49 protein-coding genes (1 of these 49 running past the window's edge) are annotated in these 57,671 nt (G+C 64.5%); 16 read left to right on the forward strand and 33 right to left on the reverse strand.

All coding sequences use genetic code 11. The features are described from left to right. The coding region (locus NS355_RS04995) for an IS5 family transposase (RefSeq protein WP_153008050.1) at window positions 1-333 on the forward strand (333 nt) is incomplete at its 5' end. Window positions 334-476: 143 nt separating this feature from the next. Here NS355_RS04995 and NS355_RS18570 read toward each other — a convergent pair. From NS355_RS18570 to NS355_RS05035, 9 genes are all read right to left on the reverse strand, one after another. Then, the gene (locus NS355_RS18570; protein ID WP_153008051.1) at window positions 477-1,091 is read right to left on the reverse strand and encodes a hypothetical protein; all 615 of its coding nucleotides are present in this window, start codon (window positions 1,089-1,091) and stop codon (window positions 477-479) included. Continuing rightward, on the reverse strand, window positions 1,072-2,085 hold the full coding sequence (locus NS355_RS05000) for a hypothetical protein (RefSeq protein WP_153008052.1): 1,014 nt from the start codon (window positions 2,083-2,085) through the stop codon (window positions 1,072-1,074). Before NS355_RS05000 ends, NS355_RS18570 begins: the two co-directional genes overlap by 20 nt. Window positions 2,086-2,174: 89 nt before the next feature. Continuing rightward, window positions 2,175-2,570, reverse strand: a complete 396-nt coding sequence (locus NS355_RS05005) for a hypothetical protein (RefSeq protein WP_244489562.1) — start codon at window positions 2,568-2,570, stop codon at window positions 2,175-2,177. A gap of 184 nt (window positions 2,571-2,754) precedes the next feature. Next, the gene (locus NS355_RS05010; protein WP_153008053.1) at window positions 2,755-3,024 is read right to left on the reverse strand and encodes a hypothetical protein; all 270 of its coding nucleotides are present in this window, start codon (window positions 3,022-3,024) and stop codon (window positions 2,755-2,757) included. Then, window positions 3,021-3,251, reverse strand: coding sequence for a hypothetical protein (locus NS355_RS05015; RefSeq protein WP_244489563.1), 231 nt, complete (start codon window positions 3,249-3,251; stop codon window positions 3,021-3,023). The genes NS355_RS05010 and NS355_RS05015 overlap by 4 nt, the downstream gene beginning before the upstream one ends. Window position 3,252: 1 nt before the next feature. After that, on the reverse strand, window positions 3,253-3,984 hold the full coding sequence (locus tag NS355_RS05020) for a hypothetical protein (RefSeq protein WP_058744694.1): 732 nt from the start codon (window positions 3,982-3,984) through the stop codon (window positions 3,253-3,255). Between the two features lie 3 nt (window positions 3,985-3,987). After that, entirely contained in the window at window positions 3,988-4,611 is a 624-nt protein-coding gene (locus NS355_RS05025) for a hypothetical protein (protein WP_058744695.1), read from the reverse strand. Between the two features lie 3 nt (window positions 4,612-4,614). Beyond that, window positions 4,615-5,157: a hypothetical protein gene (locus NS355_RS05030; RefSeq protein WP_153008054.1), complete on the reverse strand. Its 543-nt coding sequence runs from the start codon at window positions 5,155-5,157 to the stop codon at window positions 4,615-4,617. Window positions 5,158-5,187: 30 nt separating this feature from the next. After that, window positions 5,188-5,463: a hypothetical protein gene (locus tag NS355_RS05035; protein WP_153008055.1), complete on the reverse strand. Its 276-nt coding sequence runs from the start codon at window positions 5,461-5,463 to the stop codon at window positions 5,188-5,190. A 461-nt stretch (window positions 5,464-5,924) separates the two neighbouring features. On the opposite strand from NS355_RS05035, the gene NS355_RS05040 reads away from it, so the two are divergent. The 5 genes from NS355_RS05040 (at window position 5,925) to NS355_RS18580 (ending at window position 11,112) form a co-directional block, all read left to right on the forward strand. Beyond that, entirely contained in the window at window positions 5,925-8,006 is a 2,082-nt protein-coding gene (locus NS355_RS05040) for a hybrid sensor histidine kinase/response regulator (RefSeq protein WP_058744698.1), read from the forward strand. A 139-nt stretch (window positions 8,007-8,145) separates the two neighbouring features. Then, entirely contained in the window at window positions 8,146-8,868 is a 723-nt protein-coding gene (locus NS355_RS05045) for a phosphatase PAP2 family protein (RefSeq protein WP_058744699.1), read from the forward strand. Window positions 8,869-8,973: 105 nt separating this feature from the next. Further along, on the forward strand, window positions 8,974-9,501 hold the full coding sequence (locus tag NS355_RS05050) for a hypothetical protein (RefSeq protein WP_153008056.1): 528 nt from the start codon (window positions 8,974-8,976) through the stop codon (window positions 9,499-9,501). Next, window positions 9,501-9,983 carry a DUF421 domain-containing protein gene (locus NS355_RS05055; protein ID WP_058744701.1) on the forward strand — a complete coding sequence of 161 codons (483 nt, stop codon included), beginning with the start codon at window positions 9,501-9,503 and terminating at the stop codon, window positions 9,981-9,983. The genes NS355_RS05050 and NS355_RS05055 overlap by 1 nt, the downstream gene beginning before the upstream one ends. Window positions 9,984-10,728: 745 nt before the next feature. Beyond that, window positions 10,729-11,112, forward strand: a complete 384-nt coding sequence (locus NS355_RS18580; protein ID WP_153008057.1) for a hypothetical protein — start codon at window positions 10,729-10,731, stop codon at window positions 11,110-11,112. Here the strand turns inward: NS355_RS18580 and NS355_RS18585 are convergent. From NS355_RS18585 to NS355_RS05140, 16 genes are all read right to left on the reverse strand, one after another. Further along, complete coding sequence (locus tag NS355_RS18585) at window positions 11,109-13,715, reverse strand: hypothetical protein (RefSeq protein ID WP_153008058.1); 2,607 nt, start codon at window positions 13,713-13,715, stop codon at window positions 11,109-11,111. The genes NS355_RS18580 and NS355_RS18585 overlap by 4 nt on opposite strands. 257 nt (window positions 13,716-13,972) lie before the next feature. After that, window positions 13,973-14,161, reverse strand: coding sequence for a hypothetical protein (locus NS355_RS18590; protein ID WP_153008059.1), 189 nt, complete (start codon window positions 14,159-14,161; stop codon window positions 13,973-13,975). Window positions 14,162-14,172: 11 nt separating this feature from the next. Beyond that, window positions 14,173-14,406, reverse strand: coding sequence for a hypothetical protein (locus tag NS355_RS05075; protein WP_058744705.1), 234 nt, complete (start codon window positions 14,404-14,406; stop codon window positions 14,173-14,175). A 214-nt stretch (window positions 14,407-14,620) separates the two neighbouring features. Then, window positions 14,621-15,052, reverse strand: coding sequence for a DUF5681 domain-containing protein (locus tag NS355_RS05085; protein ID WP_058744707.1), 432 nt, complete (start codon window positions 15,050-15,052; stop codon window positions 14,621-14,623). After that, complete coding sequence (locus tag NS355_RS05090; protein WP_084787544.1) at window positions 15,052-17,211, reverse strand: AAA family ATPase; 2,160 nt, start codon at window positions 17,209-17,211, stop codon at window positions 15,052-15,054. The genes NS355_RS05085 and NS355_RS05090 overlap by 1 nt, the downstream gene beginning before the upstream one ends. Next, window positions 17,208-17,678 carry a hypothetical protein gene (locus tag NS355_RS05095; protein ID WP_058744709.1) on the reverse strand — a complete coding sequence of 157 codons (471 nt, stop codon included), beginning with the start codon at window positions 17,676-17,678 and terminating at the stop codon, window positions 17,208-17,210. Before NS355_RS05095 ends, NS355_RS05090 begins: the two co-directional genes overlap by 4 nt. Further along, a complete protein-coding gene (locus NS355_RS05100; protein WP_058744710.1) occupies window positions 17,675-17,896 on the reverse strand; it encodes a hypothetical protein in 222 nt (73 codons plus the stop codon). The genes NS355_RS05095 and NS355_RS05100 overlap by 4 nt, the downstream gene beginning before the upstream one ends. Beyond that, window positions 17,893-18,207, reverse strand: coding sequence for a hypothetical protein (locus NS355_RS05105; RefSeq protein ID WP_058744711.1), 315 nt, complete (start codon window positions 18,205-18,207; stop codon window positions 17,893-17,895). The genes NS355_RS05100 and NS355_RS05105 overlap by 4 nt, the downstream gene beginning before the upstream one ends. A 236-nt stretch (window positions 18,208-18,443) precedes the next feature. Next, entirely contained in the window at window positions 18,444-18,614 is a 171-nt protein-coding gene (locus NS355_RS18595; protein ID WP_153008060.1) for a helix-turn-helix domain-containing protein, read from the reverse strand. 847 nt (window positions 18,615-19,461) lie between these two features. Next, window positions 19,462-20,679 (reverse strand): tyrosine-type recombinase/integrase, encoded by a 1,218-nt coding sequence (locus NS355_RS05110; RefSeq protein WP_058744712.1) that lies wholly within the window; start codon window positions 20,677-20,679, stop codon window positions 19,462-19,464. 453 nt (window positions 20,680-21,132) lie between these two features. Next, window positions 21,133-21,546, reverse strand: coding sequence for a Na+/H+ antiporter subunit G (locus tag NS355_RS05115; RefSeq protein ID WP_058744713.1), 414 nt, complete (start codon window positions 21,544-21,546; stop codon window positions 21,133-21,135). Beyond that, window positions 21,543-21,812 (reverse strand): K+/H+ antiporter subunit F, encoded by a 270-nt coding sequence (locus tag NS355_RS05120; protein ID WP_058744714.1) that lies wholly within the window; start codon window positions 21,810-21,812, stop codon window positions 21,543-21,545. The genes NS355_RS05115 and NS355_RS05120 overlap by 4 nt, the downstream gene beginning before the upstream one ends. Next, window positions 21,809-22,297, reverse strand: a complete 489-nt coding sequence (locus NS355_RS05125) for a Na+/H+ antiporter subunit E (protein ID WP_084787546.1) — start codon at window positions 22,295-22,297, stop codon at window positions 21,809-21,811. Before NS355_RS05125 ends, NS355_RS05120 begins: the two co-directional genes overlap by 4 nt. Then, complete coding sequence (locus NS355_RS05130; protein ID WP_058744715.1) at window positions 22,294-23,817, reverse strand: monovalent cation/H+ antiporter subunit D; 1,524 nt, start codon at window positions 23,815-23,817, stop codon at window positions 22,294-22,296. Before NS355_RS05130 ends, NS355_RS05125 begins: the two co-directional genes overlap by 4 nt. Beyond that, window positions 23,814-24,167, reverse strand: a complete 354-nt coding sequence (locus tag NS355_RS05135; RefSeq protein WP_209445022.1) for a Na+/H+ antiporter subunit C — start codon at window positions 24,165-24,167, stop codon at window positions 23,814-23,816. Before NS355_RS05135 ends, NS355_RS05130 begins: the two co-directional genes overlap by 4 nt. Continuing rightward, window positions 24,164-26,980 (reverse strand): monovalent cation/H+ antiporter subunit A, encoded by a 2,817-nt coding sequence (locus NS355_RS05140; RefSeq protein ID WP_058744716.1) that lies wholly within the window; start codon window positions 26,978-26,980, stop codon window positions 24,164-24,166. The genes NS355_RS05135 and NS355_RS05140 overlap by 4 nt, the downstream gene beginning before the upstream one ends. Before the next feature lie 598 nt (window positions 26,981-27,578). Between NS355_RS05140 and NS355_RS05145 the strand changes: the two genes are divergently transcribed. From NS355_RS05145 to NS355_RS05165, 5 genes are all read left to right on the forward strand, one after another. Further along, window positions 27,579-28,010 (forward strand): hypothetical protein, encoded by a 432-nt coding sequence (locus NS355_RS05145; RefSeq protein WP_058744717.1) that lies wholly within the window; start codon window positions 27,579-27,581, stop codon window positions 28,008-28,010. Window positions 28,011-28,240: 230 nt separating this feature from the next. Next, window positions 28,241-30,250: a TonB-dependent receptor gene (locus NS355_RS05150; RefSeq protein ID WP_058744741.1), complete on the forward strand. Its 2,010-nt coding sequence runs from the start codon at window positions 28,241-28,243 to the stop codon at window positions 30,248-30,250. A gap of 56 nt (window positions 30,251-30,306) precedes the next feature. Further along, window positions 30,307-31,401, forward strand: a complete 1,095-nt coding sequence (locus NS355_RS05155) for a PepSY-associated TM helix domain-containing protein (RefSeq protein WP_058744718.1) — start codon at window positions 30,307-30,309, stop codon at window positions 31,399-31,401. Between the two features lie 268 nt (window positions 31,402-31,669). Next, window positions 31,670-32,713 (forward strand): arabinan endo-1,5-alpha-L-arabinosidase, encoded by a 1,044-nt coding sequence (locus NS355_RS05160; protein ID WP_153008062.1) that lies wholly within the window; start codon window positions 31,670-31,672, stop codon window positions 32,711-32,713. A gap of 363 nt (window positions 32,714-33,076) precedes the next feature. Beyond that, window positions 33,077-35,986: a TonB-dependent receptor gene (locus NS355_RS05165; RefSeq protein ID WP_058744720.1), complete on the forward strand. Its 2,910-nt coding sequence runs from the start codon at window positions 33,077-33,079 to the stop codon at window positions 35,984-35,986. Window positions 35,987-36,156: 170 nt separating this feature from the next. Here NS355_RS05165 and NS355_RS05170 read toward each other — a convergent pair whose 3' ends face one another. The 5 genes from NS355_RS05170 to NS355_RS05190 all read right to left on the reverse strand — a co-directional run bounded on the left by NS355_RS05170 (window position 36,157) and on the right by NS355_RS05190 (window position 44,057). Further along, window positions 36,157-37,602: a GH1 family beta-glucosidase gene (locus NS355_RS05170; RefSeq protein ID WP_058744721.1), complete on the reverse strand. Its 1,446-nt coding sequence runs from the start codon at window positions 37,600-37,602 to the stop codon at window positions 36,157-36,159. Window positions 37,603-37,664: 62 nt separating this feature from the next. Continuing rightward, complete coding sequence (locus NS355_RS05175) at window positions 37,665-39,467, reverse strand: glycoside hydrolase family 9 protein (RefSeq protein ID WP_058744722.1); 1,803 nt, start codon at window positions 39,465-39,467, stop codon at window positions 37,665-37,667. Further along, window positions 39,464-41,077, reverse strand: a complete 1,614-nt coding sequence (locus NS355_RS05180; protein WP_058744723.1) for a tryptophan halogenase family protein — start codon at window positions 41,075-41,077, stop codon at window positions 39,464-39,466. The genes NS355_RS05175 and NS355_RS05180 overlap by 4 nt, the downstream gene beginning before the upstream one ends. Next, the gene (locus NS355_RS05185) at window positions 41,074-42,543 is read right to left on the reverse strand and encodes a tryptophan 7-halogenase (RefSeq protein WP_058744724.1); all 1,470 of its coding nucleotides are present in this window, start codon (window positions 42,541-42,543) and stop codon (window positions 41,074-41,076) included. The genes NS355_RS05180 and NS355_RS05185 overlap by 4 nt, the downstream gene beginning before the upstream one ends. Next, window positions 42,540-44,057: a tryptophan halogenase family protein gene (locus NS355_RS05190; protein ID WP_058744725.1), complete on the reverse strand. Its 1,518-nt coding sequence runs from the start codon at window positions 44,055-44,057 to the stop codon at window positions 42,540-42,542. Before NS355_RS05190 ends, NS355_RS05185 begins: the two co-directional genes overlap by 4 nt. A gap of 256 nt (window positions 44,058-44,313) precedes the next feature. Here NS355_RS05190 and NS355_RS05195 point away from each other — a divergent pair, with 256 nt between their 5' ends. Beyond that, complete coding sequence (locus NS355_RS05195; protein WP_058744742.1) at window positions 44,314-47,841, forward strand: TonB-dependent receptor; 3,528 nt, start codon at window positions 44,314-44,316, stop codon at window positions 47,839-47,841. Window positions 47,842-48,077: 236 nt separating this feature from the next. On the opposite strand, the gene NS355_RS05200 is transcribed toward NS355_RS05195, so the two are convergent. The 3 genes from NS355_RS05200 to NS355_RS05210 form a co-directional block, all read right to left on the reverse strand. Next, window positions 48,078-48,659 carry a hypothetical protein gene (locus NS355_RS05200; RefSeq protein ID WP_244489564.1) on the reverse strand — a complete coding sequence of 194 codons (582 nt, stop codon included), beginning with the start codon at window positions 48,657-48,659 and terminating at the stop codon, window positions 48,078-48,080. Between the two features lie 102 nt (window positions 48,660-48,761). Further along, window positions 48,762-51,119: a TIM-barrel domain-containing protein gene (locus NS355_RS05205; RefSeq protein ID WP_084787549.1), complete on the reverse strand. Its 2,358-nt coding sequence runs from the start codon at window positions 51,117-51,119 to the stop codon at window positions 48,762-48,764. Window positions 51,120-51,202: 83 nt separating this feature from the next. Beyond that, window positions 51,203-53,251, reverse strand: coding sequence for a phosphocholine-specific phospholipase C (locus tag NS355_RS05210; RefSeq protein ID WP_058744727.1), 2,049 nt, complete (start codon window positions 53,249-53,251; stop codon window positions 51,203-51,205). Window positions 53,252-53,565: 314 nt separating this feature from the next. Here NS355_RS05210 and NS355_RS05215 point away from each other — a divergent pair, with 314 nt between their 5' ends. The 4 genes from NS355_RS05215 to kdpB all read left to right on the forward strand — a co-directional run. Then, entirely contained in the window at window positions 53,566-54,417 is an 852-nt protein-coding gene (locus NS355_RS05215) for a TorF family putative porin (protein ID WP_058744728.1), read from the forward strand. Between the two features lie 109 nt (window positions 54,418-54,526). Continuing rightward, window positions 54,527-54,616, forward strand: a complete 90-nt coding sequence (kdpF, locus tag NS355_RS05220) for a K(+)-transporting ATPase subunit F (protein ID WP_037531783.1) — start codon at window positions 54,527-54,529, stop codon at window positions 54,614-54,616. Window positions 54,617-54,629: 13 nt separating this feature from the next. After that, window positions 54,630-56,333: a potassium-transporting ATPase subunit KdpA gene (kdpA, locus tag NS355_RS05225; RefSeq protein WP_058744729.1), complete on the forward strand. Its 1,704-nt coding sequence runs from the start codon at window positions 54,630-54,632 to the stop codon at window positions 56,331-56,333. Window positions 56,334-56,348: 15 nt separating this feature from the next. Further along, window positions 56,349-57,671 carry the 5' portion of a potassium-transporting ATPase subunit KdpB gene (gene kdpB, locus NS355_RS05230; protein WP_058744730.1) on the forward strand. Its footprint extends 714 nt past the window's final position, so the window shows 1,323 of its 2,037 coding nt (coding positions 1-1,323); the start codon lies at window positions 56,349-56,351; the stop codon falls past the right edge of the window.

A 57,671-nucleotide genomic window follows, 5' to 3' on the forward strand; every position in this document is an offset into this window, starting at 1 on the left:
CACGACGGGAAGATCGCAGATACCCTGCTTGACCATCTTGGTCCGCACACCATTGTGCTGGCGGACAAGGCCTACGACGCAGACCGCATCCGCGAGCTGATCCAGCAGCAAGGCGCCACGCCCAACATTCCACCCAAGAGCAACCGCCGCTGGAAAATCTGCTTTAGCAAGCGGCTCTACCGCGAGCGCAACCTCATCGAGCGCTTCTTCTCCAAGCTGAAGCACTTCCGCCGCGTCGCCACCCGTTACGACAAGCTCGCCGGCAACTTCCTCGCGATGGTCCAGCTCGCCTCCATGAGGCTGTGGCTGCGCGCTTATGAGTCTACTACCTAGTGCAACGATTAATCCGGTGCCTTGGCCTAGGGTATTCAAGCCGCATTTGCCCCCACGTAAGCCTATGCCGCGATCATGGCTATGAACAGTCCGGATGCGCCGCTTCGGAATGTGATAGCATTGATTGTGGTGTATAGATGGTCTTAGCGAACGGGCGGTTCGATGACTCGGCCGAAACCGGCGGGCTTAGCGAAAGGGGTGACATTGGCCTTCCGGTCAGTCTCTATGCTTACTGACTTGGCGGCTATAGCCTTTCCGACCAAATCTGAATTCAGATTCATTAAGCTAAAAACTCCACGGACGACGTGAACGGTTCTGACCATCGCTAGCCCCCCGACCAAGCCAAATAATCCAATCATTGCTGCTGAAGTATCGAATGTCCTCAAATAAGGAATTTGGAGAGAAAACTGCCAGCTCAATGATTTTCCAACGATGGCTAAGCCGACGCTAAGAAAATCAAGCGCCAATAGTACGCTCCAAAAGGTCATTTGTAGTGAAAGTGCTCGGCGATAGCGTGCGAGATCAAAAGCGGTTAACCCGTCAGGCTTCAAGATTGTTGCGGTAAGGAGCATTGCTGGGAACAGGACGGCAGACTGTATGCCGAAGAACGTGATCAGCTCCGACGAAACTTCTTTGAGCTTGGCGCCCGTTACAAACGCTGCGCAAAGCCCAGACGTGACTAGGGCAACGCCAAAATCCCACCGTCGCAGAGCGAAGCGGATCCAACGGCCATCTTTTTTACGGCTGAATTTTGCCATTGTTGACAAAGCTGTCGTAAGCCTCCCTCAGGGCGCGCTCGACGTCCTCAGGGTCTAATAGACTACCTTCTTTGAGGACGCGAGCGGTATACGAAAGGCGAATGTCACGACCTGATTGCCTACCGCTTTTGCTGACCGCTCTGATGTCACCATCAGGCAGGTTGCGCAGCGCCCGCTGCATCGGCTCCCGACTCACTTCGCGTCTGCGCAGCTTATACCCAATCTGTACCACCACATCTAAGTCAGCACCATCCGGCACGGAATCGAGCAGTTGCTCCACATCGGCGTCGCTGTTCATCACGGCCCGAAGCACTTCTCGCATTCGAGTGGCCCACGCATGTTTCCTTTCAAGTCCACGATATTCTTCAACTTCGCGAGCTGGCTCGGCGCCTCTTTGTGGTTGGGCTGGCGGTGGACCGGGAGGGGGAGCTAAGGGCGACCCTCCTATAATGATTGAGCTAATATCCTCGAGGTCGCCCCCAACTTCGTCCGCATCCAAGACGGGGTCGAGGATCACGACGGCAGGCTGGCCAACCATTTGACTGCGCTCGTGCAGCAGCCACGAGAGGTATTCTTCAAGCTGTTTGGTGCCGATTGAGCGCGACTGTAGGACCATCACGTGGTTGCCACGGACCAACCAGTACATCATTGAATGGAGATATTCACGACCCTCAGGGGCAGGCATCTGTGAAACGTTAAGGCTCGGCGTATTCTCTGCTCGTTCGAGCAGCGCCTGCATGTGGCCACGGGTAAAATGGGTCAAATCGGCGAAGAAATGCCCGCCGCCGTTACCATGCAGATTGATGAAGTGCGTATCTTGGGCATCAGGGGGTAGCAAGCGAGTCCTGCGACTCCAGTTTTGCCGTAGCGGCCCACCGTCGGCTTCAACGTCCAGCGCGTCGTTAACGTAATCTTCTAAAGTCCGGCCTTGGAGAACATCATTTTCGTCTCTGAAGCGTCGGTAATGGATCGTTACGCTTTGACGCTCTGGCATCAATTAAACTCCCGGGGCCGAATCGCTGTAGTGCTTGGCTAGGGGAAGGCTAACTTGAGTTTTAAAAGAGTCGAGTCAGGGGGGGCGTTTCAGCTAACTACCATCGCCTCGACGATTGCCTGCATCAGCACATGACGCGGCACCGGGACCCCGACGGACACATAGCCGGGGTTCTGTGCCGACCGCGTCCCGTACAGGTCTATCCACTTACGCCCATGCTGCCGCCATGCACGCTGGAGCGGCACGACGGGCAGCAACAGGCACATCCCGGCTGGGGCATAGGCGTACCCGATGAAGTCGGCCGCCAACGGCTTCTGAATCCACCCAGGCACCCGGCGCGCTTCGTCCGACCACCGCTCAAGCAGGACGTCCGGCCAGTCGTGCATCCGCACCTTCTCGTCGACGGTGTAGGTTCGCCCGCAGGAAAGTGTCAGCAATCGGTCGATCCCGCCTCGCTGCGCCCACCCATCTTCGCGGACAGCCACCGCGGAAACCATCGTCGGGAATGCCCGGCGATACATGGGTATCCACCAATCGGCGTCCACAAAGCTCTCTGACAACGCCAGGCTATCTCGAAAGCGATGCACACGCGGAGAGCCCGCCGCTCGACGATCGCGAGCGGCGGGCCTGTGTTCCATGCGCCGGGACGGGACCGGGGGCGTGATTGGCTCAGGAGTGAACGTCATCCGCCTCCATGGGGTCGTCTTCTTCCAGATCCTCGGGTTCGAGGTCCGTATCGCCGTCCAGCTCGTCCATGCGGTCGATCAGTCGTTCAGTGATCCGCGCCAGTTCGGCACGGGGCAGGGAAGGGATGGTCGCCAGCACCGCATGGGGCGATGCGACCCGGTCCAGTCGATGCCAAGGACGATGGCGCGATCGGCGCCAGGGCATCGCACGATTGGCGCTGGGCGGCGGCGTGACGGCTGCGTGTCCCATCATGCCGCCTCCCCATAGTGCCGTTGCTCGATGGTCTGGCGCACCGCTTCCGCCCGGTCAGGATGCCCGACGATCTGTGCCATCAGTGGCGTTAGGTCGTCCGATGGACAGTCCTGGATGACCAGCCACAGCTTGCGGTCGGACGTCAGCGCATAGCCGCCGCCGATCTGGACGAGGGCGTGAAGCCAGGCCGTGGGGTTGAAGGACGTGGGGTTGGGGAGGGTGGCCATGTCAGCGTACCCCCTCATCGCCGATCGGCGCAGCATCTGGTAACCAGCGCTGAACCTGAAGGGCGTGATAGTTCAACTCAGCGGCCACCTCGCGCGTCCGCCAATCGCCGTCAGGCAGCATTTCAGCCAGCTTGGTGATGCAGTTCGGCAGTGCGACCGCGATCATCTCGTTCAGGTCCTGAAGATCACGTGGCGGTGCCTCGTCCCCGTCGCTGGCGATGAGGTCATGGTGCGCAGCCAGCCGCATAAGGACGGCCAGCACGTCAACCGCGTCCAGGGGCGGCTCGTGGATGATGGCGGACGTGAGCGCGGAATGCTGGCGACCCCATGCCCGCGACGGCATCATGTTCTTCGCGTTCTGTGGCGCGCGATCCGTTGCTTCACCCCGTTGGCCTGCACGCTCGAGCATAGCCATCAGGTCGCGGATCGGCGTGCGCGCTTCGACATGAAGCCCACCCGACAACAGCCGACGGGCGTGCAGCATCAGCCGGTTCGCGTTGTCCTCGTCGATCCCGGTCTGTCCGCCGCTCGCCATATGGGTCAGCAGGCGTTCGAACTCCGGCCAAGACGTCGGCACGGCCTGGTCTGCCCGGTCGGACGCCTCGCACATCGCTTGGGATGCCTGTTCGTACTCCGGGGTGTCGTCGGCGTCATCCGGCAGGGAGTTAAACCGATGAACGGCCTCATCGTGCGCGTCGAGAAGTGCGCAGAAGGTTTCGCTGGGGGTCCTCATGGATCAGCCCTCCTTGTTCGCGATGCGGGCGGCATCAGGCAGCAGGACGTCGAGCACTGCGACGCCGTCATCCATCTGCCGGGCCATCATGAAAGCCAGCTTGGCATGAAGGTCCGCGGCCGTTTCGCAGGGGAACAGCGCCACATCCCATTCGGTGGTCGCCATGGCGTCAGCCAGCGCGTTCGAGCGGTCATAAGCGGCCCGCAGGCCAGTCTGACGTTTCAGCCGCTGTGCCTGGCGGGTTCGGTGCAGGTCGGCCGCGACGAGGCGACGCAGTTGCACGCTGCTGGGATGCCGACGGCCCGGATCACCGCGCACGATGTCCCGAGCGAAGCTGACAGCGGCGGGTTCAGCCGTCGTCCAAAAGGGGCTGTTCTTGATGTCGACCGTCACATGCGGGACGGCTTCGACCAAAGCGTCGGTGCGCGCCTTCAGCGGGTCATAGGTGGCCGTGTCGAAGTCGTCGCATTGACGCTTGGCTTCGTCTGCGGCGGCGATCAGCTTGGCCAGGGCAGGGCTGACGCCCAAACTAGCGGGCATGGTTGAGGCGACGGCCGGGACGGTGGCGGCAAGCGCGACGAGGCCAGCGCCCCCGAACAGGGCGCGACGGGTGGTTTCGGTGGTCATCGTTCAGCCCTCCGCCCGCAGTGCGTCGGCCGCGATCATCCGCAACGCCGCCTCGTCGATCGCGCAGTCTTGGAGATAGTCGAGCAAGGCGTTGATCTTGATGCCCACGGCGGCGCGGTTTGGCGCTGGCGCGGCAGCGAGTTGATAGACGGTCTCACGCTCGATCCGGACGGCCGCGTTCATCGTCTCGCCTGGGACGCCGCCCGGCGTCGCATTGTATCGCCGAACGGTTGCGTGCGCCTCAGTCCAAGCAGCGTGCGCGCGATGCCATTCGGCATGCTCGGCTTCCTGTGCCTGCGATTTGTCCGGCGGGGTCGACAGCCTGCCTTCCACCTCATCAAGGACCGTGCTGATCTCGACCAGCTTCTCGGAGGCGATCTGGTGCGTGCACCACGCGCTGAAGGCGGCATGATGCATCGGCGATGCCGGGTCATTCAGCCGCCCGACCACCTGCTCCATCAGTTCGCTGTTGGCGTTGTCCATCGTGACGATGACGCGCTCGATCGCGAGCGACATGTCGGCAATGGCCGTGACGGGGTCGGTCACGGTTGCCGCGATTGCATAGCTGGCCATCGTTCAGCCCTCCCGCGCCATCAGGCAGCCGTTCGACGGATGCCGGGTGAAGAGACGCTCGCAGGCGTCGGCAGCGATGACAGCTTCGATCGCACGCTGCTGACGGGCATTGGTGGCGCGGTGTTCACCGGCCAGCGAACGGGCATAGGCGCCGGGCTTCCCGGTGCGCAGATGCTGGCGGGCAAGATCGACGGCGCGGCCGGTCGATTTGCTCAGTCCGTTTGAGGCACAGGTGATCTTGGCCGGACGCACGGCGTCCGGTAGGGGGGCAGTAGCCATAGTCGTTCCTCCAGAACGGTTGTGGTCAGAGGCGGCGCGGGGAGTACCAGTCCCTTGCGCTGCTTCGCTTTATGGGATATCCCATTATTATGGACGGGTCAATAGGGGATATCCCGAAAAAGAGAGGGCGTAAGCCTCAGGGCGGTCGCCAAGAAGGTGTGCTGGTAAGAATGCCAGCCGAAGAACTTGCTGGCGTCGATGAATGGCGGGCAGATCAAGGCGATCAGCCGACACGTCCCGAAGCTATCAGGCGCCTTGTTCGGAAGGGGCTTGAGACGCGTTAATGTAAGTGCCGCTTACGCCTTAGCGCACCAGAGGCGTCGGTGTCCGCTTGGCGAAAGGCGAAAACACCTGACTCGACTGCCGTCACCACGCAGGCCGGATCTCAGGCAATTTACAGCATTATCATAAAGTTGATCTGGCGAAATTGAACGCCGGGGCGCTTGAGGTATTTCGCTTCCATGCCCCGCTCCGATCAAGCCGACTCTTCGCTCCCTCGTTCGTTACGCTTTCTGTCCGGCGGCGGTGAGGCTGCTCGCCTGATCCTGGAACGGGATTGGACCGGACACCCCCTTGGTAAGCCCGAGACATGGCCTGAGGGACTGAAGGTCGCTCTGAGCCTCCTGCTCAATTCCCCGGAATCAATGATCCTCGCATGGGGACGGGACGAGCTGACGTTCTTTTTTAACGATACCTACATCCCACTGCTGGGGCCGCGACGCGACTGGGCGATGGGGACCCCGTTCAAGGACGTGTGGTCGGACGCCTGGGAACAGGCCAAGCCCATCATTGACCAAGCCTTTGCCGGTCAGAGTCAGCGGTTCAATGATTTGCCGTGGAAACTCGACACGGATCGTGGCGCTGCTGACACGTGGTTCACCTTCTCTTATTCGCGTGTCCTGAACGCCGAAGGTGAGATTGCAGGCCTTTTCATCTTCACCAACGAGACGACCGCACGTGTGCTGGCAGATGCTGCGCTGAAGGAAAGCCAGGCCCAGTTGAAGGCCGCGAACCTGATCCTCGAACAGCGGGTGGAGGAACGCACCGCAGAGCGGGACCGCGTATGGCAGCTGACCAATGACTTGATGGCGACAGCACGACTGGATGGCTATCTGGTTCAGGTGAACCCAGCTTGGACACGGCTGCTTGGTTGGGCGGAAGTTGAGTTTCTTACACGGCCCTTTGTCGAATTCGTCGACGCGGCGGATCATGCTGAAACTGCTCGGGTCGTCGCACAGCTGGCGGCGGGAGAGATCGTCACCGGCTTTGTTGATCGCGTGCTGGCGAGCGACGGCAGTTTCCGGACGATCATGTGGACAGCCGTGCCGGATGTAGGTTCCGACCTGTTCTACATCATCGGCCGCGATCTGACCGAGCAACACCGAACCGAAGAGGCGCTGCGCCAGGCGCAGAAGATGGAGGCGGTGGGTCAGCTTACGGGCGGCCTAGCCCACGACTTCAACAATCTACTCACCGGGATGATGGGCAATCTCGAACTACTTCAGCATCGCGTTGCGCGAGGGCGGCTTGAGGATCTTGATCGCTTTATCCTCGCGGCTCAAGGCGCGGGCCGTCGCGCGGCCTCGCTGACGCAGCGCCTGCTGGCGTTTTCCCGCCGCCAAACGCTCGATCCGCGCCCTACCGACGTCAATCGGCTGATTAACGGTTTAGAGGACATGCTTCGCCGGACGATGGGGCCGGAAACTAGCATGGAAGTGGTCGGCGCCGGGGGGCTGTGGACGGCGTGCATCGATGCAGGTCAACTTGAGAATGCCTTGCTCAACCTATGTATCAACGCTCGCGACGCCATGCCTGATGGAGGGCGACTCACTATCGAGACGGCCAATAAGTGGCTGGATGACCGCAGTGGGAGGGAACGGGACCTGCCCCCAGGCCAATACCTATCCATCTGCGTCACCGATACCGGGTCCGGAATGGATCAGCACACGATCGATCGTGCGTTCGAGCCATTCTTCACGACCAAGCCGCTGGGGCATGGGACGGGCCTAGGCCTGTCGATGATCTACGGGTTCGCCAGGCAATCGGGTGGGCAGGTCCGGATATATTCCGAGCTGGGTATGGGGACGACCATCTGCATATATCTGCCGCGTTATGTGGGCGATGCCGAAGATGACGTGGAAGAGATGGTGGCCGCGTTGCCCGATCATGGCAGCGGCACGATCCTTATAGTCGACGATGAAGCGACCATCCGGCATCTGGTCGACGAGGTGCTGGACGAGGTGGGCTACACCGTCATCGGCGCGGCAGATGGTGCCGCAGGGCTGAAAGTGCTGCAATCCGGTGCGCGTATCGATTTGCTTATCACGGACGTCGGGTTGCCCAACGGCATGAACGGACGACAGGTGGCTGACGCCGGGCGATCGCTGCGTCCCGGCCTGAAGGTCTTGTTCATCACGGGATATGCCGAAAACGCAGCCGTCGGGAACGGGCATTTAGAGCCAGGCATGGAGCTTCTGACCAAGCCGTTCACCCTCGATGCGCTGACCAGCAAGGTCAACGAGATGATGGCGGCAAGCGCATAAAGCTCCACCGACACTGACTCAGTCTATCGGCTGCCCTTCGTGTAACGCTTCACTCAATGAGTCATTATTAGCCTGGCAATCTCACAGCCCCGCATGAGCGCTATACGGAGCTAGGGATTGATCCATGTGTTGAACGGCCATGGATGGGCAACGCAAACCTACCGCTGCCGAAAAGGCTGACCACAAAATCACTTCTGAGGTGAATGGCGAGCGCGACAGCTGGCCAGTTCGTCTAATCGGCGCGGCCAGTGAGATTGGTGATCAGTCGCAGATGCAGATAATCTGCGCAGCCACGGTCGCAGACGGTATCGCGCGCCGGGATCTGCACCTAACCAGCACGGGCTTCAGGATGCTTGCGGCGCACACGCTTGCCACCTGGGCCAAGAGCCGGATTAAAGCCGTGATCAACCGCAGGCGCCCGAAGGACGGTAATGATCCAAGGCTGCGGGAAGGCGATAGCGACAGTCACGACGAGAATTCGTTCCCGTCTGGTCACAGTGCCGGTGCGGTCGCGGTCGGAGAGGCAATCGCGCGAGCATATCCAGATCATGCGGCCGCGGCCCGTGGTGCCGCACTATCAGTATCCGTCGTACAGGTGCCGCGCGGAACGCATTATGCGGGCGATGTCCTGGCCGGGATCGCCATTGGCCTGATCGCTGAACGAATGAGCGATGCGGCGATCGATTTAGCGGTGCGATGGGTTAAGCGGGGGCTTGCAAAGCCGCAGTGTTCGATCGGTGGCGACGACGCGACGCCGGTCATCAGTCTTGCAGGGGCGCTGTCGTCGCCTCGGCTTCAGCAAGATGGCAAAGACGTGGGATCATCCCAACCGCGTTTTATTGACCTGAGTTTATTGCATTAACTCAGCCAAGAGGCCCTTATGCCTCATGATGGGATCGCCCCTGAGGACGGAGCTGTATGACGTCGTGCCTACACGTCTGCGATGTAGAATGGCTTGATGACCCAAATGGGTGACATCGACCTGCCTGACGGCATCGAGGAGCGGCATGTGGCACCTGTGCGAGGAATTCGGGCGCACGCCAGTCCGCTTGCATTCATCGTGCTAGGCACGGCTATGGCAGTTGCGGCGACTGGGCTGCTCGGCGGTACACCAGCGCCCGTCACGTCTGTTTCTGCGCCCGCCGCTTCATTGGAATTGAAGGTCGCCCGGCCGCTGCGTAGCGGCTTGTTCTTCGAAACCCATATCCGGGTCACCGCCCGACAAGCCATTGCCAAGGCCGTAATTGGCGTGGACGCATCCCTATGGCGCGATCTGACCATCAACAGCCAAGTACCAGCCCCCGCCAACGAGAGCTTCAAGGACGGGCAATTTCGCTTTGAATATGGCCCACTGAAAGCGGGGGAGACGTTGGAGGTCAAAATAGACGGCCAGACAAATCCGCCACTAATCGGGCGCGTAGCAGGAAACGTCACGCTTCTGGATGACGACACCCCCCTGACCAAGGCCCATGTCACCATCCCGGTCCTGCCATAATGGACATCGTCCTACGGGCTTCCGTCACATTCGCGGCGCTCTACTTGTTGCTGCGGTTGCTGGGGAAACGCGAGATCGGCCAGCTGACGCCATTCGAATTAGTGGTCATCGTGGTGATGGGCGACCTGGTCCAGCAAGGCGTCACGCATAATGACTTCAGCCTCACCGGATCGATCCTGGCGATCGCCACGTTCGCCTTCTGGGCCTTGGTAATGAGCTGGGCGACCTATCTCTCGCCCAGGCTGGAAACGCTCTTGGATGGTCGGCCGCAGGTCATCATTCGAGATGGCGAACTGATCGAGGCGAATCTCCGCCGCGACCGCATCACGCGCGCAGAGGTCGAAGCCGAGATGCGCCTAGCGGGCATCGCCCACATGAATCAGGTCGCCTGGGCTATCCTGGAGACGCAGGGCAAGATCAGTTTCATCCGCAAAGATGGTGGTGAGGTGAAGCCCGACGACGATGACGCTGGTACCGCGTAACGCCATGCGCTCCGTCACGATGGCGGAAACCCTGTCTCGGACAAATCGTTCGGCGGGGGTGTAGGAGAAGATCGATCGCCCATGCCAGCAACGTCGTCTATTGCGACGGACCAAACAGCCCCCACGCTTTCGACATCATCCCGCTTCAGCCGCGAAACGGGACACTTGATGCGAAATGCCCGATCTGTCGGGGATACGGGCAATGGAACACCGAGATCGATCTGGTCAGCTTTCGGTGCAAGCGGGCGATATGCGATTATTGCCACGGGGCCGGGTGGATCGAGACGGGGAATGACCCGGTTGGCCATGCCGACATCACCATGTCGCCAGAAGGTTATCCGCAATGGGTGATCGCATTTGAGCCGCACCAAGACCCAGAGCGTCCTGTATCTGATCCGGCAGCCCCGCTGTCGCCCAACCAGATCGATCGCTAGGCGGCTCATTCAACAGGCGTCTTCCTTCGTTCGACCAAGCCGCCATAGGCAGCGATTGCCCCGACGACAATTTCGGACACCAAATTGATGGCCTGCGCATGCCAAGCATGATGGCCGCTGTTCGCCATGTCGGAACGTGCCCGCAAACCGTTATCGTGCAAGTCGGAGGGTTGGAAGCGACCAACAAAAGTGTCAGGCTCAGATTAATTTTAATAGGCGTGCGTATTTGGCGCATTGCCGCCAGGAGCTAGTCAGGGAATAACTTCGACACCAACGGAAAATTGGGGGGCGGCGCAATGCATCATGGGCTGATGACAATTTTGACCGTTAGTCTAGCACTCGGTGGATGCGGGGCACCCAAAGCATCCCAAAATCAGACTGTTGATCGACCGGCTGTTGAAGCCCAAGCTTCGATTGATTCATCTGCAACAGGTTTCAGCGAAGATGAGGCCCATGACCGGGCCACTGACACCCTGGCGTCCATGTCGTTCGACGACGTAGCTGACGGAACCATGTGCACGGGGGACTGCGAAGGCCACGACGCCGGGTTCGAATGGGCGAAGGAGAATGGCTATACTGATGCGTCGTCTTGCAGCGGCGATAGCCAGTCCTTCATCGAGGGATGCGAGGCGTACGCGGCGGCGTTCGAGCGACAGGTGCAGGAAGAGCTGAAGGGTGAAGCGGACGCCACCTAATTACTGTTCCGCTCCGTGGGTGCCCGCGTCAGGTTGACGCTGGTGGGCACGAAACGGCCACTCTTGCCCGCATCGACAAACTGGCGGACGAACTCCTGCGCTTGCTGGTCGATCTTACGGGCAGACGCAGGTGTGCCGTCGTAGCGCAGGATACCGTCAAGCGTGCGGCGGGTGGCGGCTTGCTCACTCGCCTTCGCCAGTAGATTTGAACCGCTGTCCAGAACAGTGCTGAATCCGGGCACGAACGCGCTGACGCGGGTCCCTGCGCCTTTAAGAAAGTTCAAGATCTTCATCGCTGTCCCGCTCGGGTTGACCGTGCCGCTGATCGGGATCGTCGCGTTGCCGATGATCCGACGCAGCTTCATCAAGCCATTGAACTGCTCCTGATCAAGCAGTTCGCGCAGTTTCAGTGGGCCAAACCGCTCGATCGCACTGTTCAGCTTTGCACCGCTGACCACATCGCCGATCTGGCCATTGCCGTGGTTGACGTTACGCGAGATTGCGCTGTCGAAAATGTCTGCGAGGCCCTGATGCTGAATCGCCGCCCATGCCTGCCGAGACGATGGTGTATTGCTCGACAGCAGCACCGCCTTAACCCGCCGCAGGTTGGACACACCGTCCTTGCCAGCGCCCAGGACCTGAGCGATTGCTTTCTCGGGCAGATGGACGTCGGTTTCGGTCCCGCGCTTCACTGCGATCAGGTTGTCGATGATGTCCTTGGCGTTGAACGTCTGGCGCTGCTGCCGATGAGCGGCGCGGGCAGCTTGATAACGCGCGCCGACCATCCCGCCTTCGTCGCTTGATTGCGCCAGCGCGGCTTCCAACGCATCGTCAATCGCGGGCTTGATGGACTGCGAAAGCCGAGAATCGTCCTGAAGGTAGAGGCTGTTGATTGACTTGCGCAGGTCTTCGGCATTGGCGGCCGTCAGCTGGCGGGGTTGGCCACGAAAAGATACCGTTGAGCCGTCGTCGAGCGTGACGCGCGTGATGCCAACCTCGTTCATGGGCGCGGCTTCACCGATCAGCGCATAACGTGCCAACTCCTCCTCGATCGACTTCTTGACCAGCGGCTTCACGCGAGCGCTGATCAGAACATCGGTCGCGGCATTGCGGATGCCGTCAGTTTCGAGGGGGAGGGCTACCCCACCTGCCTCTTCGGCTAGGCGGTATAGGCGCGCAACACCTTCCTGCCCGGCGTCCCGAAGGTCGCGAACGGCGTCGCGCACTTGCTTACCGCGATCAGCAGCATTGCCAGCATCAGGGCCGAATGCCGAGCGGAACCGCGTTATTGCGTTTTGAATCTGCTCCTGCTGCTGACGAAAGAACCCGCGCGCCTGTTCGCCTTCGTTCGTGGCGGACACACGCAGTGAATTCTCGTCGTTTTGGACCCGGAAGTCTTGTTCCGCCTGTCCCCGCGTAAGCCGAATGCCTTCGCTAGCTGCTTCGTCATAGCGCTGGTGCGGTGTCGAAGGCGGTGTGTTGTCGACCTGGCGAGGAAGACGATCGCCGATACCGTCGACAATGGCCTGAGTGCGATCGTTGAGGTTCGACGGTTGGGGTGACTGGGGCTGCTGCTGCACAGGTCTGGACGCATCGCCTTCCATCCCTTGCGGGCGATTGCGGGCGGCTTCCCGCGCCGTCTGCCGATCAGCAGGACTGCGAGGATCACGATTCCCCGACGCCCGCACACGAGCATAAGCATCCAGCACGTCGCCTTCGGTCGTTCCCGCGCGCATCGCCATGTCGTAGGCCTCAGGCGTCAGGCGGCCGTCGCGACCTAAGGCGACGGCAGCGGGCACCCGTGTTGCGAACGCTCGCGCCGCGCCAACGGCGCCCCCTATGCCCCCAGCCAGGCCGCCAACGATTGCGCCAGGCGTTCCCGCCACATCCCGCCCGCCTTCAGTTCCCAGCCCGCTGGTCATGCCCGATACGGCATCGACGGCCGGGTTGGATGCCACCTGACGTGCGACATAGCCCGTCATGCCGCCCGCTCCACCCGCGAGCGAGCCAATGCCCGCGCCTGCAAGGCCTGTCGCACCACCTTCCGCTATAGCGCTCAAATAGTGTTCAAGTTTAGTGACCGGGGCGGGCGCACCCGACCACTCGCGGAACGTTTTACCGAGATCCGTGCTGAGGTTGCTGCCGGTCAGGTAATTGATACCGGCGTTGAGCGGGTTCGCGACGAAGCCAAGAGCGTTTCCAACACCCGCAGCGACGTCTCCGACACCTCGGTACAGGGCCTGCCCAACTGTCTCGGGTGCAGGCCCCACCTCGGGCATCTCATTGACGGTGCGAACACCAAACTCCCGGCCCTGTCGCGCGGCCGCCAGCGCCTGGTCGATATTCGGCACCGCGGCTGGATCGATTCCCTGTGATTGTAGGAAGGCGTTGATGTCGTCACGCGACGCCTGCGCCTGAATAAGAGAGGTCAGTCGCGCGCGAATGGCCTTGTCGTCCATCCGTGTCGGCTGCACTTCCGCATTCGCAGGCAGCTCTTCAAAGCCTTCCGGGATCGGATCGATCTGCGCGTCAGCGGGCAATTCCTGAAAGCCGCTGGGTACGCCGCGTCGATCGTCGACAACCTGACCGGGCGAATTTACCATTATGCAGCACACCCCGCAGACGGCTTGGGTGCGCGTCCATCACGGGCCACCTCATTTCGGACGGCGCTTCGGACCAGTTCAGAAAGTGACATCCCGTCACGTGCCGCCTTATCGGCGGCTTGACGTAGCAAGATGTCACTGGCCCGAAGTTGAATTTTGGCGTTGAGGGTTCGCGTGGTCATGATTGGCCCCTGATTGCTTGGGGACCTTTGTATGGCATCTGTCAGACACGCTCACCGGTGTCTTTTGGTGTCCTATCACGCCGCTTGATAGGTGTTCCGGTCCTTTGCAGGGCGGCAGAATCGAACCGTGATCAGACGCTCATTGCCTGATACGGGGGGCGGCGCCGGATCTGGCTCCCAATCATTCACGAAGTGCAGGCGCACACCGGTCTCGTTGCCCGTTGTGGTCGATTCCAATCGTTCAATGCGGCGCTTAATCGTCATGATCGTCTCTCCTACAGGTCGTCGTCGCCGGGCAGCATGCAGGCGATAAGCCGCTGCTGACCAGGGTTGCGGGTGCCCTCGATTGCCGCACGATAGGCGTCAGGGTGCATGGCGTTGGGGTAGGTCCCAGCGGATTGGCTGAAGGCTTCCTCATATCGCGCGATGGCCGCTTCACGTTCGGCCGGTGACAGCCCGCTTCCGTCGGTGCGCTCCTCGAGCTTGGTCAGGCGGGTACGCAAGGTCATGCCATCATCCCCCGTTCGCTGAGCCAGTGGCGTGCCTCTGCATTCTGACGTGATAGGTCGATGGGTGCCCCGGATTGGACGCGCTGCCACTCTGCATCGGCTTGGTTTTTCTCGGCCTCGGTCAAGGACTCTCCCAGCCAGCGACGGATGTGCGCAGGGAGCGGGCCAGCGGCTGACTGCTCAAGGCGGGCGAGTCGGATGTTAATAGAGGGCATCAGTTCTTCTCCTCCAATGCCGCGATCCGGGCTTCCAGATCGCCAGTTTCAACAATTGCCTTGTGTGCCGTCAGCAGCGCCATGATGCGGCCGCCTTCGTCCGGGGTAACGTCGCCTGCGGATATTGCCGCCAGGACAGCCGCTGACGCCTCGACCGCATCGGCGGCCGATCGAACCGGGGGCAGTTCGATCGATACCGGCGCGTCCCGACGGGGCGGGGCCAGCCGATCCAGGCATAGGCGCAAGGCAACGGTGTCGCCCGCCAGTGCCTTGTCGATCGCTGCCTTGGTTAGGGCTTCGTGCTGGCCCTCCAGCAGCGCTTCGATGGCGCGAGTGACACGGTGACGCGCGCCCTTGGGTTTGCCTGGGTTGCCCTTCTCGAACGGCTTGCCACGCGTAATTGCGCGCTCAGTTCGCGCCTCATCGTTCATCAATCGGTTCCTTCGAATGGATCATGGGGCAGGGGCTCAAACCCCGTCTCACCCGGTGCGAGGATCATCCCTGGGACGGTGCGGTGAACACTGCTGTGGGTGGGGCTATCGTTGCCTTCAGGGACGGGCGCGGAGCCCTGAAAGGCGGCGCCCGTCCCCTTACGTAGTAAGGGGGTGTGTGTTGCCCGCGTTTCCGCCGAGGGGTTCCCTGCGTTTCCGCACCGTGTTTCCGCGCCGTTTCCCGCAGCGTTTCCCGCACGTTCGCGCAGGCCATAAACAGGCTTGCGATCGGCCCCTTTCCACAGCTCGGCACGCTCGATTTTGCCCAGTCGGAACAGCCGATCCATGGCCCGTTCCAGGCGCTCTTTGCCGACACCTTTCGCCTCCGGCATGGTCGCGAAAACGACCGGAGCAAGGTTGCGACCGGTCTTCTCCGACACCGCACGCTGCTGCCGCGTCCGCTCCGCCAGGCACTTCAGGAACACGGCATTGTCATTCGCATCGCGGGCGATCGACGCCACCTCGGCACGCTGATCTTCCGATAGATCGGCATCTACCACTAGCGCGAAGTCATGCCACCGGAACGCCAGTTGCTGATCTGGCCGGGCGTAGTTCGCCTTGCCTAGCGTCAGGACGCGGGCATCGGGATCAAGCCCATCCTCGGGACGCTGCAGGACGATCTGCGAGCGCACGGCATTCAACCAGGCCGTCGACCCCGAATAGCTGTCACCCGCCTTGTTGGGGTGAGCAATCAGCACGATCGTCACGCCAAGTTCGCGGCAGAGCTGATAGAGCAGGTTGATGAACGCCGTCACCTGACCACGGTCATTCTCGTTGCCGACATACAGGTGACCGACGTTGTCGAGGACGATCAGCTTCGCCTCGGTCTTCTCGATCGTTGCCCGCAGCAACTGGAAGGCGGGGGCGGGGTGCAGCCGTCCCTCCGCGTCGAACGTCGCCAGTTCGTTGTTCAGACGCCCCCGGATGGATACGACATTGAGGCGGCCAGCCAGCCCCTCCAGCGTCGTGCCGATGGCATTCGCAATCTTGCGCAGCCGCCAATGGTTTTCCCGGTCCTCGTCTTCAGCGGTGACGTACAGCGCCGGGACGGCATCGACCGCCACGCGCAGCATCGGCACCCCGGTAGCGGCACAAGCACACAGCTGGAGCCCGAACGTCGACTTGTTCGTGCCGCCAGGACCGGTGAACAACGTCACTTCGCCTTCTGGAATGACGCCGGTCATGACGAACCGCTTCGGGGTCGGTTCGACCTTGGCCCATGCGGCAAGATCCGCGACTGGGAAGGTATCGGCCGGAGCAGCGGTAGCACTGGGGGCGGTCTCTACCAGCGCAGCCAGCTCAGCCGCATCACCATCCCAGTTGAGCACGTCACCCTTGTCGGGGAGGCGGGGCAGGTGGACGATGACCGGGCGGCCTTCCGCACGCTCGACGTCGGCCTTCACCTTCTCCGCGAGCTGGGTGCCGGTGTTGTCGTTGTCGGGCAGGATGATGACCGACCGGCCTTTAACGTAACCGGAGAAGTCAAACGCGCGCCAGTCCTTGCTGGACGTGGCGATCAGGCCCCAGGACGCAAGGCGATCGGCCTTCGCCTCACCCTCTGCCATATAGATGGCTGCGTCCTTGGGTGCGTTCGCCAGATCAGCCAGGCGATAGGGGACCTGATCGTCGCCACGGCCCCATCGCCAGCCACCTGCACTGTCAGGACGGTCATAGGCGAACTCCTTACGGCGATCGCCACGTCCCGGCTCGATCCGGTGCTTGCGGTACAGGAGCCTGCCGCCCGCATCGGTGAACAGGAAGGTTGCGACGATACGCTGCCCAGGATGGAGCTTGATGGCGTGTTCGCGTGCCCGGTCGGGGATGAGGCCTTCGCGGACCAACCATGCAACGGCACCGCCCTTGTCGAGCCCGCAGGTATGGCGCAGCAATTCGAGCGTGCCGCCCGACTGGTCTGCCTCGGTGTCCTTGAACGCGCCCGTCTTGGAATAGACGATACGTGCACCCTGATTGCCCCAGCGCATCTCGCCAGGCTTGGAAAGCCGCTTGTTCGGCTCACCCCAGACGCGCCGCGCAACCGCTCCGATCAGCGGCCCGAACGAAGTGGCATCGGGCGTGTCCATGCGAGGAGCGGCACTCATGCGTATCGCTCCACGATCGGCAGGTCATGCTCGACTGACAGACGGTGGGCATAATCTGATGCCTGATGCGACTTAGTGAAGCGCACGCCCACGCCGCCGCCGCCCATCGGGGCCTTCACACCTACTATATACCCGCCCGCAATCGGGAAGACGCTGACGCACCAGCGCTCCGACTCATCACCCAGCCCGCGCAGTTCGATGAGTTCAGCAGACGGGCGCAAGCCGTACAGCCGCTTTTCGTCCGGTGAGAGTCGTAAGCGCGCTCCCAGCCGCCCCTTCGGAACGGGCTGGGCACGGTACCAGGCGTCAAGCGTCGGATAGCCGACGATCCCACGATCCACGCCCAGGACGCGATCAAGGCTGCGTGGCTCATTCACCTGCCGCCGCAATGCGGTGACAGCGGCGATGGCGCGGGCCTGCACTTCGGGCGTCTGACGCGACGCGATGGGAGTAATGGTGCCGCTCATAGGTCAACCACCATCATGCTGATCCCGGTGCGCTTGGCGACGCGACGCAGGAACTCGTCACGTGCCAGACGGTAGGCGGGGAGATACTTTCGACCGCCAGGCCCCATCGGCATGCGAGGGGACCAATCGGCTTCAAGCTGCTGGTTGGCGAACCGGAAGGAGACGGTGAACCCGTCCCCGACCGGCGTGGCGCCGCTGAACATCTCGATGTTCATCATGCGGCACCGCCTTCCTGGGCATCGCAGTCGTTCGCTGCGTCCGCCTGAAACTGAGTGATCCGCCAGACGATCGCCTTCGCGCCGCTGACGTTGCGACGACGCAAGCCAGTATCGAAGATCGCTTTGCGGTCCTTCAGGGCCGTGAAACGGGGCTGCAAGCTGTACCGGGGATACCCGGCAGCAGCGCAGGTTTCGTCAACGGTAAGGCCATTGGGATGGGCGCGCAGCGTCTTCATGACGATGCGCTCAAGGTGGCCAGCGGCGTCCGCAATGGATGCCCATGCTGCGGCCGATGTGTCGGTCTGGCGCATCACCGCATCCCCTCGTTGTAAGAGGGAAGGGCGCCCCAATGCAGGGACGCGATCAGTTCGGCACGAAGACCGGTCAATCCGAACGCGGTATTCAGCCGTTGAAGCTGAAGGGCGGAGGTGCTATTTCCAAACTCGTCGCAGCCAAGCTGACAAGTTTTGGGAAGCCGCACGGTGCCAGCCGGGCGGCTTTCTCGCTTAATAGGGCGCGAGTGCCCCTTACTGGTTGCCATGGCTGATCACGCAGCCTCGCCAAGCAGGGCGCGGCGCGCGCTGGCATCTGTGATTAGCCGCTTGCGGCCAATCTTGACTGACTCCAGCTGACCTGACGCGATCAGCTCATAAGCCTTGGTTTTTCCGACACCGTACGCGGCGCAGAAGTTTTTGATTGGGTGAAGCACAGGCTGCATTTGTCGCCTCCATCATGCTGGCGAACGCCAGCGGGCGACAGCGAATTAGCCCCTATTCTAAGGCGCCTTCAAAGGAAGTATTTACCACAAAACTTCCCATTGGACCGTATGCGATATGATCGTCGCCTAACCACGTGATTGCGCCGCCTTATGCTCAGTCGCGGCAAGTTGGTATTGACGACCGTCCTCCGACAGGGATCCCTTCAAGCTAGGGTGTTTGGGCGAGCTCGTCCAAGCCGGACGACGGTTTTCGGCTCCTGCTATTCGAGCTGCCGCCAACTTCCGCTCCAAGACGGATACCCCAAAAACGGCCTCAATTTCCCTTTTCCAATGTTTCGTGCTGCCCCATTCTGCCAGACCAAATGCCTGCACTATTGCATTACGCCGTTCCGAAAGCGCTATTCCTCCGGCTTCGAGATAAGCGTCCCACCGTAGCGCAGCATACTTTCCCCAGAGAACCCGAGCGGGCCTTAAGCGAGCAGGAAGCCTTGCAAACAGACGCGGATCATCACCCTGGCTTATTGCAGTAGCCTCGAATGCGGCGCTGAGGAGGCTCCCAGGATGCGGGATGAGGCTCTGATTTATCTCTTGTTCGAAAAATAGTCCCGATACCATTTTGATGCGGTTGGCTAAGAGCCGGAGAGTTTCCTGTCGGCTATCGCTGCATGGGTCGCCATACGCCTCACTTAGCATTTCTGACCCGCAAACGAGCGCCGCAAATAGCGTCGACCGTTGAACAAAATCCGAGATAAGGGCCGTTCGATTAGGCCCCTGCGGCAAAGCGAGAATGTCTTGGCGCGCCGCCAATAGGCCTTTCAAGTCACCTATCAGCTGCTCCATCTCAAGGTCAGTGGGATCCTTTGACATAAGCCCCCCACGCCTCCAGCAACCCGCGCCGCATGTCGAGGAACTTAGCACGCTTGTACGCCCGGATCACCTTGTCCGGCACGACGTGCGCCAGAGCAGCTTCGGCAACTGCGTCGGGCACCTCTGGCATCTTCTCGGCTGCCCAGTCCCGGAACGAGCTGCGGAAGCCATGCACGGTATAGGCGTGTCCTGCATCACGCAGGGCCTTGCTCAACGTCATATCGGAAAGCTGCTCACCTTTACGGTTGGGGAAAACGAGGTCGTCGGGCTCGTGGCCGCCTTCCTCGAAGATCTGCTTCAGCAGCGCGACAGCTGGCTTGCTCAGCGTGACGGTATGCGCGGTCCTGGCCTTCATCACCTCGGGCGGCCGGTGCCACTCCGCCTTGTCGAGGTCGAAATGCTTGCGTCGTGCCGACCGAACCTCGCCCGAGCGGGCGGCTGTCAGGATCGTCAACAATAGTGCCTGGCGCCCTTTGGTTGGTGCTCCGGCATACAGCTCTGCCACGACGGCAGGTACTTGATCATAGGGCATGGCGGCGTAATTCCCGCCCTGAGCCTGCTTGGCCAAGCCTACCGTCACCGACTTGCGCGGCGCCTCACTCTTCCGCCATCCCTTCGACTTGGCGAAGTCCAGCACCTTACTGATGCGGAACCTCACCTTCCGCGCCATGTCGGTCTTGCTGGTCCAGATCGGCGCGACGGCGTCCCGGATGTGCTCGGCATCGATCCGGTCGACACGCATCTTGCCCAATGACGGATAGGCGTGGTTCTTGAGCGAGCTGAGGAAGACGGTCGCGGTCTTCTCCGACCAGCCACTCTTCAGCGCGTCGTGTGTCGCTTTCGCGGCTTCCTCGAAGGTCGGCACCTTGCGGCGCTCGCGGTCGCGTTCAGCGATCGGGTCGAGGCCGGACTTGGCGGCCGTGCGCAGCAGCCCGGCCTTCTCCCGCGCCTCGCTGAGCGTCAGGACCTTCTTATGCAGAATCGGGATGGCAATCGGGGGAGGGGTGTTGCGATCCGCACCGACGCGACTGGTCGTGTCGACCGAGCCCAGGCCAATGTCCCGCCGCTGCCCATCGACCTGCACGCGCAGCAGCCAGGACTTTGCGCCAGTCGGCTTGGCAAGCAGGTACAGGCCATCACCATCGGCATGGCGTCCCGGCTTGGCGTTCTTGACCGACAGGGCTGTCAGCTTGCCCATAATGCTCCCTCAACCGTTCCCTCACTATATCGCGGCTTATAGCGAACGTCTACGAACGATTGCGGAACAAATGGCCTTTGTCTGTTCTCCCCATAGGAGGGGGAGCGGTCGGGAACGAACGGTGGCGGTCAATTAGTTAGATACCGGCCAGGGGCACCATTTCCGGTCGAAACCGGGCACTGCGCGGAGCGAATTGTCGTCGCTTCGCATTCTCTCCGCGAAGCCCGTCACCGAAATGGTCGATCGTTCGGTCATTGATCCTCTGCTTGCCCTTCGCCAGTTGCGCCACTGGCGCTGAATTACCGACATGGGCCACCGGCCCAACACCCGCCGAGGCAGAATTAATCGGCGGCCGCCAGCACGATGCGCCCCTTGAACAACCGGACCGGCGTTCGTCACCGGCGGCGCAACTGGTAATCCGGCGTCCACCGTCTGATGTTCATGGTGCGAGCGTCAGCTGTTCGCGGTCGATGCGGGGGTTTCCCGCTTCGGCGCCTCGAAGGTCGCCCAGTCGCCCTGCTCGCCCGGCCGTGGTGGCGGACCGGCGATACCGACAGGCTCGTTGGCGGCGCCCGTTCGCGCCCGATGGAGATGGACCTTGGCGATCATATTGGCCGAGACCGGCGCGGTGATGAAAAGGAACAGCGAGATCAGCAATTCGTGCGCGGTCCAGATCCCGAGCCGCGTCTGGAAATAGATCACGGAAGCGATCAGCAGCGCGCCGAGCCCCAGGGTGGTCGCCTTGGTCGGACCGTGCAGCCGCTCCATCGTCGTGGGCAGGCGGACCAGCCCCCAGCTGCCGATCAGCGCGAACCCCGCCCCCAGCAGCAGCAGGGCGACGATGACGATATCGGCGATGACGCTCATTCCACGATGTCCCCGCGCAGGATGAACTTGCAATAGGCGATGGTGCTGACGAACCCGACCATGGCGAGCAGCAACGCAGCCTCGAAATAGGTGTCGTTGCCGCCGATCATGCCGATCAGCACAATCAGGGCGATGGCGTTGATGACCATCGTGTCGAGCGCGACGATCCGGTCGCCGAGCGCCGGTCCGCGCAGCAGCCGCCAGAGATTGAGCAACAGGGCAAGCGCGATGCAGCCGGTCGCGATAGGGAGCGCAATGGCGATCATTTGAAAATCCGTTGCAGGCGTGCCTGGTAGCGCGTTCTGATCCGGGCCACCTCCGCGCCGTCATCGGCGACGTCGAGGGCATGGACCAACAGGTAACGGCCGTCTGCCGACACATCGGACGACACGGTGCCCGGCGTCAGGCTGATCGTGCCGGCCAGCATCGTGATGGCCTCCGGCGTGGTCAGCTCGATGGGTATGATCAACCAGCGGGCGCGAAGATCGCGATTGCGCCGGAACAGGATCAGCCGCGCGACCTGGAAATTGGCGATCACGATGTCGAACACCACGATCGCCAGATAGGCCAGAAAGGCGCGACCGAAACGCATCCGGGGGCGGTCGGGCCAGAAGGGCTGGGTGAATTTCGGCAGGATCAGCGCGAAGATGCCACCCAGTACGATGCCGCCCATGGTGATGGTGTTCGCCATCAGCAGCCAGACGATCAGCAGCATCGCCGACAGCGCAGGATGGGGCAGCAGCCGCTTCACCGCGTCGCCCCCAATATCGCCACGACATAGCGTTCGGGCGCCATGATCTGCGCCGCCGTCGCACGCGTCTGCGCCGTCACCCAACCGGCCGTGACGGTCAGCACCGCCAGCAGGGCGAGTAGGACAATCGGGGCCACGAACTCGGCGCGGGACCGGTCGGTGCCTGCAATGGCCGCCGCCGCCGGGGGCGCTTCCTTCCAGAACAGGGTCGAGCCGCTGCGTGAAAAGCCGATGACGCCGACCAGGGTCGTCACGAGGATCGTCGTCCAGACCGCTTGCCAACCCGGCAGGGCAAAGCTGGCATCGAGGATCAGCAGCTTGCCCACAAAGCCCGCCAGCGGCGGCAGCCCGACCGCTGCGATCGCCGCGATCAGGTATAGCAGCCCCGCACCATCCTGCCCGGCGAAGCGCGGGCTGGGAACGATCGCATCGGCATATTGGCCGCGCCGCCGCATCGCGACATCGGCGACGAGAAACAGGGCTGCCCCGGCCAGCGTCGCCTGCACCAGATAATAGAGCGCGGCGGCCAATGTCGCCTCCTGCCAGAAAGATACTGCCATCAACAGCGTGCCGGTCGACCCCAGCACCGCGAACGCCGCCTGTTCGCGCATGCCGCGCGCCACCAGCACCCCGACAAAGCCAAGGATCGCCCCGAGGATCGCCGTCGGCAGCAGATAGGGCACGGGCAACCACGCCGCCGCGCCCGCCTTGGCCCCGAAGATCAGTGGCACGGTACGGATCATCGCATAGACGCCGACCTTGGTCATGATCGCGAACAGCGCCGCGACCACCGGCATCGTCGCGGCATAGGTGCGTGGCAACCAAAGATGGATGGGCACCACCGCCGCCTTCAGCGCGAACACCGTCAGCAACAACAGCCCGGCAACGCGCAGCAGCCCCTGATCCCCCGCACCCAGCGCGGCGACCTTCACCGCCAGATCCGCCATGTTGAGCGTGCCCGTCAGGCCGTAGAGCAGCCCCAGCGCGATCAGGAACAGTGCCGATCCGACGATATTGACCACGACATAGGCCACGCCCGCCTTCAGTCGCAGTGCGCCCTGCCCGTGCAGCATCAAGCCATAGGACGCGATCAGCAGCACTTCGAAGAAGACGAACAGGTTGAACAGGTCGCCGGTCAGGAACGCGCCGTTCAGTCCCATCAGCTGGAAATGGAACAGCGGATGGAAATGCCAGCCCCGCCGGTTCGCGCCGGTGACGACGGCATGGACTAGCACGACGACCCCCAGCACGGCGGCCAGCACCAGCATCGTCGCGGCCAGCCGGTCGAGCATCAGGACGATGCCGAACGGCGCAGGCCATGCCCCCAGCGCATAGCTGCGGATCGCATCGTCCTGCGCCATCACGAACAGCAAGATGCTCGCGACCAGCGTCGCGATCCCGCCACCCAGCGAGAAGGCCAGCGCGAGGGGGCGATGACGTCGCATCAGCAGCATGGCGACCGATGCGGTCACGGCGGGCAGGACGACCGGGGCCACGAGCAGATGGTCGGCAAGCGTCATGCCTCCCCCTCCTTGTCCGGTTCGCCACGGCCGTCGACCTGATCCGATCCGCTTTCCAGGAAGCTGCGCAGCGAGAGGATGACGGTCAGCGCGGTCATGCCGAAGGTGATGACGATCGCAGTCAGGACCAGCGCCTGCGGCAGGGGATCGGCATGGTCGGTCACCCCCTTGGCATAGAGGGGCGGGCGGTCGACGGTCAGCCGCCCGATCGCGAACAGGAACAGGTTGACCGCATAGGACAGCAAGGTCAGCCCCAGCACGACCTGGAATGTCCGTGCGCGCAGGGCAAGGTACATGCCGCCAGCGACCAGCACGCCGATGGCCGACGCGACCAGAAACTCCAGGCTCATGCCGCGTCCTCGCCATCATGCCTGGCCGCCCGCTGCGCGACATGGGCAAGCTGTTCCAGCGCCATCATTACCGCGCCGACGACGACGCAGGCGACGCCCAGATCGAACAGCATTGCCGTCGCGAGTTCGAACTCGCCGATCAACGGCAGATGGACATAGCCGAAGCTGCTCGTCAGGAACGGCGCGCCGAACACCAGCGAGCCGAGCCCCGTCGCGACCGCGATCAGCACGCCGAACCCGATCAGTTGATGCTCACCGATCCGTCGCCGGCCATCGGTCCAGTCGAAGCCGGACGCCAGATATTGCAGCAGGATCGCGATGGAGAAGATCAGCGCCGCGATGAAGCCGCCGCCCGGCTGATTATGCCCGCGCAGAAACAAGTATAATCCGACCAGCAGCGCCAGCGGCAGCAGCAGCCGGGTCGCCATGACGAACATCATCGGGTGACGCTCGGGCGAGAAACGATCCCCCGACCGCCATTCGCGCAGTCGTCGACCGGCCACACCGCGCGCCGCGGGCTCGAGCAGGGCGAAGATGGCCAAGCCCGCAATGCCCAGGACCGTGATCTCCCCCAAGGTGTCGAACGCGCGGAAGTCGACCAGCGTGACGTTGACGACATTGGTGCCGCCCCCGCCCGAATAGCTGTTGTCCCAGTGAAAGCGCGAAATCCCCTCACGCACCGGCCGCGTCATGATGGCCCAGGCAAGCCAGCCGGTGCCCAGCCCGCCCGCCGCTGCGATCACGCCGTCGCGCAGCCGTCGCGGCATCCCAGAGAGGCGAGGCGGGTTGCCCGGCAACAGGTGCAGCGCCAGCAGCATCAGCAGGATCGTCACCACCTCGACCGAAATCTGGGTGAGCGCGAGATCGGGGGCGGAGAGGTGAATGAACGCCAGCGCCATGACGAGGCCGATGACGCTGATGAAGACCAGCGCAAGATAGCGCCGTCGGTCGACCGTCACCACCGCCAGAGTCGCGACGACCAGCGCGGCCCAGGCGACGATGGCCGCCAGCGACGCGGGCGTGGTCGGCCGCGCTCCGGCGGCGATGCCGGACCGGAACGCGGCGTCGCTGCCGAGCGCGAGCGCGACGACGAACAACACCATCAGATAGCGTTGCAGCGACGCGACATGGATCATGCCCGACACGCGTCGCAGCCCCTCGACGATCGCCGTCAGGCTTCGGTCGAACAGATGCTTGGCGTCGGGCAATGGAATGTGGGCGACCGTTTTGGCCATCGCCGGATAAGCCCAGAGGAGCAGTATCGCGACCGCGACCGCGCCCACGCTCATCAACAGCGCCGGATTGATGCCGTGCCATAATGCGAGATGCAGTTCGGGCACCGCGCCGCCCGTCACCGCCGCGCTGGCGGCTGCCACCAGCGGCCCCGCCAAGGTCATCGGCAACAGTCCGAGCGCCAGCGCGGCGGCCCCCAATATCGCCGGCGGCCCGAGCAGCATGGCCCCCGGATCGTGCGGCGCGGCGACATCGCCGGTCCGCCGCGCGCCGAAATGCAGCGCGACCGCATAGCGCAGCGAATAGGCCGCCGACAGCATCGCCGCGATGGTCGCCAGCACGGGCACCAGCAAGGCCTGTCCCGCCCACACGGTGTGCGCACTCTGCTCCAGCATCATCTCCTTGGAGATGAACCCGCCGAGCGGCGGCAGACCCGCCATCGCGGCGGCGGCCAGCACGCCCAGCGTCGCCGTCAGCGGCATGACCGCCGCCAGGCCGCCCAGCCGCCGCATGTCGCGCGTGCCCGTCTCATGGTCGACGATACCCGCATGCATGAACAGCGTCGCCTTGAAGGCCGCATGGTTGAGGATGTGAAAGACCGCCGCCGTCACCGCCGCGCCCGTCCCGAAGCCGAGCAACATCACCATCAGCCCCAATTGGCTGATCGTCGAATAGGCGAGGATCGCCTTCAGATCGTGGCGGAACAGCGCGACGCCTGCGCCGAATACCATCGTCACCAAGCCGATCGGCGCGACGATGCCGAACCACAGATCGGTTCCCGCCAGCACCGGCCACAGCCGCGCGAGGAGGAACACCCCCGCCTTCACCATCGTCGCGGAATGGAGATAGGCGCTGACCGGGGTCGGCGCGGCCATCGCGTGGGGCAGCCAGAAGTGGAAGGGAAACTGCGCCGACTTGGTGAAGGCCCCTGCCAGGATCAGGATCAGGATCGCAGGATAGAGCGGCGACGCCTGCACCAGATCGGCGCGTGCCAGGATCGTCGCCAGATCATAGCTGCCCGCCGCCTTGCCCAGCAGGACCATGCCCGCGATCAACGCAAGACCGCCCCCGCCGGTGATGGTCAGCGCCATTCGCGCACCCTGTCGCGCGTCGGCGCGGTCGCGCCAGAAACCGATCAAGAGGAAGGACGCCAGGCTGGTCAGCTCCCAGAACACCAGCATCAGCAGCACATTGCCGGACAGGGCGATCCCGACCATCGCCCCCTGGAACAGCATCAGGAAGGACAGGAACCGCGCCGTCGCCTCGTTCTTCGCCAGATACCCTTGCGCATATACGATGACGAGCAGCCCGATGCCGAGGATCAACCCGGCGAACAGCAACGCCAGCGGGTCCAGCCACAGGCTGAAATCGAGACCGAGTGTCGGCAGCCACGCCATGCCTGCCGTCGGCGTCCGGCCGGAAAGCACCGCGCCCGCTTGCGACAACAGAACGGCCAACCCGCCCGCGCTGGCGGTCCCAGCGATCAGCATATGGACCTGCCGCGACGATTGTCGGGTCACCATCAACAGGATGACCGCGAGGAACGGCATGGATAGCAGGATCAGCAGCGCCAAGTGCATTTCCCCCTTGCGCGACCTGTCCGATCACGTGGTTGACGGCGCATATCGGCAAGCCGCAAGCCTTCCCGGCTTGCGAGAGGAAAGCGCGATTTGGGCAGGTCACCCGATAGCGTGACGACGATGCACGAGGCAGCAGGCGGGCAGGTTCGGTCGGACAAGCCGATACTCCGGGTACAAGGATTCCGCGTTGGCGGCCCGACCAACGTTAGAACCTGCCCGCACCAGCGATCTGCGAACACCCGGACGCGATTGTGCATGATGGGGGAAAGGATCACAACCCTGCTCGGACACCGAGGGCAAGGACGCTCCGATCGCGAAAGCTGTTTCGACCGACTTCAAGCCCGCTTTGGCAGCGAAGTCGGTCGAAATGGTCGGTCCGGGAAACGCGCTGGCAAGTCCGAAACCACATCCGACCCGCGAGGGGAGGAACGGCCCATGGCCATCCCCGCCTTACGTTACGGCTCCATCGTCAGCGGATCGAGCCATGAAACGAAGCGAAGCGGCAACAGAAACGGGAGGCTACTGTCCAACTAACCCATGTGGCCGCTGACAGAATGTCCCAGTGACATGACATGGTGGTCACGATAACGGCTGGGTCGTGCAGGCTGTCCGGCATCTCCTGGCGCAACGCCACCTTGCGGTGCTCATCTGCGCGGCCGCCTTGCTGCTCAGGCTGCTGGTGCCGACCGGCTACATGATCGCTTCCGATCACGGGCGCCTTTCCATCACGATGTGTCCGGGCACGGTGACCCAGCCCACAGCTATGGCCATGCCGGACATGGATCACGCCATGACCATGGTGCATGGCACCATGCCGGACGCGGACAAATCGACCGATCACGGCAAATCCGAAATGCCCTGCGCCTTTGCGGGTCTGTCCGCGCAGGTCATGGGCGCCGTCGACGTCGTGCTGCTGGCCGTCGCGCTGGCCGCCGTCGCGCTCATGGCGCTGCGCAGCGTGCCGCGCATTGCCCCCCGTGCCGCCCCCTATCTCCGTCCACCGCTGCGCGGTCCCCCGCTTTCCGCCTGACGAACTGACCGGGACACCGGTCGGCCAAGCCCGCCGTCGTGCAGCCCTGCCTGCTGCCACGCGAAGCCCGTCCCGCGTCGGTTTCCGGCCGCCAGCGATCCGCGATGCGGCGGATCATGGGGTTTCGCGCGCGAGCCCAGGTTCTGACGCGGTCCCGTGGGGCCTGACGCGCCTGATGGCAAAAATATGAAAGCATTCGATCCGCCAGAGCGCGGGTCTTGGGGGATATGATGTCGAAGACCGGTTTGATGGTGGCGGCCGCCACCTCCTGTTTCCTGATCGCCGCGCCGTCCGCAGCGCAGCAGCGCGCCGATACGCAGATCACGATCGGCGGGGACGAGGTCGTCGTCACCGCCAAATCCATGGCCCGTTCGACCGCCAATGTCCTGACCTCGGTCGACGTGCTGAGCGGTGACGTCGCGCAGCGCCAGAATGTCGACAATGCCTGGGAACTGTTCGCCCGGCTGCCCGGCGTCGTCCTGACCGACTTCAACCAGGGTACGACCTCGGGTCGCTTCTCGATTCGCGGGTTCAATGGCGAGGGCGAGATCAACGCGGTCAAGCTGCTGATCGATGGCGTGCCGTCCAACGACAACGCCGGGCGGATGGACTTTATCGATTTCATCTCCCCCCTCGACATCGCTTCGGTCGAACTGGTGCGCGGCACATCCGACCCGCGCTGGGGGCTGCACGCGATCGCGGGCAGTGCCGACATCAAGACACGGATCGGCGGCAACTATCTCGACGCGCGCGGCATCGTCGGCGCGTTCGGCACCTATGACGCGCAGATGTCGGCCGGGGTCGAGACCGGGCGGCTAAGCCAGAATTATCTGCTGTCCTACCGTCAGAGCGACGGTTTTCGCGACCATGCCGATCTCGACCGCCTGAACTTCGCGGGCAAGTGGTTCTACGACTTCGGCCCGGCCAAACTCGGGCTGATCGCGCGTCACAGCCGCAGCGAGGCGGAGGAGCCGGGCTATCTGACCGATGCCGATGCCTATACCGACCGACAGCGTTCCTACGATGTGTCCGCAACCGATGGCGGCATGCGCGAACTCAGCCAGTACAGCCTCCATCTCGATGCCGATCTGGCGCGCGACCTGTCGCTGACCGCGATCGGCTATGCGACGACCAACCACGACAATCGCTTTGTCCGCTTCTCGGCGAATGTCGCGCAACAACAGCGGCTGACCGACGAGCAGCATTATGGCGTGGTGACCGGCCTGCACTGGCACGCGGCCGACTGGCTGATGGCCGAGGCGGGTGGCGACGTGCAGTGGCAGCATAACCAGAGCCTGCGCTGGACCACCAACCGGCGGATCATCACGGCCGCCACGCGCAACCAGGATTTCGACCTGACGGTCGGCGGTGGCTATGTGCAGGCGATCGTGACCCCGGTCCGCTGGCTGACGATCACGCCGGCATGGCGTATCGATCGGGTGAGCGGGTATTTCACCAACCGGCTGAACGGCCTCAGCTACCCGGTCAACGATTACGGCACGATCAGCCAGCCCAAGCTGTCGGTCGCGGTCACGCCCGTCCCCGGACTGACCGCCTATGGCAATTTCGGGCGGACCTTCCAGATCGGCGCGGGCTCGGGCGCCTATGTCGTGCCGCCGCGCGTGCGCGATGTCGCCGCCTCGATCAACGAAGGCTTCGAAGGCGGCATCAGGCTGTCACAGGGCCGCTGGCTGACCGCTCGCGCGGCGGTGTGGCAACAGACCGCGACCGGCGAGTTGAAGCGTCGCCTCAACGACCCGTCCGGCGAGTTCGACAATCTTGGGGCTACGCGCCGTCGCGGCTTCGATTTGGAGGCGAGCGTGCAGCCGCTCTCCGGCCTGTCGGCCTGGGCCAGCTGGTCGCACCAGAAGGCGATCATCCGCGTGCCCGATCCAGCCGCCCCGCTGACCGCAGGCAATGAGATCGATCATGTCCCCCGCAACGTCTACACCGCCGGGATCGAATGGGTGCCAACGACACTGCCATGGCGCGCCTCGCTCTGGGGCAATGGCCAGTCCTCCTATGAGTTGAACACCGCGAACAGCCAGGGCCGCTATGGCGATTATTTCCAGGTCACGGCCGAACTGGCGTACCGCATCACCAAGGCGATCGAGCTGTCGGCGCAGGTGCGCAACCTGACGAACGATCGATACGAATATGTCTGGTATGACGGCACGCAGCGCCTGCACGCGCCCGCCGATCCGCGTAGCGTCTTCGGCGCGGTCCGGGCGCGGTTTTGACGATGCGGGCGCAAGCGGCCGCTTCGGGGCGATCATGGCGGATCTGGGTCAGACGGGTGCATCTGTGGCTAGGACTGTCGGTCGGCCTGCTGTTCGTCGTGATCGGCCTGACGGGATCGGCGCTGGTCTTCTATGTCGGCATCGACGAGGCGCTGCATCCCGAAGCGCACAGCGACGCCCGTGCCCCGGCACCGGGCTGGTCCTCGCCCGTCTGGGACCGCGCGCTGGCGACCGGGCGCGCGGCGGGCTTCGATCCGGCGGGCAGATGGTCATTCGAGGTGACGGGCGAGGGCGGCGCGATCCCGGCGCGCTACTATCCACCCTCCGCGCCCGGCGCGGCGCATTCACCGCGGCAAATGCTATGGTTCTCGCCCGATGGCGGCCGGATCGTCCGCGTCGCGCCATGGGGCGGCTATCTGATGAGCTGGATCTACGAGTTGCACATGCAACTGCTCGCCGGCGATATGGGGTTGCAGATCGTCGGGTGGTCCGGCGTCGCCATGCTGTTCCTGCTGGCGACGGGCGTCATCGCTTGGTGGCCGCGCGGCAGCTGGGCAAAGGCGCTGGCGTTCAAGCGACGCGCCACACCGATCCGCCGACTGCGCGACCTGCACAAACTGACGGGCGTCGGCAGCGCCTTGCTGCTGATGATCATAACCGCGACCGGCGTGATCCTGGCGCTACCCAGCGTGAAGGCTGCTGTGCTTGCACCGTTGCCTGTCCCGGAACCGCGATCCTCCGGCGGGATCGGGACACCGATATCCCTGCACCAGGCGCTGGGCGTGGCGCGGGCCGCCATTCCCGATGCAAGGCTCGTGTTCATCGATGTTCCGGGTGACGGCGGCCAGCCCTATCGCTTCCGCTTGCAGGTATCGGGCGACCCGCACGCTCGCTTTCCGGGCAGTTATGTTTTCGTCGATCGCCACACGGCCCGCGTGGTCGCGGTTCAGGATGTCCGTAGCGGCGGCATCGGGACCGCGATCAATGCCTGGGTCCGTCCGCTTCACGACGGATCGGTGGGCGGTCTGCCGATGAGGATTGTGGCGGTCCTGATCGGCTTTGCGCCCACCCTATTGGCCGCGACCGGCTTCCTTCATTGGCGACGCCGCGTCAGGAAGCGCGGCGATCGGAACGATGTGGCCGCGACGTAAAGACCGGCGCTGACCGCAACGATGGCGAACAACCGCACGAACGGGGCTTCAGGCATGCGCGACGTATTGAGGATCCACCTTGCACCAATGACATTTCCGAATAGTTTGAGTGTCCACCTGGGACTTTTTTAGGGCGGCACTCCTCAAAGTACCGAGAACATCTCTGGACATCGTTACGCAACTTGCGCCGACTTATGTCTGACCATAATCCCGTTATATCAGTCTGCTGGGCGAATGCGTGATCCGGCGGCAGAGCACGGGAGGGGTCATGCGTCAACTGGGCCGATCGCGAAGCTTGTATCTGTTGCGGGGGATGGTGCTCGTCGGCGCGGTGGCATCGGGCAGCGAGGCTTTGATCACCGCGCCGCGTGAGGCGGCCCTGTCGGGCGATGTCGTTCCGGCGCATGATCCGGTGCTGATCCGCGAAGGCGACCGGTATTACGTCTATTCGACGGGGCAGCGTGACAGGCGGCCGTTGGTGGCGCGGACGTCGCGCGACCTGCGGCATTGGGCCCCTTTGCCGTCGCCTTTGCCCGACCTGCCGGACTGGGCCCGTACAGCGGTGCCCGGCGCGCTGGAGATGTGGGCCCCCGACATCGCGCGGGTCGGCGATCGGTATCGGTTATATTATTCGGTTTCCCGCTTCGGCACGCAGCATTCGGCGATCGGCCTGGCGACCGCCACGACGTTGGACCCAGCCGCGCCCGGCTATGGCTGGCGAGACGAGGGACTGGTCATCGCGTCGCGGGAGGGCGATCCGTATAATGCGATCGATCCGGCGTTCGTGCGCGATCGCCAGGGTCGCCAATGGCTGAGCTTTGGCAGTTTCTGGGGTGGGATCCAACTGATCCGGCTCGATCCGGGGAGCGGCAAGCCTGCCGCCGGGGCCAAGCCCCAAATGATCGCCCGGCGCGACATGGGCGACAAGACCAATGCGATCGAAGCCCCCTTCATAATCGATCATGGGGGCTGGTACTGGCTGATCGTCTCGTTCGACTTTTGCTGTCGCGGAACCAAGAGCAGTTATCATCTGCGCATCGGGCGCGCGCGTTCGATCGAGGGGCCCTATCTGGACCGTTCGGGTCGGGCGATGCGCGAGGGCGGCGGGACGGTGCTCCTTCAGGCCGATACGGCGGGGCGCGATCGCTTTCGCGGGCCGGGCCATGCCGGCGTGATGCGTGATCGCGATGGGCGCCATTATCTGGTCCACCATGCCTATGACGCGGCTGCCGGGGGTGTCGCGACGTTGCGGATCGCCCGGCTTGAGTGGGACGAGGCGGGTTGGCCGATCTTGGAGAAGACGGCTTCTTGACCAGGTTGGAGATTCGGCGGTGGGCGCTTCAAGGCTCGCTTTTGACGCGATGGGTGGCGCTCGTCGCTGGTAGTCGGGTGTGAACCCGCCAAGGAGACTCGTGATCCAATTTAAAAGACGGACAAGTGTGATTTGGCGGATGGAGCATTGAGGCCGGATCCTACCGTTTGAATTAAAATCGGAATTGCATATTGGCAGCGCTAACATCGCAAACGCCCGGCGTCAGGGTGTGTGACCCAAAATCCACGATCTGAACGCTGTATAAATTTTTTGTTATGTCCGACTTGACGATGGTTGTCGTTAGTCAGACAAATCAGCCCCTTACCGGCACCGAGAACTCGGGCCAACAGGAGGGGAAATCTGATGAAGCGCCACATCCTTTTGCTGTCCGTCACGCCATGGGCGTTGTTGGCGGCCCCCGCCATGGCCCAGACGTCGACCGACGCAAAGACGACCCAAGCCGCCGATCCGAACGCCCCGATCGAGGCGCAGACTGCCGTCGGCATTCGCCAGGATGTCGCCGAGGTGCCCGACCGCAGCCCCGTCCAGGCCTCGACCACCGGGCTGCCGGAGACGCAGACCGATCCGCGCGATATCGTCGTCACCGGCTTTCGCGCCAGCCTGGGTTCGGCGCAGGCGATCAAGCGTAATTCCGATGCGATCCTCGACGCGATCGTCGCGCAGGATATCGGCAAGCTGCCCGACAATACGGCGGCGGAATCGCTCGCCCGCGTGACCGGCATCCAGGTCAGCCGCTACAGCGACGAAGTGAATCAGGTGCTGGTCCGTGGCTTGCCCGACGTGGCGACCACCTTCAACGGCCGCGACATCTTCACCGCCGAAGGCCGTGGCGTCGCGCTTCAGGATTTCCCGGCGGGTGCGCTGGCGGGCCTCGAAGTCTACAAGTCGGGCACGGCCGACCTGTTGGAACCGGGCCTGGCGGGCCTCATCAACGTGCGTTCGCGTCGGCCTTTCGATTTCGAAAAGGGCTTCACGATCGCGGGCGGCGTTCGCGGCACCTACAACGACCAGTCGAAGAAGTTCGATCCGCTGGGCAACCTGCTTCTCAGCCAGCGCGCCGAAACCCCCATCGGTGAGATCGGCTGGCTGATCAACGCCACCTACACTCAGGCGCAGTATCGTAACGCCGTGCGCTGGGGTGAGGGCAACACCAATTCGCCGACGACAGGGACGACGGTGCTGCCGACGTCGGTCGGTCGCAATTTCCAGGTCCCGACTGCGGTCGGCGTCTATAATGACAGCGGCAAGCGTTGGCGACCGGCCATGAATGCCAGTGTCCAATGGCGCCCGGCGCATAACCTCGAACTCTATTACGACTTCCTCTATCAGGGCTATCGCGGCGAGATCGCGAACGACTGGTTCCGTGTTCCGCTGCTCGACAACAATCCGACGTTGAGCGACGTCGTGCTGCGCCCCGGCGAGCCGCTTCAGGTGCAGAGCCTGACCAAGACCGGCGGATATCGGCCCGAGGCCTATCGCAGCACGGTCAAGGGGTACACCAATACGTACCAGGCGGCGGGCGGCGCCAAATGGGATATCGGTCGCGCGCATCTGTCGACGGACCTTGCCTACACCAACTCGGAATATGGTTCGGACGAGTGGAGCTTCGACACCGCCTTTTCCAAGGTGCCGGTCGCGAACGTCAATTTCTTCGTCAACGATGGCGTGTCGTTCGACCTGCCGGGCTTCGACAACACGAACCCGGCCAACTATATCTGGCGCGGTTACTTCGAGGCGACCTACCGCGTGCAAGGCAAGGGGTGGCAGTGGCGCACCGACGTGGACCTCGATACCGATCTGTCGCTGTTCCCCAGGCTGCAATTCGGTATCCGCTGGACCGATCGCGACGCGTCGCTGAAGCGCGGCAATCGCTATGCCTATACCGAGCCGTTGGCGATCCCGCTGGCGCAGGTGCCGACCGGCGATCTGGGGCTGACCCAGAATGCGTTCCGCGGCAACCAGGGCTTCACCAGCTGGCTGATGCCGTCGCGTGACGGCATTGCGGGCAACGCGCCGCAGCTTCGCCAATATGCCTTCAATGCGTTGCAGCGGTTGGTTGCGGCCAATCCCGGCGATCAGGGCTATCGCGACGCACTGAACCGCTTCTCCACGCCCGAGGTTCAGCTGGACCCGTTGGCCGCCTTCTATGCGACCGAGCAGACCTATGCCTTTTACGGGCAGGCCAAGTACGAGTTCAACATCGGCTCGGTCCGGTTCGACGGTATGATCGGCACCCGCGTCGTCAATACGGTGGGCGAATATAGCGGTATCTCGACGGTGTTGTTCGACGGCGTCCGCCGCAGCGAGGTTCGCCGCACCCGCGCCAATTATGTCGACATCCTGCCCAACATCTCGCTGCGCATTCGACCCAACGATAAGCTGCAGATCCGCTTCGGCGTGACCAAGACGCGGACCAAGCCGCAGTTCGGCCAGCTGAACCCGGCGCTGAACATCACCCAGAACACGCAACAGGTCGTTCCCGACCAGCCGCTCGACCCGCGCTTCCCGGCCGGTCTGAACACCCGGCCTAACGCCTATGGTGGCGGCGGCAATCCGGATCTGCGGCCGCTAATCTCGAAGAACTATGACGCGACGGTCGAATATTATTTCTCGCCGACCGCCTCGCTGACGGCGGCCGTGTTCTACCGCGATCTCGACGGGTTCATCGGAGATTATATCAATCGCACCATCGACCCATTCTACGGCCTCATCGAAATCAACCGGCCGGAAAATGCGGGCAAGGGCCGTATCAAGGGTGTCGAAGTCGGTGGTCAGACCTTCTTCGACTTCCTGCCGGGGCTGTGGAGCGGTATCGGCGTCCAGGCGAACGTCACGTATCTGGAGGGGAAACAACAGTACCCCGCCAATCTGTTCGCCTCGAACGGCGGCACTACCCCGCCGCCGTTCGTGCCGATCCCCGGCCTGTCCAAGTGGACCTATAATATCGCACTCTTCTATGAGAAGGGTGATGTGTCTACGCGCCTGTCGTTCAACAATCGCGATGCGTATCTCAACAGCAATTTCATCAACGGTGCCGGTTTCTACAATGGTGAGGGCGTAACCCGCGTGCAGCGGCTCGACTTCGGCTTCAACTACAACATTACCAAGGAAATCACGGTCGCTTTCGACGTCGCCAATATTCTGGCGAAGCCGTTCAATAACTATCGCGCCTATGGCAACGGCCTGTCCTATCCGCGCGACGTGCGTGACGAGGGGCGCTATTACGGCCTGGGCATGCGCTTCCGCTTCTGACCGGATCGGGGTGGGTTGCGGCCCACCCCGCGATGATCCCCAACGGAGCCTCGCGGGGCAGGGATGGCATCCGCCGTCTCTGCCCTTTTTCTGTCGGCGCCGGATGACGCGCACGAAAAACCCCGCCGGTCCTGCGACCGGCGGGGTTTCCTGTTCGTCCGGCGTTCGGATCAGACCAGCGCGTTGCGGCGGATCAGTTCCTTATACCACTGGGCGCTCAGCTTGGGCGTGCGCTTCTGGGTCGCATAGTCGACATGGTGCAGGCCGAAGCGCAGGGCGTAACCGTCGGCCCATTCGAAATTGTCCATCAGGCTCCAGAGGAAATAGCCCTTGAGCGGGTATCCCTCGACGGCGGCGCGGCGGAACTGGCCCAGATAGTTGCGCAGATACATGATCCGGTCGCCGTCATCGACCAGCCCCTTGTCGTTCAGCTTGTCGTCGGCCGAGGTGCCGTTCTCGGAGATGTAGATCGCCTTGGGGTTCCACATTTCGGAAACCGCGCGCACGCCCCAATAGGCGGCCTCGGGGCCGACATAGAGCCAGGGCGACGCCATGCGCGGCGAGTTGGGCAGATGCGGCAGCGGGGTATAACCGCGCGGATCCTCCGGGTTCGCCTTCACGAAGGTCGGGGTGTAGATGTTCAACGCCACGAAATCGAGCGGGGCGCCGATCGCGGCCATGTCGCCCGCCTGCACCTTGGGGGCGTCGGCGCCTGCGTTCTTCAGATAGGCGTCGGTGTACTTGCCCTCCATGACGGCGGTCAGGAACATCGCATTCTCTTCGCGCATCGCCTTCTTGGTCGCCTCGATATGCTCGGGCGTCTCGATAACGGGGACGAAGATGCTGGCATTGTCGGCGATGCCGACCTCGGTCCCGGCCTTGGCATTGGCGCGGATCGCCTGCACGCCCAGCCCGTGCGCCAGACAGCCATGGTGGCGGACCTGGTTCACCTGCGCCTGGGGCAGCTTCAGGCCCGGCGCATGGATGCCGACCATATGGCCGAGGTCGGTGAAGCAGCGCAGCTCGTTGACCGTCATGAAGCGGTGGACGCGGTCGGACAGCTTGCCCGCCATGAAGCCCGCATAATCGGCGAACGCCTTGGCGGTGTCGCGATTCTGCCAGCCGCCGGGTAGCGCCTGCGGCAGGTCCCAGTGGAACATGGTGACATTGGGCTGGATGCCCGCCGCCAGCAGACCGTCGATCACGCGGTTATAATAATCGAGGCCCTTCTGGTTAAACTTGCCGCGACCCTCAGGGAAGATGCGCGACCAGGCGATCGACATGCGATACGCCTTCACGCCCAGATTCTTCAGAAGCGCGATGTCCTCGTTATAGCGGTGATAGCTGTCGCAGGCGACGTCGCCGGTGTCGTTGTTCGCGACCTTGCCCGGCGTGTGTGAGAACACGTCCCAATTGGTCAGGCCGCGCCCGTCCTCCTTGACCGCGCCCTCGATCTGGTAGGAGGCGGTGGCGCAGCCCCAGAGGAAGTCCTTGGGAAAGCTGAGGTCCGACGCCGTGGTGGCCGCCGCGCGGCCGGCGGCCAGCGTGCCGCCGCCGGTGGCGAGGGCGGCTCCGCCCATCGCCATGCCGGTCTTCATGAAATTACGACGGTCCATAGTCTGTCCTTTTCTGTAGCTCTTTGTGACGATGTTCGGGTGAATGGATGCTGTCGCCGCCGTCAGGGGCGGGCGAGCAGGGGGCGGGTCAGATCGGTGGTCAGCCAGACGAGCGGCGCATTCCAGTTGATCGCCACTTCGTTGTGCGCATAGGCACGCGCATCGTCGATCCAGCAGCGGGAGCCGACGCATTTGCCCTTGAGCGCGGCGGAGGCGGGTTCGGGAAAGACGGTGCTGTTCGCGCCGCCGCTCAGCACGCCCGGCGGCGGGCCGGGCAGCCTGGCGTCGAACTGATGCGCCCAGAAACGGTGATGCGGGTTCCGCATCGGCTTCCAGCCGAACCCACTGACATAGCTCTGGTCGAGCGGATTGCGGCCCAGCACATAGTCCATCGCATCGACCGCGCCGTCGCGGTAGCGCGCCTCGCCGGTGAAGCGCGCCGCCAGCGCCAATATCTGTCCGCGCCCCAGCAGCACGCTGCTCGATCCCCAGTGATAGGCGGTCGAAGCATAGGGAATGTGATAGCCCGACCGGCCCTCCTCGGCGAGGAAGCGGTCGGCCAGCGCGATCAGCTTGGCCCGTGCCGCCGCGCGTTCGGCGGGCTGAACATCCGTCGCCGTCGCCAGCGTGATCGTGCCCAGCGCGGCGGTGCTGCCCCAGCTCGGCTCGCCGGTCAGTGCGGCGGCGTGGAGCGGCATCCTGTGCAGCGCTTGGGCCAGTTCGGGCATGCCGGTCGCGGCGTAAAGCTCGGCGGTCGCCCAATAGAGTTCGTCGGACAGTTCGCCGTCACCATAACCGCCGCTGCCGTCGAACGCTTGCGCGGCATAGACGTCCGGGTTGCGCAGCGCCGCGCGATACGCCTTGCCCGCCGCGACCAGGCAGCGCTTGGCGAAGTCGTTGTCGATGCCCCGCCAGATGCGCGAACATTGCGCGGCGGTGGCGGCGAGGTTCAGCGTGGCCGCCGTGCTGGGCGGGAACAGCAGCCGTTCCTCATGATCGTCGGCGGGCGGCGTGGGCAGCTTGGTCCAGTGGCGGTCGGCGATCTTGTGGTGCGCCATGCCGCCCGCATCGACCGGCGTCAGGCGTAACGGGCCGCGACCCTGCCGCCCGAGCGGCAGCGCCATGGTCTGGCCGTCGGGCACCTGCATCGCCAGCAGGAAGCGCATTTCGAAGCGCGTCTCGTCGAGCAGGTCGTTAATGCCGTTCCCCGCCTCGGGCAATGCGGCGCTGCCATCGGGGAAGGGGGGCGAGGCCGCATCCACCTCATAGAGATTCTGCAGCATCCACAAGGCGATGCCGCCATTGACGACATATTTTCCCTGATCGCCCGCATCATACCAGCCGCCGGTCACGTCCAGCGTATAGGGGCAACCCGGCCAGTCGGTGCCCGCCTGATCCATCCCCTTGAAGCAGGTCACCACCTCGCGCACATGCCCTGCCGCGCGCGCCCATTGCGTGCCCCCGGCGAAACGCGCATCGATCGCGACCCCGGCACGCTGTTGGTAGAAGAAATTGAGCGAGGCGCGCGACAGCGGGCGATAGGCATCGGCCGCAATGGTGAAGGCGTGGCTGGTGCGGCCATCGACTTTCAGGCGATAGGTGCCGGGCGTGCGGAACGCGCCGAAGTCGATCTGCTGCACCTTGTCGCCCGAGGCGGCATCGGCGCCGAAGACGGTGGCGGCACCTTGCGCCACCGTGCGGCCTTTTTCGTCCAGCAACTCCCAGGGCAGGGCCGCGCCGTTTTTCGCGACGATGGCATGCTTGGCGGTGTCGGGGCGGAAGCCGATCTGGTTGAGATGCGGTCCCGGCGCTTCCCCCGCGCCGGTCGCCGCCAGCGCGAGCAGGGGAAGGATCACCCGCGTCACAACAGCGGGCCCTTGGCCTGCACCGTGCCGCTCGTCCGCGTAAAGTCGAACCCATCCTGTCCGCCACGCGCCGCCGTCATGGCGGGGGCCAGTGGGGAGGGGGCGGTCATGCGCAGAAAATCGCCATGGCTGGGCATCCGCGCGGCGGTGTCGGCATAACCGGCGTGCATCTGTTGCAGGGCCTGCGCGACCAGATCCTCGTCCAGCGCATCGGCGGCGGGTTCCCAGCTTTCGGGCACCAGCCCTTGGCCCAGGCAGACCGCGACCCAGCTGGGATTGCTGAACAGGTCATAGCCTTCGCGGAACAGCCGCCCCTTGCCCGACCACAGCGCCATCTTACGCGCCAGGCTGTCGGGCACGTCCATCGTGCGCACCCGGTTCCAGAAGGGCGTGTCGTCGCGCCGCGTCGCCTTGTAGTGCAGGATGATGAAGTCGCGCACATCCTCGTAAAGGTCGTGCATCTGGCGGTTGAACTCGTCGCGCTCGGCAGGGTCGAAGCGTGTGTCGGGGAACAGCGCGATCAGACGCTGGATCGCCGCCTGAACGAGGTGGATGCTGGTCGACTCCAGCGGCTCCAGGAAACCGCTCGACAGGCCGAGCGCCACGACGTTGCGGTTCCAGCTCTGCCGCCGCCGCCCGGCGGTAAAGCGCAGATGGCGGGGATCGCCCAGCAACTCGCCCTCCAGGCTTCCCAGCAACTGCGCCTCGGCCGTCTCGGCATCCAGATAGTCGCTGCAATAGACCAGACCATTGCCCATCCGGTGTTGCAGCGGGATGCGCCATTGCCACCCGGCCTCGCGCGCCGTGGCGCGGGTGAAGGGATCGGGTTCGGTCGGGTTGGGCAGGGCACAGGGAGCCGCGACCGCGCGGTCGCAGGGCAGCCACCGGGCATAGCTTTCATAGCCGGTGCCCAGCGCCTCCTCGATCAACAGCCCGCGAAAGCCCGAGCAGTCGATGAACAGGTCGCCCTCGATCCGCCGCCCATCGGCCAACGTCACCCCCTCGACATATCCGTCCTCCGACCGCAGCTTCACCGCGTCGATCCGCCCCTCGACCCGCGTCACCCCGCCGCGTTCGGCATAGCCGCGCAAATAGCGGGCATAGAGCGAGGCGTCGAAGTGGAAGGCGTAGAACAGTTCGCGGATCGGCGAGCGGGCATCGGGCTTGGCGCGACCGAACTTGCCCGCCTTCGCCGCGACCGCGCTCATCGACCATTCGGCGATGTCGGGCAGCGCGCGACGGCTGCGTTCGCGCAAATAGAGCTGGTGGAAATGGACGCCCTGCAAATCCTGCGCATGGCGGCCGAACGGGTGGATATAGCGCTCGCCCTTGTCGCCCCAGTCGACGAACTCGATGCCCAGCTTGAACGTGCCGCCGGTCTTGGCGAGGAAATCGTTCTCGTCCAGCCCGAGCATCTGGTTGAAAGTGATGATCGGCGGGATCGTCGCCTCGCCGACGCCGACCGTGCCGATCTCCTCGGACTCGACCAGCGTGACCTGAGTATAGCCGTTGTTGAGCAGCCGCGCAAAGGCGGCGGCGGCCATCCAACCGGCGGTGCCGCCGCCGACGATGACGACCCGGCGGATCAGATGGTCGGAATGGGGAGTCATCGGGCAAGGCGCCTCATCTGGGCCGCGCGCCACTGCGCATGGGCCGGAACATGGGGAAGGGCGGCGGCGATCGCGTCGGTCATCCGTGCCATGGCGGCATCGACTTGGGGGGCGGGGATGCCGTGGACCAGCGGATCGATGCGACGGGGAAGATAGCCTTGCCCCAGCAGGATCGCAGCCCAGCTGTCGCGGGTGAAGGTCTCTTCCTCGTAAAAGGGCAGGCGACCCCGCTCGCCGAACTGGCCAAGCGTATGGGCCAGCGACGAAGGCGGTTCGGCCTGCGCCACCGCCTGCCACATCGGCTCGGGGCGGCGGGCGGTGCGGTAATGCGCCGCGAGGAAATCGCGCACCCGCTCTGCTTCCGCCAGGGTCTGGCGGTTGAAGTCGGCGGCCTCCACCTCGGCCATGGCGGTGTCGGGCAGCATGGTGACGAGCCGGTCGATCGCGCTCAGCGCCAGATGCAGGTTGCACCATTCCAGCGGCTCGACCTGCGTCGCCGCGTCGCCGATCGCGATGCAGTTGCCGCGCCAGGCCTGGGGCCGGGTGCCGGGGCGGATGACGATGGGGGCGTCGACCACGGTGCCGTCGCGTGTCAGCATCGCGGCGGCCTCGGGATCGGACAGATGCTCGCTGCCATAGGCCATGCCGACCTGCTCGCCGCTCGACCAACGCCAGCCCGCCGCATGGGCGATCACGGGCGTCAGCACCGGCGCGCCTTCGCCTAACACCTGCGTGCCCAGCAGCACGCGGTCGCAGGGGAGCCAATCGCGCCAGTCCTGCCACGCATCGTCGATGCTGCCCCGCAGCAGCGCGGCGGGGCCGGTCGCGTCGATATAGAGATGTGCGGTCAGGGCCGGGCCATGCTGCACTGCGATAGCGGTCACATGGCCGGTCGTATCGACCTGCACCTGAGCGATCGAATCCGTGACCTCGTGGACCCCGACATGCAGGGCGAAGGCCCGCATCATCGCCACTTGGCGGGGGAGGTCGAGCGTCAGGCCATAGTCTTGACCGGCAAAGGGGGTGCCCGGCGACGGGGGCACGAAGCCGCCCGCCCGCGCCAGCTGCGCCGCCGGGCAATAGGCGTCGAACGGGGCCGCATGGCCGTCTCTCGCGGCGCGGACCCAATGGAGGTGGAACGCCGCCGGACCGATGGCGTGACCATAGCCGTCATAGGCATGGACATAGTCGGGCAGCCCCTCCGCCCAGCCGGAAAAGCGCGAGCCCAATCGATAGCCAGCGCCGGTGCGCGTCACCCCGTCATCCTCGCCGATGCCCAGATCGGCAAGGAAACCCGGCAGCGAGGGCAGGGTGCAGGCGATCCGGTCGGCCAGCGCGTCAGCGGCAGGCGGGGTGGCGAGCAGCGTGACGTCGAGGAACGGCGCGCGGCGCTTCAACGCGGCGGCGGCGCTCCAGGCGGTCAGGCCGCTGCCCGCGACAAGCACATGACGGATGGGCGCGCTCATGCCGCCACCATCGGGCAATAGCGTTCCAGAAAGGCGCGGTGATCGGGCCGCATGGCGACTTCGCCGGCGATCTCGCTGCGAAGCGATCGGACGGCCTGGACCAGATCGCCGGTCCCGGCCACGTCTGCGCGCGGATCCCAGCCCTCGGGCACGATGCCCTGGCCCAGATAGACCGCGATCCAGCTGGCATCGAGGAACACGCCCTCGCGATACTTCACCACCCGTCCGCGACGGCGCCATAGCTCCAGCTTTTCGCCCAGGCTGTCGGGGATGGGCATGGTGCGGACATAGTTCCAGAAGGGCGAGTCGGTGCGCGACGTGGCGTGGTAATGCAGGATCAGGAAGTCGCGGATCCGGTCATATTCCAGATCGATGACCCGGTTGAATTCGTCCCGGTCGGACGCGTCCATCTCGCGGCCGGGAAACAGTTCGATCAGCGCGGTGATCGCCTGTTGCACCAGATAGATGCTGGTCGATTCGAGCGGTTCCAGGAAACCGCTGGCCAATCCGATGGCGACGCAATTGCCGACCCAACTACGCCGCCGCCGCCCCGCCTTGAAGCGCAGCAGCCGCGGCTCGGCCAATTTCTCGCCCTCCACCTCCTGCTCCAGCGCGCGGGCGGCATCGCCGTCGCTGATGAAGTCGCTGGCATAGACATAGCCATTGCCGGTCCGGTGCTGGAGCGGGATGCGCCAGCGCCAGCCGGCGGGCATGGCGATCGCGCTGGTATAGGGGGTGACGGCGGTTTCGGTCCGGCACGGCATGGCGACCGCACGGTCGGTCGGCAGCCATTGCGACCAGTCCTCGAACGGCTCGTCCAGGGCCTGGCCGAGCAGCAGCGAGCGAAAGCCGGAGCAGTCGATGAACAGGTCGCCCTCGACCCGTTCGCCATCGGCCAGCGTGACCGAACGGATCAGCCCGCTCTCGCCGTCCCGCTCGACATCGACGACCATGCCCTCGGTCCGCACCGCGCCCGCTTCCTCGGCCAGGCTGCGCAGATAGGGCGCGAACAACAGCGCATCGAATTGATAGGCATAGCCGAAGGTGGAACTCAGGCCGCCCCGGCCCTGATCGGGATGCTCGAACCGCGCCTCGCGCGCCAGGGTACAGGCATAGGACAGCTCGTCCAGCGGCGGCAGATCCTGTCCCTCGCGCGCCAGCCGCGACCAGTAATGGTGGAAATCGATCGCCCCCGCGCCCCGCCCGAAGGTACCGAAGGGGTGGATATAGCTGTCGCCGATTCGGCCCCAATCGCGAAACTCGATACCCAGTTTGAAGGTGGCACGGGTGCGCGCCATGAACTCCGCCTCGGGGATTCCCAGCCGTTCGTTGAAGGAGCGGATATGGGGCAGCGTGGCCTCGCCGACGCCGACGACACCGATCGCCTCGGACTCGATCAGGCGGACCGAGCACTGTCCCGAAAGGAGACGAGTCAGGGCCGCGCCGGCCATCCAGCCCGCCGTACCGCCGCCCACAATGACGACCCGCACCACGTCGTTTGTCACTTTCGTCATCCACCCCCGGCCCGGCGATTCCCAGGCCTATTCGTCGTTTCATGCCGTGCGTCAGGCCCAGCCGCAATCCACCGATAGGGATGGCGTGGCAGGAATGTCGCACCTTGTCCCGGATCGGACATTTCTTAAGTTAAACATCTTGTCGAAATGTTGCTGGTAGCGCAATCATCGGTCTGTGAAACGTGTCGGAAAGCACGATCACGACCGAACCACGCGACGCCAATGGGGTGCGCGATCAAAGGGGGGGATGACCATCATGCGCAGCGCTGCGCCGCTCACTGCCAATGCCAATCGTTTCAATCGGCTCCTGCTCGGCGCTTCGGCCGGTGCTTTGTGCATCGCCGCGCTGACCACGCCCGCCTTCGCGCAGACGACCACCGATCCCGACCAGAGCGCCAGCTCGCCGACCGGCGCGGTCGCGGGCCAGGGTACGGCCGGGTCGGCCACGCCGCGCACCAGCGCCAGCGTCGAGGCCCCCGGCGCACAGCCGCCCGCGGGCGATGACATCGACAGCGGCAAGGAAGTCGTCGTCACCGGTATCCGCCAGAGCCTGGCGAATGCGCAGTCGATCAAGCGCAACTCCGACACCGTCGTCGACGCGATCACCGCGTCCGACATCGGCGCGCTGCCCGACCGTTCGGTCACCGAAGCGCTCCAGCGCGTGCCGGGCGTGTCGATCAGCCGCTTCGCCGCCGCCAACGATCCCGACCACTTCTCGGTCGAAGGCTCGGGCGTCGCGGTGCGCGGCCTGACCTTCGTTCGCTCCGAGTTCAACGGGCGCGACACCTTCTCGGCCGGTATCGGCGGCCAGGCGATCAACTTCTCGGACGTCCCCGCCGAACTGCTCGGCTCGGTCGAGGTGTACAAGAACGCCACCGCCGAACTGATCGAGGGCGGTCTGGCCGGTACGGTCAACCTGAACACCCGCAAGCCCTTCGACAACAAGGGTTTCCACCTGGGCTTTACTGCCGAGGGCAATTATGGCGACTTCAAAAAGAAGTGGTCGCCGACCGGCTCGCTGTTCGTCAGCGATACCTGGGACACGGGTATCGGCCGCTTCGGCCTGCTCGGCAACGTGTCGTATTCGCGCGTGCAGAGCCGCGCGGACAGCATCCGCATCACCAACATCCAGACCCGCGACAACACGCTGGCGCTGGCGGCCAACTCGACCACGGCGCAGAACTGCCGGAACCCGCTGCCCGGCACGGTCGACCAGACCACGCTGCCCGCCAATGCGGCGGCTTGCGGCACAGCTGGAACGCCGGGTGCGGACGGCTTCCTCGATCCGGCATCGCTGCGCTATGCACCCATCGGCGGCCAGTTCGCGACCCAGGAGTTCGATCGCAAGCGTGACGGTATCGCGCTGGCCGGTCAGTGGCAGAGCACCGACGAGCGCACCGTCCTGACCGCGCAGTTCCTTCGCACGCATACGGTCAACAACACTTCGGAGCGCACCTTCGAGACCGCGCCGGATCTGTCGGAATATAATACCTATCCGATCGGTTGCGTCCAAAACAACGCAGGCCCCAGCGGCTCGACGATCGCGCAGTGCCCGACCGGTTCGACGAAGAACTACGTCTATGACGCGGGTGGCCTGTTCCAGTCGGGCTACATTACCGCGCCGGGCAATGGATATCGCTCCGCATGCAGCGGTCAGGCGACTTGCTGGGTCCCGACCGGCGGTACGCAGCAGTCGCTGGCGCGCGGTATGACCCGTGACGAGAACACCGTCACCGATTTTGGTCTGAACCTGAAGACTCAGCTGGACGATCACTGGTCGGTCAACTTGGATGGCGACTATACCCGCGCCAAGAAGACCAGCACCGATTTCCGGGTGTTCGGTTCGACGTTCGCCGACTCTGAGCTGGATTTGAGCGGCAATCTGCCAGTCGTGATCCCGCACAAGCCCTCGACCCTGCAGGCGAGCTGGGCGACGCCGAACCCGACGCTGAACCAGCAGAACGACGCTCAGTATTTCGCCAACCGCAACGTCCAATTCTGGCGCGCGGCGATGGACCATCTCGAAGACAGCAAGGGGCGTGAATACGCCTTCAAGGCGGATGTCGACTACAAGTTCGACGACGGCAGCTTCTTCACGCATGCCAAGTTCGGTGCGCGTTATGCCGACCGCGCGTCAGAAGTACGCTACACCACTTATAATTGGGGTGCGCTCAGCGAAGTCTGGGGCGGCGGCGCCAATCCGGTGTCGTTCGCGGATCAGTCGGCGAACAGCAGCTTCTATTCCTTCCCCAATTTCTTCCGAGGCGCAGCAAACGGTCCGTCTGGCGCATATTATTACGATGGCAATCTGACCGGCCAGTATGGCCAGTCAGCGGCGTTCTTCAATTCGATCGGTCAGACGTGGCAGCAGCGCGTTCGCGATGCGGCGCGTGCCAGTGCGGTTTCGGCCGCTTTGACGGCGGGCCAGACGCAGGCGCAGGCCAATGCGGCAGGCGATCTGGCGGCGGCGAACGCCAATCCGCCGACCGTCTTTGCACCGCTGGCGCAGCGCGCGGGCGTCGTTGCGGGTACGTCGTACCTGCCGTCGGAAATCCAGCTGGTGGATCAGCAGGACAAGAATGCCTATGCGCAGCTGAACTTCGCGACGCCGGGCAATCTTTTCGGCAACGTGCGGATGAGCGGCAATGTCGGCGTTCGCTATGTGTTGACCAACGTAACATCGTCAGGCTCGATCGGTGCACCAACGCGCCAGGAAACTGGTACGACCGACGCCTTCGCCAGCCGCTGCGCCATCACGACGACGACGCGTCCGGATGGCTCAGTCGTTACGGGTCGTCCCACTGGCATCTGTCAGCTTGGCGAGGCCGCCTACAACAACATCCAGGCCTTCTCGACCGGCGTGACCCTGCCCGATACGGCGCGCAGCCAGTATCACTACTTCCTGCCCAGCGCGAACCTGAAGTTCGGCATCGGGCGCGACGTGGTGCTGCGCTTGGCGGCGTCGAAGGTCATGACCCGCCCGGACTTCGCGAACATCCGCAACTTCCTGCAGCTGGGCTTTGACGCCAATAGCGGTCAGATCACGGCGACGGCGGGCAACCCCTACCTCAAGCCCGCGACCGCGTGGCAGTTCGATGCGACCGTCGAATGGTATTTCGCCCGCGTCGGTCAGCTGTCGGTCGACGTCTTCTACAAGTCGGTGAAGAACTTCTTCTACCAGTCGGTCACCAACCGGAACATCACCAGCAACGGCATCACCCAGTCGGTGCTGGTCCGCGGCCCGTCCAACTATGACGGCACCGGCAAGATCAAGGGCGTCGAGGTCGCCTATCAGCAGACCTTCGACTTCCTGCCGGGTCTGCTTAGCGGCTTCGGCGCCAGCGGCAGCTATACCTATATCGACAGCTCGGGCCTGCCCAACTCGTTCCTGAATGGTGGCGCGCCGGCCAGCACGTCGAACATCAAGCCGGGCAACATCCCGCTTGAAGGCCTGTCGAAGCACACGGTCAACGCGGCGCTGTTCTACGAAAAGGGTCCGATCTCGCTGCGTGCGGCGTATAACTGGCGTTCGAAGTATCTGCTGACCCCGGCGGACGTGATCTTCCCCTACACCTCCATCTATCAGGATGCGGGCGGGCAGCTGGACGCGTCGGCGTTCATCAACCTGAACAAGTATCTGAAGATCGGCGTGCAGGGCGTGAATCTGGCCAATCAGGTCATCAAGACCGAGCAGGCCTATATCAGCGGTTCGACCGCGACCGCGCCGCGTTCGTACATCGTCAACGACCGCCGCTTCTCGTTCGCGCTTCGCGGCACCTTCTGATGCGGCTGACCGGCCTGGCCCTTCGGGTCTGGCCGGGACCGACAAAAGCCGCCCGCTTCCAATTTGGAGGCGGGCGGCTTTTACATGTCAGGATTACTCCAATCTTCCGTTCAGCCCGAGCGCAGTCGAAGGCCAAGGGCGCTTATGGGGCGTGCACTTCGACTTCGCTCGGGGCGAACGTTGGGCGGTGCTGGCGTGAACCGGGCGGACGAACACGCGCCGCCCCGGCCGTCCGCTCAATTATGCGGCAGCTTGGACCGGTCGAAGCCCGGTCCCAGGTCGATCAGAAACGCCGGGCCGACCTCGATCACCTGCTTGGCGCCTGCCAGTTGCACGGTGATGTTCGCCTTGCCCGCCGCATAGGCTTGGTTGGCCACGCCCGACACATAATAGCGCTTCCAGCTTGGCCCGACCTGAACCGGCTCGGTTGCGATCGGCGTATAGGGTGCCTCGGAGCCGCCCGCGCCGACGGGGATCGTCACCGGCGCGGCGTCAGTGGCGCCGGGCGCGCGCAGGAAGACCATGACCAGCATCGTGTCGCCCGCTGCGATCGGCTTGATCGTGGGATAGGCTGCACCGCTGTCCCAGGGATTGGCACCCGCCTTGCTGACCTTGATCTGCACGGCATTGCCGCCGGGTACGTCGGGGGCGGGGACCTGCCTGGCGGTCTGGTTGGGGCCGTAAGGGGCCCAGCCGATGCCGGGTGCGTTCACCGCCTTGTCGAAGATACTGGGCTGGGCCGCCGCGCTGGGGGCCGCCTGGGCGGCCGCTCCCGCTGGCAGGGCTGCGATCAGCAGGGCCACACATCCGATCATCATCCTTCTCCTCCTCTTTGGCCGGTTTGTCCGGTCCCTCCACAAAAACGATTGTATCCGATGGGTCAGAAAAAGCCCGGCCCCCTGGGGGCGCCGGGCCTGATCTTACTGTCCGACGATCTTGACGAGCGGTTCGACCGACTGGCCCGTGGGCAGGCGACCGCTGGCGGTCAGGCGGCGGGTGCGATCGTCCCAGCGCAGCGTCGCGCTGCGCCCGCCCGTCTTGCGCCAGGCGTTGGTGGTGCCGTCGTCGTCATACAGCGTGAAGCTGGCATCGCGGCCCGGATAGACGCGGATGCTCTCCAGGTTTTGCGCGGTCGCGGTGCTGGGCACCGCCACGCCCATCGGCACGATCGAACCGGCGCGCACGAACAGCGGGATATGGTCGATCGGGGCGGCCGCCTCGATCCACTGACCGCCGGTGTAACGCTTGTCGGTCCACCAGTCATACCAGTCGGTGCCTGCGGGCAGATAGACGCGGCGCGTGGTCTGACCCTGTTCGGTGACCGGCGCGACCAGAAAGGCGGGGCCGAACATATATTCGTCGCCCAGATCCTTCACCGCCGGATCGTTGGGGAAGTCCATGAACAGCGCGCGCATGAAGGGGGCGCCTGTCTGGCTGGTCTGTCGCCCCAGCGCATAGAGATAGGGCATCAGCGCGTAACGCAGCCGCAGGATGTTCGCCAGGATCGGCTCGGCGGCGGTGCCATAGTCCCACAGCGCGGTGCCCGGCCGCTGGCCATGGATGCGCAGTGTCGGCGTGAAGGCGTTATACTGGAACCAGCGGACGAACAGTTCCGGATAATCGCGGTACGACGGCGCCATCGCGGTCGCGCCCGCCGGATCGACCAGCACCGGATGTTGCGCCTCCGGCCCGTTCGGCCATTGCCAACCGCCCGTGTCGCTCGACCAGTAAGCGATGCCGCTGGCTGTCATGCCGAGCCCGGCGGGCACCTGACGGCGCAGCGCTTCCCAGTTGGACTGCACGTCGGACGACCAGAAGAGGCAGCCATTGGCCTGGGTGCCCAGATAGGCGGCGCGGCACAGGATCAGGTTGCGTTTGTCCGGCCGGTCGCGCGCCGACCCTTCCGCGACGCTGGACGTATGGAGCAGCGGATAGACGTTGCGATACCGGTCGCCCGAGCCGATCGAGAAGAAATGGCCTTCCGGCACCAGGTCCGGCTCTGTCTCGTCCAGCCAGGCATAGTCGAAGCCCTGGGAGAAGATATTGTCGCGGATCTTGTCCCAGAACCAGGCGCGCGCCTCTGGATTGGTGCTGTCGATCAGCGCGCCCGCCCGGTCGGAACGGATGGGCAAACCGTCGACCGGGTTGCCATCCTTGTCCTTCATCAGCCAGCCCTTGGCGGCCAACGTATCGAAATATCGGCTCTCGCGCTCGAAACGCGGCCAGATGCTGATGATGCTCTGCATCCCCATCGACTTGAGATGCGCATTCAAGCCCGCCGGATCGGGAAAGGCGGTGCGGTCGATGTCGAGCTGCCCCATCCGCGTCCAGTAGAACCAGTCGAGCACCATGATGTCGAGCGGCAGGCCGCGCTTGCGATATCCGTCAGCGATCTCGGTCAGCTGGCCTTGGGTCTCGTAGCGCGCCTTGCTCTGGATCAGGCCGAAGGCGGCCTTGGGCGGCAGCGGCGTCGCACCGGTCAGGCGGGCGTAGCCAGCGTACAGCTCGTCGGTGGTCGTGCCCACGATCACGAAAAAGGACACGCGCTCGCCGACGTTCGAGGCGAATTTCGTCGCGTTCAGCAGGCCGGGCGAGACGGTCGTCGCCGACGGGTTGTCCCACAGAATCGCATAGCCCTTGTCCGTCACCATGAACGGCACGCAGACCGACTCGCCGCCGGGGCGGTCATAGTCGTGGCGGCAATCGATGGTCCGCCCGCGCAGGTCGAGCACGCCGTCCTGATACTGGCCCAGCCCATAATAATGGGTGTCCGGCGTGTCAGCGAAGCTGGCGCCGACGCGGAAGGTCTTTTCGTCCGAGACGGTGTGCGGCGCCTTTTCCCAGCCGTTCATGCGGGTCAGCAGCTTGCCGTCCGCCCCTGCGAAGCTGATCGCGACGGGGGGCAGCGAGGGGGCGAAATAGCGCTCCATCTGGCTGGGTGGCTTGGGCCAGGGTTGCGCGGCGACAGTGACGGTCATCCCCGGCGAGGCGAAGACGTCGCCGCTCGCATCGGTGCGGTGCGACCAGCCGTTCGCGTCGGTCTTGGCAACCAGGCCATAGCCGGGCTTGGCCTCTGCCTCGGCACGGTCGGTGGCGATGGTGACGCGGACGATGCCGGGGGCATAGGGCTCGACCGAGACGAGCGCGCCGTTACGCTCGACGGTCGCAATCGGATCGGCCGACAGGGCCAGCGGGGCGACGCCCGCGAGCAGCGCGGATGCGGCGCAGGCCCACCGCCAACGACCGCCGGACACCGTGGCGCGCGCTTTGCCCCGCATGAAACATCCCCCCAATAACGAAAATCATTTGTGTGATCGCTACCCTATCGCTGCTCCATCGGCCGGGGAAGAGGAAATGGAGGTCAGGCGCGGAACGGGTCGCTCACCGTCGCACGGCCAGGCCGGTCCTGTCGTCCGGCCAGTCGCAGGCGGTATCGCGGGTCGCTGGCGCGGGTGAGGGTCACATCGTACCAGCCGAGATCGGCATCCAGCGACCAATGATGGCGACCGGGCTTGAGCGAGCGGGAAGAAGCCGATGCCTTGCCGGGTTCGAGGCGGAGGATCGGTAGGTCGTTGAGGCCGGGCGGGACGATCAGGGTCAGGCCGTCGTCGCCGACGCGGTACTGCACGTCTATGATTCCGTCTCCCCCGGCAAAATGGCGGTGGAAGCCGTTCGGGCCGAGCACCCACAGGTCATGGGCTGCGGGCCAAGCATCCTCCAGCTGCGTGCCCGGCGCCAGCACATAGCGGCGCGGGGCCCGGTCCAGCGCGTGCCGGTCATAGACATGGAAGACCGCCCCCGCGCCCTCCGCCCGGAAGCGCAGGCGAACGCCCGCTGGATCGACGACACGCTGCACGTCGAGGCGATAGGGCAGGGGGCGGGCGCGGCGGATACCAGGTTCCTGGGCAGGCGCGCTGGGGGAGGCGGGGGCTTGCGGGCTGACCTGCCCCTTGATCGCGGCGGCGCGCACTGCCTGCTCGCGCGGATCGGGCAGGCTGGGTGTCGCGGTATCGCTCCCGGCAAAGTCGAATGCGCTGGTCAGGTCGCCGCACACCGCACGTCGCCAGGGGGCGATATTGGGTTCGTGAAAGCCGAACCGCGTCTCCAGGAAGCGGATGACGCTGGTATGGTCGAACGTTTCCGAATTGACCCAGCCGCCCCGGCTCCAGGGCGAGACGACATACATGGGCACGCGCGGACCCAGGCCATAGGGCCGGCCGCGATAGGCGGGCTTGTCGACATCGGCGTCCCCGGTCGAGGGCACGTCATGATAGGCCCCGGCCAGATCGACGGTCGATCCGCCGAGCATCTTGCCATCGCTCCCGCGCGACGGCGGGGCGGGCGGCGGAACGTGATCGAAAAAGCCGTCATTCTCGTCGAACATGACGAACAGCGCGGTGCGCGCCCAGACCTTCGGATCGGCGGTCAGCGCGTCGAGCAGCTCGGCGGTATAGGCTGCGCCCTGCGCCGGGCTTGAAGGATTGGGATGTTCGGACCCGGCGGCGGTGGCGATGACATAGGACACTTGCGGCAGCCGCCCGGCCAGCACATCGGCCTTCAGCACGTCCAGCCCGCGCGTGGTGAGCGCCCGGTCCTTCAATTCGGAATCGCCGCGCCCATGATACGCCTCGCGATAGGCGTGAAAGCCGACCAGCGGGTTGTCTGTGAAATTGTCTGCCATGTCCTGATAGATGCGCCAGTCGATCCCCGCCGCCTGCATCCGCTCGGGCACGGTGGTCCAGCGGTACGGATCGGCCGCGCCGCCATTCTCGGCAAAGCTGTCATGCGAATTGCCGATCGCCGGGCCGCCTGCCCGGCCCGAAGGATCGTTGGTTCCGGTCCACAGGAACAGCCGGTTGGTGTTGGTCCCCGTCTGGACCGCGCAGTGATAGGCGTCGCAGATCGTGAAGGACTCGGCCAATGCGAACTGGAAGGGCAGGTCGGTGCGGGCATAATGGCCCATGGCGCGCTGGTGCTTCACCTCGGGCCAGTGCGCCATGCGGCCTTCGTCCCAGGCGGCCTGCGCATCGGGCCAGGTATGCGGCGTGCCCTCCATCCGCATCAGGGCGAATTGCCTGTCGGTGTCGAGGTGGAAGGGGGAGACGAGGCGTGGCCCGCCCTCGGCCTGGCGGTCCAGCTGTTGCCAGACGGTGCGGGGCGCTCCGTCCGACGATGCGACCGGAATAGGGAAGCGGTCGCCGAACCCACGCACGCCGCGCATCGTACCGAAATAATGATCGAAGCCGCGATTCTCCTGCATCAGGATGACGACATGCTCGACATCGCGGATGGTGCCGGTCCGCCGGTCGGGCGCGATGGCGGCGGCGCGGGCGATGGCCGGGGGCAGCGCGGCGGCACCGGCCAGAGCGGCAGCGGTGGAAAGGAGGGAGCGGCGGGAGACGGTGACCATGTCCCGCCATGACCGAGATCGTTGACGTTTTGGTGACGTCATTCATTTCCTCCCCTGGAAGGGGAGGTGGCAGGGCGAAGCCCTGACGGAGGGGTGTCCCGCTCGGTGAGGTTCGACTAACCTCGCAACCGGGGACACCCCTCCGACGCGCTACGCGCGCCACCTCCCCTTCCAGGGGAGGAATGAACGGCCACTATATGCCGTCTATATGCGAAACCGGGGGATCGCCCTCGAATTGCTACGCCCCTCGGGCCTAATTGCTCGGCCCTGGAGGTCGCCCCACTCATCCCGGCGGCCTGTCCATAGGGGCATATATGAAGACCATCACCTTTTGCGCCGCCACGGCGCTGTTCGTGCTTCCGGCCGCCGCATCGGCGCAGGCCGCCGAGACCGCGCCGCCGCCGCCCGTGACCGTCAGCGGCTCGGCTGCGATCGTCTCCGACTATCGCCTGCGCGGCATTTCGCAATCGGACGAACATATGGCGGTGCAGGCCGGGATCACGGCGACCCATCAGAGCGGCGTCTATGTCGGCACCTGGGCGTCGAACCTGGCGGGGTGGGGAACCTTCGGCGGCGCGAACATGGAGCTGGACCTGATCGGCGGCTACAAGACCAAGATCAGCCCGACCGGTACGCTGGATGTCGGCCTGACCTGGTACATGTATCCGGGCGGCGCGAACAAGACCGACTATGCCGAGCCCTTCGCCAAGCTGTCGGGCACGACCGGCCCGGTTTCGCTGACCGCCGGTATCGCCTATGCGCCCAAGCAGCAGGCGATCGGCAAGTGGTATAACAACGGTGCCAGTGCGGCGGCGGGCGTCTATGACCGTCCCGGCGCCAAGAGTGACAATCTCTATGTTTGGGGCGACGGCGCGGCGGCGATCACCGGCACGCCGTTCACCGCCAAGGCGCATATCGGCCATAGCTGGGGCATGGACGGCCTCGGCCCCAACGCCACCGCGCCGACGCCGACCGGCGACTATTGGGACTGGTCGCTGGGCGCGGACACGACCTGGCACAATCTGACGCTGGGTCTGTCCTGGGTCGACACCAACATTTCCGACCGCAAGGCCGCCTATCTGCGGCCGAGCTTCAGCAAGGGGCAGGACGGCAGCGGCAACATCGCGGGCAGCACCTTCCTCGTCTCGCTCACCGCCGGTTTCTGAGGAGCATCGCACATGGACGATCTGATCTGGCTGTCGGTCATGGCGGGCCTGGTGGCGGCGACGCTAGCCTATGCCCGCCTGTGCGACCATGCGTGAGGAGGGCTGAGCCATGACCCTCGACCTGTGGCTGGCGGCGCTGACCGCGCTCGGCCTTCTCGTCTATCTGGTGGCGGTGCTGATCCGCCCCGAACGCTTCTGAAGGAGGCGGCATCATGACGCTTCAAGGATGGGCCCTGATATTGGGCTTCGTCGCGATCCTGCTCGTGCTGACCAAGCCGGTCGGCGCGTGGCTGTTCGCGCTGTACGAGGGGCGGCGCACGCCTCTGCATGTCGTTCTCGGCCCCGTCGAGCGCGGCTTCTACAAGCTGTCGGGCATCGACCCGGAGGCGCAGCAGGGATGGCGGCGCTATGCGCTGCACATGCTGATCTTCAACGTCGCGTTGATGGTCCTGACCTATGTCGTTCTGCGCGTGCAATATTACCTGCCGGGCAATCCGCAGGGGCTGGCTGGGCTGACCCCGCATCTGGCGTTCAACACCGCGATCAGCTTCACCACCAACACCAACTGGCAAAGCTATGGCGGCGAGTCGACCATGTCGAACCTGTCGCAGATGCTCGGCCTGACCATCCACAATTTCCTGTCGGCGGCGACCGGCATCGCGCTGGCCTTTGCGCTGTTCCGCGGCTTTGCGGGGCGCGAGACGAAGAATCTCGGCAATTTCTGGGCCGATGTGACGCGCATCACCCTGTACCTGCTGCTGCCGCTCTGCGTCGTCTACACCGTGTTCCTGATCGCCAGCGGCGTGCCGCAGACCATGGCTGGCGTCGTCAATGTCGACACGCTGGAGGGCGTGCGCCAGTCGATCCTGCTCGGCCCGGTGGCGAGCCAGGAAGCGATCAAGATGCTCGGCACCAATGGCGGCGGCTTCTTCAACGCCAATAGCGCGCATCCGTTCGAGAACCCGACCGCGCTAACCAACTTCGTCCAGATGCTGTCGATCTTCGTCATCGGCTTCGGCCTGACCTGGTGCTTCGGCAAGGCGGTCGGCAATACGCGGCAGGGCTGGGCGATCCTGTCGGCGATGATCCTGCTGTTCCTGGGCGGCGTGGCCGTCTGCTACTGGGCGGAAGCGGCAGGCAACCCCGTGCTGCACCAGCTGGGCGTTGCAGGCGGCAATATGGAGGGCAAGGAGGTCCGCTTCGGCGTCGCCGCGTCCGCCCTGTTCGCGGCCGTCACCACGGCGGCGTCGTGCGGCGCGGTCAACGCGATGCACGACAGCTTCACCGCGCTCGGCGGCATGATCCCGCTGTTCAACATGCAGCTGGGCGAGGTCGTCATCGGCGGCGTCGGCGCGGGCATCTACGGCTTCCTGCTGTTCGCCATCCTGGCCGTGTTCGTCGCAGGGCTCATGGTCGGCCGCACGCCCGAATATGTCGGCAAGAAGATCGAAAGCCGCGAGGTGAAGCTCGCCGTCCTCGCCATCGCCGTCCTGCCGCTGTTCATCCTGGGCCTGACCGCGCTGTCCTGCGTGACGGGGCAGGGGCTGGCCGGGCCGCTCAACAAGGGGCCGCATGGTTTCGGCGAGATCCTATACGCCTTCAGCAGCGCGGTGGCGAACAACGGCTCGGCCTTTGGCGGCCTGACCGCCGCGACCCCCTGGTATGACGGTCTGCTGGGCGTCGCCATGTGGGTGGGCCGCTTCTTCATCATCGTGCCGATGCTCGCCATTGCCGGAAGCCTCGCCGCGAAGAAGCATGTCCCGGCCTCCGCCGGCTCCTTCCCGACCACGGGTGTGCTGTGGATCGGTCTGCTCGTCGGTATCGTGCTGGTGCTGGGCGGCCTGACCTTCCTGCCGAGCCTCGCCCTTGGTCCCATCGCCGATCATCTCGCGATGATCCGCGGTCAACTCTTCTGATCGGGAGCGCCATTCATGGCCAATTCCCCTACCAAGAGCCTGTTCACCGCCGAGCTGGTGCTCCCGGCGATCAAGGCCTCGTTCGTCAAACTCAATCCCCGCGAGTTGATCCGCAATCCGGTGATGTTCGTGACCGCGGTGGTCGCCGCGCTCCTGACCGTCCTGCTCGTCGTCGGGCATGACGGGCTGACCACCGGCTTCAAGCTGCAACTGGTCGTCTGGCTGTGGCTGACCGTGCTGTTCGGCACTTTTGCAGAGGCGCTGGCCGAAGGGCGCGGCAAGGCCCAGGCGGCAAGTTTGCGCGCCGCCAAGGCCGAACTCACTGCCAAGCGGATCAAGGGCGCTGGCCATGAGTGGGAGAATGTCCCCGCCAGCGCGCTGAAGATCGGCGACGTGGTGCTGGTCGAAACTGGCGACCTGATCCCCTCGGACGGCGAAGTCGTCGCCGGTGTGGCCTCGGTCAACGAAGCCGCGATCACCGGCGAGAGCGCGCCGGTCATCCGTGAGGCGGGCGGCGACCGTTCGGCGGTGACGGCGGGCACCCGCGTCATCTCCGACGAAATCCGCGTCAAGGTGACGGTCAATCCGGGCCAGGGTTTCCTTGATCGCATGATCGCGCTGGTCGAGGGGGCCGAGCGTCAGAAGACCCCGAACGAGGTGGCGCTGACCATCCTGCTCGTCGGCCTGACCATCATCTTCCTGATCGCGGTCGGCACCATTCCGGGCTTCGCGTCCTTCGCGGGCGGCAGCATCCCGGTGGCGATCCTGGCGGCGCTGCTCATCACCCTGATCCCGACGACCATCGCGGCGTTGCTGTCGGCGATCGGTATCGCGGGCATGGACCGTCTGGTCCGCTTCAACGTGCTCGCCAAGTCGGGCCGTGCGGTGGAAGCAGCGGGTGACGTTGACGTGCTGCTGCTCGACAAGACGGGCACCATCACCATCGGCGACCGTCAGGCGAGCGAGTTCCGCGCCGTCGGCGGCTCGGACGTCGATGCGCTGGCCGAGGCGGCGCTGATGGCGAGTCTCGCCGACGAGACGCCCGAGGGCCGCTCGATCGTCGTTCTGGCGCGCGAGCAGTTCAAGGTGTCGATCGCCAGCCTGCCCGCGGATGCCGAGATCATTCCCTTCACCGCCCAGACGCGTATCTCGGGCGTCAGGATCGGCGACAGGCTGATTCAGAAGGGCGCGGTCGACTCGATCCTACGCGCCCATCCGGGCGTGGGTGAGACGGCGGCGGCCACCCAGCTGCGCCGCATCACCGACGAGATCGCCCGCGCGGGTGGCACGCCGCTGGCGGTGGCGGAGAATGGCCGATTGCTCGGCGCGATCTTCCTG

Source organism: Sphingomonas yabuuchiae (assembly GCF_001477495.1).
Classification (GTDB): Bacteria; Pseudomonadota; Alphaproteobacteria; order Sphingomonadales; family Sphingomonadaceae; genus Sphingomonas; species Sphingomonas yabuuchiae_A.

Excerpts from the sequence above, each read along its gene's own strand:
- NS355_RS18570 (WP_153008051.1), bottom strand. The coding sequence starts at position 1,091 with ATGGCAAAATTCAGCCGTAAAAAAGATGGCCGTTGGATCCGCTTCGCT.
- NS355_RS05000 (WP_153008052.1), bottom strand. The coding sequence starts at position 2,085 with ATGCCAGAGCGTCAAAGCGTAACGATCCATTACCGACGCTTCAGAGAC.
- NS355_RS05010 (WP_153008053.1), bottom strand. The coding sequence starts at position 3,024 with ATGATGGGACACGCAGCCGTCACGCCGCCGCCCAGCGCCAATCGTGCG.
- NS355_RS05015 (WP_244489563.1), bottom strand. The coding sequence starts at position 3,251 with ATGGCCACCCTCCCCAACCCCACGTCCTTCAACCCCACGGCCTGGCTT.
- NS355_RS05020 (WP_058744694.1), bottom strand. The coding sequence starts at position 3,984 with ATGAGGACCCCCAGCGAAACCTTCTGCGCACTTCTCGACGCGCACGAT.
- NS355_RS05025 (WP_058744695.1), bottom strand. The coding sequence starts at position 4,611 with ATGACCACCGAAACCACCCGTCGCGCCCTGTTCGGGGGCGCTGGCCTC.
- NS355_RS05035 (WP_153008055.1), bottom strand. The coding sequence starts at position 5,463 with ATGGCTACTGCCCCCCTACCGGACGCCGTGCGTCCGGCCAAGATCACC.
- NS355_RS05040 (WP_058744698.1), top strand. The coding sequence starts at position 5,925 with ATGCCCCGCTCCGATCAAGCCGACTCTTCGCTCCCTCGTTCGTTACGC.
- NS355_RS05045 (WP_058744699.1), top strand. The coding sequence starts at position 8,146 with ATGGATGGGCAACGCAAACCTACCGCTGCCGAAAAGGCTGACCACAAA.
- NS355_RS05050 (WP_153008056.1), top strand. The coding sequence starts at position 8,974 with ATGGGTGACATCGACCTGCCTGACGGCATCGAGGAGCGGCATGTGGCA.
- NS355_RS05055 (WP_058744701.1), top strand. The coding sequence starts at position 9,501 with ATGGACATCGTCCTACGGGCTTCCGTCACATTCGCGGCGCTCTACTTG.
- NS355_RS18580 (WP_153008057.1), top strand. The coding sequence starts at position 10,729 with ATGACAATTTTGACCGTTAGTCTAGCACTCGGTGGATGCGGGGCACCC.
- NS355_RS18585 (WP_153008058.1), bottom strand. The coding sequence starts at position 13,715 with ATGGTAAATTCGCCCGGTCAGGTTGTCGACGATCGACGCGGCGTACCC.
- NS355_RS18590 (WP_153008059.1), bottom strand. The coding sequence starts at position 14,161 with ATGACGATTAAGCGCCGCATTGAACGATTGGAATCGACCACAACGGGC.
- NS355_RS05075 (WP_058744705.1), bottom strand. The coding sequence starts at position 14,406 with ATGACCTTGCGTACCCGCCTGACCAAGCTCGAGGAGCGCACCGACGGA.
- NS355_RS05085 (WP_058744707.1), bottom strand. The coding sequence starts at position 15,052 with ATGAACGATGAGGCGCGAACTGAGCGCGCAATTACGCGTGGCAAGCCG.
- NS355_RS05090 (WP_084787544.1), bottom strand. The coding sequence starts at position 17,211 with ATGAGTGCCGCTCCTCGCATGGACACGCCCGATGCCACTTCGTTCGGG.
- NS355_RS05095 (WP_058744709.1), bottom strand. The coding sequence starts at position 17,678 with ATGAGCGGCACCATTACTCCCATCGCGTCGCGTCAGACGCCCGAAGTG.
- NS355_RS05100 (WP_058744710.1), bottom strand. The coding sequence starts at position 17,896 with ATGATGAACATCGAGATGTTCAGCGGCGCCACGCCGGTCGGGGACGGG.
- NS355_RS05105 (WP_058744711.1), bottom strand. The coding sequence starts at position 18,207 with ATGCGCCAGACCGACACATCGGCCGCAGCATGGGCATCCATTGCGGAC.
- NS355_RS18595 (WP_153008060.1), bottom strand. The coding sequence starts at position 18,614 with ATGCAGCCTGTGCTTCACCCAATCAAAAACTTCTGCGCCGCGTACGGT.
- NS355_RS05110 (WP_058744712.1), bottom strand. The coding sequence starts at position 20,679 with ATGGGCAAGCTGACAGCCCTGTCGGTCAAGAACGCCAAGCCGGGACGC.
- NS355_RS05115 (WP_058744713.1), bottom strand. The coding sequence starts at position 21,546 with ATGAGCGTCATCGCCGATATCGTCATCGTCGCCCTGCTGCTGCTGGGG.
- NS355_RS05120 (WP_058744714.1), bottom strand. The coding sequence starts at position 21,812 with ATGATCGCCATTGCGCTCCCTATCGCGACCGGCTGCATCGCGCTTGCC.
- NS355_RS05130 (WP_058744715.1), bottom strand. The coding sequence starts at position 23,817 with ATGACGCTTGCCGACCATCTGCTCGTGGCCCCGGTCGTCCTGCCCGCC.
- NS355_RS05135 (WP_209445022.1), bottom strand. The coding sequence starts at position 24,167 with ATGAGCCTGGAGTTTCTGGTCGCGTCGGCCATCGGCGTGCTGGTCGCT.
- NS355_RS05140 (WP_058744716.1), bottom strand. The coding sequence starts at position 26,980 with ATGCACTTGGCGCTGCTGATCCTGCTATCCATGCCGTTCCTCGCGGTC.
- NS355_RS05150 (WP_058744741.1), top strand. The coding sequence starts at position 28,241 with ATGTCGAAGACCGGTTTGATGGTGGCGGCCGCCACCTCCTGTTTCCTG.
- NS355_RS05160 (WP_153008062.1), top strand. The coding sequence starts at position 31,670 with ATGCGTCAACTGGGCCGATCGCGAAGCTTGTATCTGTTGCGGGGGATG.
- NS355_RS05165 (WP_058744720.1), top strand. The coding sequence starts at position 33,077 with ATGAAGCGCCACATCCTTTTGCTGTCCGTCACGCCATGGGCGTTGTTG.
- NS355_RS05170 (WP_058744721.1), bottom strand. The coding sequence starts at position 37,602 with ATGGACCGTCGTAATTTCATGAAGACCGGCATGGCGATGGGCGGAGCC.
- NS355_RS05180 (WP_058744723.1), bottom strand. The coding sequence starts at position 41,077 with ATGACTCCCCATTCCGACCATCTGATCCGCCGGGTCGTCATCGTCGGC.
- NS355_RS05185 (WP_058744724.1), bottom strand. The coding sequence starts at position 42,543 with ATGAGCGCGCCCATCCGTCATGTGCTTGTCGCGGGCAGCGGCCTGACC.
- NS355_RS05190 (WP_058744725.1), bottom strand. The coding sequence starts at position 44,057 with ATGACGAAAGTGACAAACGACGTGGTGCGGGTCGTCATTGTGGGCGGC.
- NS355_RS05195 (WP_058744742.1), top strand. The coding sequence starts at position 44,314 with ATGCGCAGCGCTGCGCCGCTCACTGCCAATGCCAATCGTTTCAATCGG.
- NS355_RS05200 (WP_244489564.1), bottom strand. The coding sequence starts at position 48,659 with ATGATGATCGGATGTGTGGCCCTGCTGATCGCAGCCCTGCCAGCGGGA.
- NS355_RS05205 (WP_084787549.1), bottom strand. The coding sequence starts at position 51,119 with ATGCGGGGCAAAGCGCGCGCCACGGTGTCCGGCGGTCGTTGGCGGTGG.
- NS355_RS05210 (WP_058744727.1), bottom strand. The coding sequence starts at position 53,251 with ATGGTCACCGTCTCCCGCCGCTCCCTCCTTTCCACCGCTGCCGCTCTG.
- NS355_RS05215 (WP_058744728.1), top strand. The coding sequence starts at position 53,566 with ATGAAGACCATCACCTTTTGCGCCGCCACGGCGCTGTTCGTGCTTCCG.
- kdpF (WP_037531783.1), top strand. The coding sequence starts at position 54,527 with ATGACCCTCGACCTGTGGCTGGCGGCGCTGACCGCGCTCGGCCTTCTC.
- kdpA (WP_058744729.1), top strand. The coding sequence starts at position 54,630 with ATGACGCTTCAAGGATGGGCCCTGATATTGGGCTTCGTCGCGATCCTG.